Annotated in this window: 44 protein-coding genes, 1 tRNA gene and 5 pseudogenes (1 of these 50 running past the window's edge); 27 read left to right on the plus strand and 23 right to left on the minus strand. The window is 71.2% G+C overall.

Annotation, left to right across the window (positions count from 1 at the left end; all coding sequences use genetic code 11):
• The first annotated feature begins 213 nt into the window (after nt 1-213).
• A complete protein-coding gene (locus tag ACWCQM_RS37995) occupies nt 214-1,041 on the plus strand; it encodes an SGNH/GDSL hydrolase family protein (protein ID WP_450919647.1) in 828 nt (275 codons plus the stop codon).
• A 4-nt stretch (nt 1,042-1,045) separates the two neighbouring features.
• Here ACWCQM_RS37995 and ACWCQM_RS38000 read toward each other — a convergent pair whose 3' ends face one another.
• From ACWCQM_RS38000 to ACWCQM_RS38025, 6 genes are all read right to left on the minus strand, one after another.
• Nucleotides 1,046-2,032, minus strand: a complete 987-nt coding sequence (locus ACWCQM_RS38000) for an STM4011 family radical SAM protein (protein ID WP_450919648.1) — start codon at nt 2,030-2,032, stop codon at nt 1,046-1,048.
• A 14-nt stretch (nt 2,033-2,046) separates the two neighbouring features.
• Nucleotides 2,047-3,426: an STM4012 family radical SAM protein gene (locus ACWCQM_RS38005; protein WP_450919649.1), complete on the minus strand. Its 1,380-nt coding sequence runs from the start codon at nt 3,424-3,426 to the stop codon at nt 2,047-2,049.
• Nucleotides 3,423-4,235, minus strand: coding sequence for an STM4013/SEN3800 family hydrolase (locus tag ACWCQM_RS38010; RefSeq protein WP_450919683.1), 813 nt, complete (start codon nt 4,233-4,235; stop codon nt 3,423-3,425). Before ACWCQM_RS38010 ends, ACWCQM_RS38005 begins: the two co-directional genes overlap by 4 nt.
• A 91-nt stretch (nt 4,236-4,326) precedes the next feature.
• Nucleotides 4,327-5,502, minus strand: coding sequence for an STM4014 family protein (locus ACWCQM_RS38015; protein ID WP_450919650.1), 1,176 nt, complete (start codon nt 5,500-5,502; stop codon nt 4,327-4,329).
• Nucleotides 5,483-6,448, minus strand: coding sequence for an STM4015 family protein (locus tag ACWCQM_RS38020; protein ID WP_450919651.1), 966 nt, complete (start codon nt 6,446-6,448; stop codon nt 5,483-5,485). The genes ACWCQM_RS38015 and ACWCQM_RS38020 overlap by 20 nt, the downstream gene beginning before the upstream one ends.
• A 7-nt stretch (nt 6,449-6,455) precedes the next feature.
• Nucleotides 6,456-7,412: an STM4015 family protein gene (locus tag ACWCQM_RS38025; protein ID WP_450919652.1), complete on the minus strand. Its 957-nt coding sequence runs from the start codon at nt 7,410-7,412 to the stop codon at nt 6,456-6,458.
• A gap of 153 nt (nt 7,413-7,565) precedes the next feature.
• On the opposite strand from ACWCQM_RS38025, the gene ACWCQM_RS38030 reads away from it, so the two are divergent.
• The 3 genes from ACWCQM_RS38030 (at nt 7,566) to ACWCQM_RS38040 (ending at nt 9,787) form a co-directional block, all read left to right on the plus strand.
• Nucleotides 7,566-8,111: an SMI1/KNR4 family protein gene (locus tag ACWCQM_RS38030; RefSeq protein WP_450919653.1), complete on the plus strand. Its 546-nt coding sequence runs from the start codon at nt 7,566-7,568 to the stop codon at nt 8,109-8,111.
• A gap of 230 nt (nt 8,112-8,341) precedes the next feature.
• Nucleotides 8,342-8,668 (plus strand): hypothetical protein, encoded by a 327-nt coding sequence (locus tag ACWCQM_RS38035; RefSeq protein ID WP_073749058.1) that lies wholly within the window; start codon nt 8,342-8,344, stop codon nt 8,666-8,668.
• Between the two features lie 117 nt (nt 8,669-8,785).
• Nucleotides 8,786-9,787: a DUF6745 domain-containing protein gene (locus ACWCQM_RS38040; protein ID WP_450919654.1), complete on the plus strand. Its 1,002-nt coding sequence runs from the start codon at nt 8,786-8,788 to the stop codon at nt 9,785-9,787.
• A gap of 53 nt (nt 9,788-9,840) precedes the next feature.
• Here ACWCQM_RS38040 and ACWCQM_RS38045 read toward each other — a convergent pair whose 3' ends face one another.
• Complete coding sequence (locus ACWCQM_RS38045) at nt 9,841-10,452, minus strand: TetR/AcrR family transcriptional regulator (RefSeq protein WP_267078534.1); 612 nt, start codon at nt 10,450-10,452, stop codon at nt 9,841-9,843.
• A 57-nt stretch (nt 10,453-10,509) separates the two neighbouring features.
• A complete protein-coding gene (locus ACWCQM_RS38050) occupies nt 10,510-11,709 on the minus strand; it encodes a Glu/Leu/Phe/Val dehydrogenase dimerization domain-containing protein (RefSeq protein WP_450919655.1) in 1,200 nt (399 codons plus the stop codon).
• A 185-nt stretch (nt 11,710-11,894) separates the two neighbouring features.
• On the opposite strand from ACWCQM_RS38050, the gene ACWCQM_RS38055 reads away from it, so the two are divergent.
• Both ACWCQM_RS38055 and ACWCQM_RS38060 read left to right on the plus strand, forming a co-directional pair.
• Nucleotides 11,895-12,335 carry a PPOX class F420-dependent oxidoreductase gene (locus ACWCQM_RS38055; protein ID WP_450919656.1) on the plus strand — a complete coding sequence of 147 codons (441 nt, stop codon included), beginning with the start codon at nt 11,895-11,897 and terminating at the stop codon, nt 12,333-12,335.
• A gap of 183 nt (nt 12,336-12,518) precedes the next feature.
• Nucleotides 12,519-13,715: an MBL fold metallo-hydrolase gene (locus ACWCQM_RS38060; protein ID WP_450919657.1), complete on the plus strand. Its 1,197-nt coding sequence runs from the start codon at nt 12,519-12,521 to the stop codon at nt 13,713-13,715.
• A gap of 624 nt (nt 13,716-14,339) precedes the next feature.
• On the opposite strand, the gene ACWCQM_RS38065 is transcribed toward ACWCQM_RS38060, so the two are convergent.
• The 3 genes and pseudogenes from ACWCQM_RS38065 to ACWCQM_RS38075 form a co-directional block, all read right to left on the minus strand.
• Complete coding sequence (locus ACWCQM_RS38065) at nt 14,340-15,695, minus strand: hypothetical protein (protein ID WP_450919658.1); 1,356 nt, start codon at nt 15,693-15,695, stop codon at nt 14,340-14,342.
• A gap of 5 nt (nt 15,696-15,700) precedes the next feature.
• Nucleotides 15,701-15,907, minus strand: a pseudogene (locus ACWCQM_RS38070) (hypothetical protein); the annotation flags it as partial.
• A gap of 124 nt (nt 15,908-16,031) precedes the next feature.
• Nucleotides 16,032-16,778, minus strand: coding sequence for an AraC family transcriptional regulator (locus ACWCQM_RS38075; protein ID WP_450919659.1), 747 nt, complete (start codon nt 16,776-16,778; stop codon nt 16,032-16,034).
• A gap of 51 nt (nt 16,779-16,829) precedes the next feature.
• Here ACWCQM_RS38075 and ACWCQM_RS38080 point away from each other — a divergent pair.
• Nucleotides 16,830-18,013: pseudogene (locus tag ACWCQM_RS38080) on the plus strand (MFS transporter).
• A 304-nt stretch (nt 18,014-18,317) separates the two neighbouring features.
• On the opposite strand, the pseudogene ACWCQM_RS38085 reads toward ACWCQM_RS38080, so the two are convergent.
• The 3 genes and pseudogenes from ACWCQM_RS38085 to ACWCQM_RS38095 form a co-directional block, all read right to left on the minus strand.
• Nucleotides 18,318-18,758, minus strand: a pseudogene (locus ACWCQM_RS38085) (hypothetical protein); the annotation flags it as partial.
• A 492-nt stretch (nt 18,759-19,250) separates the two neighbouring features.
• Nucleotides 19,251-19,742: pseudogene (locus ACWCQM_RS38090) on the minus strand (RNA polymerase sigma factor); the annotation flags it as partial.
• Nucleotides 19,743-20,162: 420 nt separating this feature from the next.
• Nucleotides 20,163-22,307 carry a cellulose binding domain-containing protein gene (locus tag ACWCQM_RS38095; RefSeq protein ID WP_450919660.1) on the minus strand — a complete coding sequence of 715 codons (2,145 nt, stop codon included), beginning with the start codon at nt 22,305-22,307 and terminating at the stop codon, nt 20,163-20,165.
• 353 nt (nt 22,308-22,660) lie between these two features.
• On the opposite strand from ACWCQM_RS38095, the gene ACWCQM_RS38100 reads away from it, so the two are divergent.
• Nucleotides 22,661-23,074 carry a hypothetical protein gene (locus tag ACWCQM_RS38100; protein ID WP_450919661.1) on the plus strand — a complete coding sequence of 138 codons (414 nt, stop codon included), beginning with the start codon at nt 22,661-22,663 and terminating at the stop codon, nt 23,072-23,074.
• Between the two features lie 111 nt (nt 23,075-23,185).
• On the opposite strand, the gene ACWCQM_RS38105 is transcribed toward ACWCQM_RS38100, so the two are convergent.
• Complete coding sequence (locus ACWCQM_RS38105) at nt 23,186-24,247, minus strand: hypothetical protein (RefSeq protein WP_450919662.1); 1,062 nt, start codon at nt 24,245-24,247, stop codon at nt 23,186-23,188.
• 652 nt (nt 24,248-24,899) lie between these two features.
• On the opposite strand from ACWCQM_RS38105, the gene ACWCQM_RS38110 reads away from it, so the two are divergent.
• Both ACWCQM_RS38110 and ACWCQM_RS38115 read left to right on the plus strand, forming a co-directional pair.
• Nucleotides 24,900-25,220 carry a peptidase inhibitor family I36 protein gene (locus ACWCQM_RS38110; RefSeq protein WP_450919684.1) on the plus strand — a complete coding sequence of 107 codons (321 nt, stop codon included), beginning with the start codon at nt 24,900-24,902 and terminating at the stop codon, nt 25,218-25,220.
• Between the two features lie 169 nt (nt 25,221-25,389).
• Nucleotides 25,390-25,644 (plus strand): annotated as a pseudogene (locus ACWCQM_RS38115) (IS5/IS1182 family transposase); the annotation flags it as partial.
• Nucleotides 25,645-25,904: 260 nt separating this feature from the next.
• Here ACWCQM_RS38115 and ACWCQM_RS38120 read toward each other — a convergent pair.
• Complete coding sequence (locus ACWCQM_RS38120) at nt 25,905-26,633, minus strand: SDR family oxidoreductase (protein WP_450919663.1); 729 nt, start codon at nt 26,631-26,633, stop codon at nt 25,905-25,907.
• Between the two features lie 74 nt (nt 26,634-26,707).
• Between ACWCQM_RS38120 and ACWCQM_RS38125 the strand changes: the two genes are divergently transcribed.
• Nucleotides 26,708-27,085: a MerR family DNA-binding transcriptional regulator gene (locus tag ACWCQM_RS38125; RefSeq protein ID WP_450919664.1), complete on the plus strand. Its 378-nt coding sequence runs from the start codon at nt 26,708-26,710 to the stop codon at nt 27,083-27,085.
• A gap of 98 nt (nt 27,086-27,183) precedes the next feature.
• On the opposite strand, the gene ACWCQM_RS38130 is transcribed toward ACWCQM_RS38125, so the two are convergent.
• Nucleotides 27,184-28,035, minus strand: a complete 852-nt coding sequence (locus ACWCQM_RS38130) for a helix-turn-helix transcriptional regulator (RefSeq protein WP_450919665.1) — start codon at nt 28,033-28,035, stop codon at nt 27,184-27,186.
• A 67-nt stretch (nt 28,036-28,102) separates the two neighbouring features.
• Here ACWCQM_RS38130 and ACWCQM_RS38135 point away from each other — a divergent pair, with 67 nt between their 5' ends.
• The 6 genes from ACWCQM_RS38135 (at nt 28,103) to ACWCQM_RS38160 (ending at nt 37,557) form a co-directional block, all read left to right on the plus strand.
• On the plus strand, nt 28,103-29,008 hold the full coding sequence (locus ACWCQM_RS38135) for an NADPH-dependent F420 reductase (protein ID WP_450919666.1): 906 nt from the start codon (nt 28,103-28,105) through the stop codon (nt 29,006-29,008).
• 433 nt (nt 29,009-29,441) lie between these two features.
• Nucleotides 29,442-30,530, plus strand: a complete 1,089-nt coding sequence (locus tag ACWCQM_RS38140; protein WP_450919667.1) for a hypothetical protein — start codon at nt 29,442-29,444, stop codon at nt 30,528-30,530.
• Complete coding sequence (locus tag ACWCQM_RS38145) at nt 30,527-31,810, plus strand: hypothetical protein (protein ID WP_450919668.1); 1,284 nt, start codon at nt 30,527-30,529, stop codon at nt 31,808-31,810. The genes ACWCQM_RS38140 and ACWCQM_RS38145 overlap by 4 nt, the downstream gene beginning before the upstream one ends.
• Complete coding sequence (locus ACWCQM_RS38150; protein ID WP_450919669.1) at nt 31,807-35,229, plus strand: WD40 repeat domain-containing protein; 3,423 nt, start codon at nt 31,807-31,809, stop codon at nt 35,227-35,229. Before ACWCQM_RS38145 ends, ACWCQM_RS38150 begins: the two co-directional genes overlap by 4 nt.
• A complete protein-coding gene (locus ACWCQM_RS38155) occupies nt 35,226-37,115 on the plus strand; it encodes an oxidoreductase (RefSeq protein ID WP_450919670.1) in 1,890 nt (629 codons plus the stop codon). The genes ACWCQM_RS38150 and ACWCQM_RS38155 overlap by 4 nt, the downstream gene beginning before the upstream one ends.
• A gap of 238 nt (nt 37,116-37,353) precedes the next feature.
• The gene (locus tag ACWCQM_RS38160; RefSeq protein ID WP_450919671.1) at nt 37,354-37,557 is read left to right on the plus strand and encodes a hypothetical protein; all 204 of its coding nucleotides are present in this window, start codon (nt 37,354-37,356) and stop codon (nt 37,555-37,557) included.
• 61 nt (nt 37,558-37,618) lie between these two features.
• Here ACWCQM_RS38160 and ACWCQM_RS38165 read toward each other — a convergent pair whose 3' ends face one another.
• Together ACWCQM_RS38165 and ACWCQM_RS38170 are read right to left on the minus strand one after the other, a co-directional pair.
• A complete protein-coding gene (locus ACWCQM_RS38165) occupies nt 37,619-38,266 on the minus strand; it encodes a class I SAM-dependent methyltransferase (RefSeq protein ID WP_450919672.1) in 648 nt (215 codons plus the stop codon).
• Nucleotides 38,267-38,331: 65 nt separating this feature from the next.
• Entirely contained in the window at nt 38,332-39,075 is a 744-nt protein-coding gene (locus tag ACWCQM_RS38170) for a LamG-like jellyroll fold domain-containing protein (RefSeq protein WP_450919673.1), read from the minus strand.
• A gap of 291 nt (nt 39,076-39,366) precedes the next feature.
• Here ACWCQM_RS38170 and ACWCQM_RS38175 point away from each other — a divergent pair, with 291 nt between their 5' ends.
• Nucleotides 39,367-39,870, plus strand: a complete 504-nt coding sequence (locus ACWCQM_RS38175) for a cupin domain-containing protein (RefSeq protein WP_450919674.1) — start codon at nt 39,367-39,369, stop codon at nt 39,868-39,870.
• Nucleotides 39,871-39,979: 109 nt separating this feature from the next.
• Here ACWCQM_RS38175 and ACWCQM_RS38180 read toward each other — a convergent pair whose 3' ends face one another.
• Both ACWCQM_RS38180 and ACWCQM_RS38185 read right to left on the minus strand, forming a co-directional pair.
• Nucleotides 39,980-41,833: an ATP-binding cassette domain-containing protein gene (locus ACWCQM_RS38180; protein WP_450919685.1), complete on the minus strand. Its 1,854-nt coding sequence runs from the start codon at nt 41,831-41,833 to the stop codon at nt 39,980-39,982.
• Nucleotides 41,834-42,173: 340 nt separating this feature from the next.
• Complete coding sequence (locus tag ACWCQM_RS38185) at nt 42,174-43,859, minus strand: substrate-binding domain-containing protein (protein WP_450919675.1); 1,686 nt, start codon at nt 43,857-43,859, stop codon at nt 42,174-42,176.
• A gap of 221 nt (nt 43,860-44,080) precedes the next feature.
• Here ACWCQM_RS38185 and ACWCQM_RS38190 point away from each other — a divergent pair, with 221 nt between their 5' ends.
• The 7 genes from ACWCQM_RS38190 (at nt 44,081) to ACWCQM_RS38220 (ending at nt 52,992) form a co-directional block, all read left to right on the plus strand.
• On the plus strand, nt 44,081-46,090 hold the full coding sequence (locus tag ACWCQM_RS38190; protein WP_450919676.1) for a beta-galactosidase: 2,010 nt from the start codon (nt 44,081-44,083) through the stop codon (nt 46,088-46,090).
• Between the two features lie 181 nt (nt 46,091-46,271).
• Nucleotides 46,272-48,614 (plus strand): rhamnogalacturonan lyase, encoded by a 2,343-nt coding sequence (locus ACWCQM_RS38195; protein ID WP_450919677.1) that lies wholly within the window; start codon nt 46,272-46,274, stop codon nt 48,612-48,614.
• 379 nt (nt 48,615-48,993) lie between these two features.
• Complete coding sequence (locus ACWCQM_RS38200) at nt 48,994-50,982, plus strand: sensor histidine kinase (RefSeq protein WP_450919678.1); 1,989 nt, start codon at nt 48,994-48,996, stop codon at nt 50,980-50,982.
• Nucleotides 50,983-50,989: 7 nt separating this feature from the next.
• On the plus strand, nt 50,990-51,424 hold the full coding sequence (locus tag ACWCQM_RS38205; RefSeq protein WP_073749086.1) for a roadblock/LC7 domain-containing protein: 435 nt from the start codon (nt 50,990-50,992) through the stop codon (nt 51,422-51,424).
• A gap of 2 nt (nt 51,425-51,426) precedes the next feature.
• Nucleotides 51,427-51,798: a DUF742 domain-containing protein gene (locus ACWCQM_RS38210; protein ID WP_267078564.1), complete on the plus strand. Its 372-nt coding sequence runs from the start codon at nt 51,427-51,429 to the stop codon at nt 51,796-51,798.
• Nucleotides 51,776-52,414, plus strand: coding sequence for a GTP-binding protein (locus tag ACWCQM_RS38215; RefSeq protein ID WP_450919679.1), 639 nt, complete (start codon nt 51,776-51,778; stop codon nt 52,412-52,414). Before ACWCQM_RS38210 ends, ACWCQM_RS38215 begins: the two co-directional genes overlap by 23 nt.
• Nucleotides 52,411-52,992 carry a GAF domain-containing protein gene (locus tag ACWCQM_RS38220; protein WP_450919680.1) on the plus strand — a complete coding sequence of 194 codons (582 nt, stop codon included), beginning with the start codon at nt 52,411-52,413 and terminating at the stop codon, nt 52,990-52,992. The genes ACWCQM_RS38215 and ACWCQM_RS38220 overlap by 4 nt, the downstream gene beginning before the upstream one ends.
• Before the next feature lie 22 nt (nt 52,993-53,014).
• Here ACWCQM_RS38220 and ACWCQM_RS38225 read toward each other — a convergent pair whose 3' ends face one another.
• Entirely contained in the window at nt 53,015-56,053 is a 3,039-nt protein-coding gene (locus ACWCQM_RS38225) for a ThuA domain-containing protein (RefSeq protein WP_450919681.1), read from the minus strand.
• A 155-nt stretch (nt 56,054-56,208) separates the two neighbouring features.
• Here ACWCQM_RS38225 and ACWCQM_RS38230 point away from each other — a divergent pair, with 155 nt between their 5' ends.
• Nucleotides 56,209-56,580 (plus strand): MmcQ/YjbR family DNA-binding protein, encoded by a 372-nt coding sequence (locus ACWCQM_RS38230; RefSeq protein ID WP_450919682.1) that lies wholly within the window; start codon nt 56,209-56,211, stop codon nt 56,578-56,580.
• 120 nt (nt 56,581-56,700) lie between these two features.
• Nucleotides 56,701-56,774, plus strand: a tRNA-Pro gene (locus ACWCQM_RS38235).
• A 98-nt stretch (nt 56,775-56,872) separates the two neighbouring features.
• Here ACWCQM_RS38235 and ACWCQM_RS38240 read toward each other — a convergent pair.
• Nucleotides 56,873-57,671 carry the 3' portion of a tyrosine-type recombinase/integrase gene (locus ACWCQM_RS38240; protein ID WP_450919686.1) on the minus strand. It continues 419 nt past the right edge of the window, so only the last 799 of its 1,218 coding nucleotides appear in the window; the start codon falls outside the window, past its right edge — the gene reads right to left on this strand; its stop codon occupies nt 56,873-56,875.

Raw genomic sequence — 57,671 nt, forward strand, 5'->3', positions numbered from 1 at the left:
CTCCGCCCCCCCGACCCCCACCCTGGGTTCCCCGGGCTACACAATCTCACACCCGCCCCCCTGCGGGTGCGCTCGGGGGGGGGGGCCCCGCGCCCCCCCGCCCCTCTTCTTATTCCGGCTTTACCAAAAACTGACCGGGTGGTCTTTATCACCACCCGTCAACCCCTTATTACGGTCGCGTAGGTCACAATCGAGGGTGCAGGATAAGCCGTTGTGGCAGACGATTCGAGAAACAAACAACAAGGCATCATCGGGTCGTACGCGGCGATTGGCGACAGCTTCACCGAGGGTGTCGGAGACCCCGGCCCGGACGGAACGCTCCTCGGCTGGGCCGACCGCTTCGCGGTCCTCCTCGCGGACCAGCTCCCGGTCCCGGGCGCAACGGTCGGTCCCCCGGACGACCCGCACGGGAACTTCCGGTACGCCAATCTCGCCGTACGCGGACGCCTCCTCGACCAGATAGTCGAGGAACAGGTCCCCCGCGCCAAGGAGCTGGCACCTGATCTGGTGAGCTTCTGCGCGGGAGGCAACGACATCCTCCGTCCCGGTTCCGACCCGGACGACGTGGCGGAGCGCTTCGAGCGAGCCGTCGCCGAGCTGACCCAGGCCGTCGGCACGGTGATGGTCACCACCGGCTTCGACACCCGCGGCATCCCGGTGCTCAAGCACCTGCGGGGCAAGATCGCCATGTACACCGCCCATGTCCGGTCCATCGCCGACCGCTACGACTGCCCGGTCCTCGACCTGTGGTCCCTGCGGTCCGTGCAGGACCGGCGCGCCTGGGACAACGACCGGCTGCACCTCTCGCCCGAGGGACACACCCGGGTCGCGCTACGCGCCGCCAAGGTCCTCGGCCTCGACGTGCCGGCCGACCCGGACCAGGTGTGGCCCCCGCAGGCACACCGGGGGGCCCTTGAGGTGCGGCGCGACGACATCCAGTGGGCGCGCGAGTATCTCGTGCCCTGGATCGGCCGGCGGCTGCGCGGCGAGTCCTCGGGGGACCACGTCGCGGCCAAGCGCCCCGACCTTCTGCCGCTCTGACCCGTCAGCGGCTGACGACCGGGAGCAGGCGCCGGACCGGTTCCGGAGCCACGGGCCCGTCCGGGGCGGATGTCCGCGACGGCCGGGCGGGCGGCCCGGTCACGTCCACGCCGGCCCGCGCGCGCGCCGGGCCGGCGGGCATCCGTACCGGGGCGGCGGGTATCCGCTCCAGCACGCCGCCCGCGAAGACGTCGTACAGCGGCAGCGTCTCCAGGTGCACATAGCCGATGTGGCAGTCGCAGACATCGAGCGGGCAGCCCCGCGGGCCCAGCGCGTCCCGGAAGCTGCCGTCGTACAGATTGCCCAGCTCCGCGCGGACGAAGTGACAGCGGCGCACCGTCCCGTCCCCGTCCACCGAGATCACCGACTCGCCCGTCCGGCAGGGCAGTCCGGCCGAGCGGTGCGGGAACCGGCTGAGGGGGAATAGCGGGTCCAGCGCCGTCCAGCGGTCGGCCTCCTCGTCCGTGTAGGTGTGTCCCTCCGCGGCGTTGACCCAGAGGTAGACCTCGGACGGCAGCGCCGAGCGCAGCCTTCTCGCCTCCTCCAGGTGCTCCTCGATGCCGACCACCCCGACGCTGTGGCGGACCCCGAGAGCGGTCAGCTCCCGGCACCGGCCGAGGAACCGCTCGTACGGTGTCTGGCCCGGGTGGTACGTGCACCACAGGGCGACCTTGTCCCGGTCGGCAGCCGCCAGCCAGCCCGTACGGCCGCTGAGATTGGTCTGGATGGCGACCCGGCGGATGTGCGGCAGCCGTGACAGCTCGACCAGCGCACGCCGGTACCAGGACCGCACCAGGCCCTCTCCCCACGGCGTGAACAGCACCGAGAGACCGTCACCCGTCTGCCCCGCTGCCCAGGCGGTGAACCGCTCCAGGGCCGCACGGTCGGTCCGCAGCTGCTCCACGCTGTCCCGCCGCTTGGCGAACGGGCAGTAGGGGCAGTCGTAGTCGCACGAGGCCAGCGGGCCCCGGTAGAGAATCGTCAGGTCCATGCTCCCCGCCCGGCTCACTTCGCCTCGTACGCGGCCATCGCGGCCCGCACTCCGGGGGAGAACAGCTCCGGGCCCAGCGCGTCGGAGTGGGCGAGGCCCTCGGGGGAGAGGCGCAGCAGCACCGGGCGCGCCTCCTCGTCCAGCCAGCCGCGTGCGGTGAAGAGCGCCAGCTCGGCGGGGAAGTCGTCGTACGGATCGGTGCCGAAGCGCTCGCGGTACTCGGCGGGCCGCATGCCCTCCGCCTGGAGGAGCGACTGGAGGAGGTGGCGTCTGCGGGCCTCGTCGCCGTCGACGTACCGGCCGACCTCCGCCCGGGAGAAGTCCCCGGTGGTGGTGAAGCCGTCGATGATGCCCCGGATCTCCCGCATCTCCACCGCGTAGTCGAAGGAGTAGTGCAGCGAGGAGGTGTACGAGCGGGCGCCGCAGCCGAGCCCGATCATGCCGTCCGTCTGGCAGGCGTAGTCGTCGGGGCCGGACCGCGGGGCGTCCGCACGGCGGAACATCCGCATCGACACCTGCTCGTACCCCTGGGCCAGGAGATGGTCGCGGCCCGCGCGGTACAGCCGCAGCCGCTGCTCGTCCCACGCGGGGTCGGGGTCCTCCGGCCCGCCCGACCCGGTGCCCAGCCGCCCGAGTCCGGTCAGCGGGCGCACGTAGAGCGGGTAGAGATACAGCTCCTCCGGGCGCCAGGCCAGGGCGGCGTCCAGCGAGGTGCGCCAGCTCGCCTCCGTCTGGCCCTCGATGCCGTAGATCAGATCGATGTTGAGCACCGGGATGCGGGCGTCGCGTATCCGGCCGAGTGCCGCCTCGACCTCGGACCTGTGTTGCGGGCGGACCGCGGCGCGGGCCTCGGCGTCGACGAAGCTCTGCACGCCGATGCTGATACGGGTGGTGCCCCGGTCGGCCAGCACGGACAGCCGGTCCGCCGTCGCCGTCGACGGCGAGGTCTCGACGGAGAGCGGCACCGAACGCAGGTCGGCACCCATCCGCTTCTCCGCGATGTCGCAGAGGCGCTCCAGCTCGCCGGCGGTGAGGAAGGTGGGGGTGCCACCGCCGAACGCGGCGGCGGCGAACCGGACCGGCTCACCGTCGCCCAGCGCGTCCCGGACGGCGGTGGCCTGCCGGTCGAGGGCGTCGAGATAGCGCGTCGTCAGCTCGTCGGGGGCGCCGATCCGGGTGAACAGATTGCAGAAGCCGCAGCGGACCTCGCAGAACGGTATGTGGAGATAGAGGGAGAGCGCGTCCTTGCGTTCCGCCGCCCAGAGCTCGCTCAGCAGCGGCCTGCCCGCCGGGTGCCCGTCGAGCGGGCGGTAGGCGGTCTTGTGAGGGTAGGCGTAGACATAACTGCGGTACGGGCCGGTGCTGTTCGCGGTGGCGCGTGCGGTGGCGGTCATCGGGTGGCCCCCGGTTCGAGGAAGAAATGGGCGTAGGGCACGGTCCACACGGCCTCGTGTCCGAGCCGGTGACCGGTGTATCCGTCGTCGCCGTAGGCCGTGCCGTGATCGGAGCAGACGATGGCGAAGCACCTGCGGCGGCTGCTCGCGGCGGTGAAGAGGCGCCCGATGTGCCGGTCCACGTACTCCAGGGCGGCGGCGTGGGTGGCCCGGGAGTCACCGGCACCGGCGTCGGCGCCGGGCATGTGGAACCAGTTGGGCTGGTGCAGCGCCGACACATTGACGAAGAGGAACAGCTTCTGGTCCCGGGGGAGTCCCGCCACGACCCGCTCGGCGCACGAGACCTGCTCCTCGAAGGACGTCGGCGAGGCGACGCCGAACCCGGGCTCCCAGTGGCTCTCCTGGAACATGCCGGGCAGCACCGAGCCGAGCGGCGGGCGGCGGTCGAAGAAGCCGACACCACCGACGCACACCGTGCGATAGCCGACCTCGGCCAGGCCCGAGAGGATGTCCGGCGTGTCGTGGACGAAGGTGCGCTCGGCGGTGGACTCGCTTCCGGCGAAACGAGCGGCGAACAGCCTCGGGTGAGGGCCCGGCGCGGCGGGCGTCGGCAGGAATCCGGCGAATATCGCCTGGTGGGAGGCGTAGGTGAAGCTGCCGGGCGCATGCCTCTTCTCCCAGACACCGCCGGGCAGATGCCGGACCAGATTCGGGATGCGCCCGGCCGCGGCCAGCTCCTCGGCGACGTCGAACCTCAGGGTGTCCAGGGTGACGAGCAGAAGGTCGTGACTGCCCACGACCGCGTTCATGTCGGGGTCGGCACTCGTGGCCGGGCCGGTGGTCGTTCCCGGGGCCGGGGGCACGGCGGGGGCAGCGGTCCGCGCTTCACGGGCCGGTGTTTCAGCGGGCGTCGGTGACACGGTCGTTCCTTGCACGGTCGTTCCTTGCTCGGTCGTTCCTTGCTCGGTCCAGTAGGGAGGCGATCTGCGCGCCGTAGGTGTCCAGGCCCTCCGCGCCACTGCCCGGCAGGCCCGTCAGGCGCGGCAGGAGGTCGCCGAAGGCATTGGCCTCGCCGACGGCGAAACGCCGCCAGCCGGTCGCGGGCAGCAGATCGACGCCCACGCACAGCGTGTCCGGGAAGCACGCCGCCGCCTCCTCGCACACAGCCAGCGCGGCGCGCCAACTGCCGCCCGCGTCCTCCACGGCGGCCCGCACCTGGTTCAGGTCACCGCGGGTCCCGCCCAGATGCAGATTGGTCATCGGGGAGCGGCTGGTCCGTACGACGGCGTGCGTCGCCCGGCCGGCCACCACCACGACCCGGAGGTCGGCGACCCGCCCGCCCTGGGACGCCTTCGGCAGCCAGCGTTCGATGTGCAGCCCGTCCGGGGCCAGGGCGTCGACGAGGGCCGCCACCTCGTGCTCCGTCGTGAGGCGGCGCACCCGCAGCGAGTTGAAGAGCCTGCTCTCCTCGTCACGCTCGACGGAGGTGGATGCCCGCAGCCTGCCGGGCCCGGCCGTCTCCAGGGCCACCACCCCCGAGGCGGAGGAGCCGTGCGCGGGTTTCAGGAACACCCTCGGCATGCGGTGATCCGCCATCAGCCGGCGCACATCCGCCCAGCCCCGCACCGGGGCCGCGTCGGGACCGGACGTCGGGGAGTCCGGCACCGGGACCCCTGCGGCGTCCAGCACGCCGTGGCAGAGCCGCTTGTCGAACAGCACCGCGATGTCCCGGGGGCCGTCCAGCAGTACCGCGCCCACCGTCGTGGCGGCCCGGGCGATGTCCCGTACCGCTGAGGTGAACCGGGCGTACCAGAGGGCCGAACCCTCCACCCTCGTGGGGTCGTCGGCCCCGCGCAGCAGGCGGTCCACCTCGGCGTCCTCACCGGGCGACTCGATACGCACGGTCTCGCCCGGCAGGAAGGACGGCCCACCGCGCAGCACATCCATCCACGGCACCACGCGCGCGGCCGGCAGCCCCGCCGCCCGTACGGCCTCCTGGAAGAGCCCGACCCGGCGGTTGGAGGGGATGCCGACCACCGCGAGCCGCGGCGCCGCGCTACTCACTGACGGCGACATAACGGAACTCGTCCTCGGGGTCCCAGTCCTCCGCCTCGGCCAGATCGACACGGACACCGGCCCGGGCGCAGAGATCCTGGATGCGGGAGACGAAGGGGGCCGAGAGATAGTGGTGGCGGAGATCCAGTGCCGACAGATGGATGAGCGGCTGACCTTCGAGCAGGGCCTGCGCGCCCGTGTCGCCGAGGGTGCCCATCGACAGGGAGAGCGAGTCCAGCCAGGCGACCACCGGGGCGGAGGCGACGGCAGCCGCGATCTCGTCCTGGATCTCGCTGTTCTGGAGCCCGAGATGGCGCAGCCGGGGCAGCGCGGCGCCGGACAGCACGGGGGCCAGATCCGCCACGGTGGCGTCACCGCCGTACGACTCGGAGCCGAACCAGAGCTCCAGATGTTCGAGGGCGGGCAGATCGGACGCGCCCACCGCGCTCACCACATGGCCGGGCAGACCGCCGGACTCGAACCGGAGCGACCGCAGCGCCTGATGGCGGACCGGGCGCAGCCGGAGCTGCTCCTCTTCGGGACTCCAGCTCCCGCAGCCGCGCACGGTCAGCTCCTCCAGGAGGGGAAGCGCCTCCAGCACCGGCGTGATGTCGCACATCTCCAGCCAGGAGATCTCGCACTCCTCGCTCTCCACATCGGCGAGGAACAACGCGCGCAGCGCCGGGAAGCGGTGGGCTTCCGAGACGATCGCCTCGACCACCGGGGAGAAGCTGACGTAGTCGCCCTCCCACCAGGGACCTATCAGCAGGGCGCGGACTCTGCCGGGGTCGACCGACGTGAGGAAGCGCTGCCAGACCCCCTCGAACTCCGACTCGCCCCACTGGCAGTCCAGCCGCCAGGCCACCGCGTCGGCTTCGGGGAGTGCTTCCGCGCCCGGTGCGTCCTGCAGGGGCATCGTGTGGACCGGCAGGCCGTGGAAGGTGCCGGGGTGAGTGATGTCGATCATCGCGCCATCACTCCGCGACCGCGGTGTAGCGGCCTTCGATCCCACGGCCGCCCCACGGCTCGTTGCGCCCCGAAAGATCGACGGACACACCGTACGGCCGCAGCGCCTCGGCGAGCCGGCTCTCCATCGGTGCCGTCATGAAGTGGTGGTGCAGGTCGAGCGACGTGAGATGGGTGAGCGGCTGGCCTTCGAGCAGGGCGGCCGCTCCCTCGTCGCCGAGCGTGCCGTTCGACAGGTCGAGGGTACGGAGCTGCGCGACGACCGGCGCCGCCCCGATCGCCACCGCGATCTCGTTCTGCAACTCGCTGTTGCGCAGGCCGAGGTGGTGCAGCCGCGGGAAACGGGTACCGGCGAGCAGGGGTGCCAGATCAGGGAGGACCACATCACCCCCGTACGCGGAGACACCGAGCCAGAGGTCCAGCCTCTCCAGTGCCGGAAGCTCGCTGTCCAGGACGCCGCGCAGCGCCTCCGCCGGGAGTCCGCCGCTCTCGATGGTGAGCGATCGCAGGGACTCGTGCTTGACGGGCGGGAACAGCAGGCCGGTGCCGCCGCGCACACCGAGATGCGTCAGGCCGGGGAAGGCGGTGAGCAGCACGGTGACGTCCGACTGCTCGATCCACGAGATCTCGGCCTCCTCCGCCATCAGATCCCCGACGAACACCGCCTTGAGCGAGGTGAACCGGTCGGCTGCGGCGGTGACGAGGCCGATGGGGTGGGACGAGTCCGTCTCGTACGTCTCTCCCCACTGCCCGATGATCAGGGCCTCGACCCCGGAAGGATCGACGGCGTCGAGGAAAGCGGCGAACTCCTCCTCCCACGGGCCGTTCCGGTCGTCGCTGTAGGGGTCGACGCTGATGCGCCAGGCCGCGGAGTCGGCCGCGGGACGGGCCGATCCATCGGTCTCGCGCTGGAAATCGACGGCCGGAAGGCCGAGCAACTCGTGCAGACGGTCCGCGTCGGACATGGCACTGAGCTCCTGATACTGGGGACGGCTGATGTCCGCAAGGTTTATCAAGTGCCACTGACAACGGCGCGACCGGGCCAGCCGCAGTGCCCTCACGCCGCGGTCGGAGCTCATGGATCGTCAAGCCCTGGGATGCGGCCCTAGGATGCGTCCGTGGCGGGGTTCGATGAGGTCAGGGCGACATTCTGGGGCGACGGACCGTACGGGGTCCAGCCGCCGTTGACCGACGCGGCCGTGGAGGACGCCGAGCGTCTGCTCGGTGTCCGTCTGCCGGTTGCGTTGCTGGAAGTCCTGCGGGTTCGGAACGGCGGTGTGGTGGCGGACGCGTGGAACGCGTTCCCGACCGAGGGGCCGACGTCGTGGAGCGAGGACCATGTGCCGTTCGACGAGATGATGGGCATCGGCCGTGAGGACGGGATGGTGTCGTTGCTGGACTCGGCCTACCTGGTCGAGGAGTGGGGACTGCCGTCTCCTCTGGTTCTGCTGTCCGGCGACGGCCACTGCTGGGTCGCCCTCGACTACCGGGCCTGCGGGAAGCAGGGCGAGCCCTGCGTGACCTGGTTCGACGTGGAGGACGGCACGGAGCTCTCGCTGGCTGCCGACTTCCGGACGTTCGCCGAGCGGCTGACGGCGGCCGGGTCACTCGGCTCAGGCCCCGATCGCACGGACGGCAGCCCACCGGATGCACGTCCCCGCTGACGCTCCTCACCCCGCCCCCCGCCCGGACCATCCCGCGCAAGGCGAGTCGCGGGACCCGCCGGACAGGCCCTGGGCGAGCCGGCCCCGGTGAGCGGGACGGCTCGGTCGGCCCTCGATCGGACCCTCGGCCACGGCCACCAGGACCCGCCACGGGTCCCGATGTCAGACCCCTCTCGTAGCGTCTTATCTGTGACCGGCACAGGGGGTGCCGGGACGGAGGGGAGACATCTGTGTACCGGCAGGGTGACGTACTGATCGTGGCGCTGGGGGAGTCGGAGGTGCCCGCGCACTTCCTCGAAGCGCCGGGTGAACCGCGTGACGGGCGCGGGAGGCTCGTGCTGGCGCTGGGCGAGGTCACGGGACACGCGCACGCCGTGCAGGGGCCGGGCAGGCTCATGCGGGAGGCCGGGACGTTCGGCCCGATGCTGCTCCATCTCCCCGAGGGTGGACGCGTGGTGCACGAGGAACACGCGGCGATAGCACTGCCGACAGGCTGGTTCCGTGTGGTGCGCCAGCGGGAGTACGCCCCGGGGGCGGTCAGGATCGTCGCGGACTGAGGCCCGCGGGGCGGGAGCGATGGTGCGCGGTCGCACGGCGGTGCCGTGAGGTGCGGACGGTCGCGCGGTGACACGCGGCCAGGGAACAGGACCAGGAACAGGGGACGGGGAATACCGATGCAGTACGTGAACACGTGGCGGGCCGTGGCGGCGGCGACGGGCCGGGGCGACCGGAGCGCCGCGGAGGACGGGGTGCGGCTCGCCTACCGCAGCGCGGGGCTCGCCGAGCCCGAGCGCATCATCTGGACCGACTCGCCGAAGGCCGCCGTCGAGGTGGTGGAGAAGCTCGTCGACGCGGGGCGCTCGGTCCGCGAAGAGGTCCGCACCCGCCCCTGGGCGGCGGAGCGGCGCCGGATGTACGACGAGCTCGGCCCGGCCGGCTGGTCGTCGCTGTGGTCCGCCACCGGCGCCCAGCTGTGGGAGACCACGGCCGGGCTTGCCGAGCGGATACGCACGGGTGTCGTCGCCGAGCTCACCACCCGGCCCGAGGACGAGCCGGACGTACGCCTGGTGCTGCTCGACGCGGTGCTCGGCCAGCACGACGCGGCCTGGCTCGCCGCCTTCGACGGCCGGGGTGACCGGCTGACCGGACTGGCGGAGGTCGCGAGGAACGCCGGCTGGTGGTGGCCGTACGAGCGCGCCGTGGTCATCAGCGAACGGCCCTCGGTGCTCCACCGCGACGAGGCGGGGCGGCTCGACAGGGGTGACGGCCCGGCGCTGGCCTACCCCGACGGCTTCGCGCTGTACGCCTGGCGCGGGATGCCCGTGCCGGTGGAGTTCCTGGAAGGCCTGGCGGGACTGACTCCCGAGCGGATCAGGGCCGAGGAGAACGCCGAGCTGCGCCGGGTGATGCTCGAGTACTACGGCTACGACCGCTATCTCTCCGAATCTGGCGCCGAACCGGTGCACCGCGACGAGACGGGCATCCTCTGGCGCATCGCCATGGAGGGCGACGAGGACGTCGTGATGGTCGAGGTCGTCAACTCCACCCCGGAGCCTGACGGAACCCACCGCACCTACTGGCTGCGGGTACCGCCGAGGATCCGGACGGCGAAGGAGGGCGTCGCGTGGACCTTCGGGCTCGAAGGAGAGGCCTACGCCCCGGTGCGCCAGACCTGATCGGGGCGGGGGCCGGCTCCGCGCCGGACCGGCGGGACCGCGACCGGGCGTGGTCAGCTGGTCAGGACCTCGTGATCGATGCCCAGTTCGCGGGCGAGCGCCTCCTCGGCCCACTGCAGCATCGTGGCGCGGGAGAGCGGTCCCGCGTACGACGTCATCTGGACGGCCAGACCGTCCAGCAGAGCGGTGAGCCGCCAGGCGACCGACATCGGGTCGTCGCAGTGGAATTCACCGCCCGCCGCGCCCTCCTCGATGACCTCGGCCAGCTCCGCCTTCCACTGCTGATCGAGATCACCGGCCACCTCGCGCAGCGCCGGGTCGCGCAGGGAGGAGGCCCAGCCCTCGATCCACAGGCGCCAGCCCTTGGCCTGACCGGTAGGGGCGTACCAGCGAACGGCGGCGCGCAGCCGCCGCACCGCGCTGGTGCGGCGGGTCAGCAGCCTGCGCAGGTGGGCGAGGTCGGCCTCCGCGGCGTACGCGAACGCGGCGGCCATCAGCTTCTCCTTCGACGAGAAGTGGTAGAGCACCAGGGCGTTGCTCACCCCGAGGACGGAGGCGACGTCGGCGATCCGGACAGCCGCGACGCCCCGCACCTCGATCTGTTCGACGGCAGCGCGCAGGAGTTCTTCACGACGTTCCGCCACGCTCAGCCGTACTCTCGCCACGCGTTCACCCTAACCAACGCCCCGTGCCGGACACGGGACCGCCCGGCCCCGTGGATCTCAGCGGTACCAGCCGAACCGCTCCGCCATCAACGGCAGCCGCTCCGCGACGAGCGCGTGCGCGGCCTCCCGCGGTGCGATCCCTTCCGCGTCGGCGCGCTCCAGGACACGGCCGACGAGCCCGCGCATCGCACGGCGGGTGTACCGGAACGCCTCATCGGCATCGGCGCCGATGTCCCCGAACAGTGTCCACCACCACCACGCGTTCGTACCGGAGTTGACGACGACATCTGGCAGCACGGTGATCCCGCGCCGGGCGAGCAGGGCCTCCGCCTCGGGCAGCACCGGCATGTTCGCCGCCTCGACCACCCAACGCGCCCTGACCGCGACCTGGTTCGCAGCGTCCACGGCATAGGACACGGCGGCGGGTACGAGCACGTCTGCATCGGCGGCCAGCCAGGCGTCGGGCGGCAGCTCCCGGTCGGCCTCCCGCAGTACCGAGCGGTCCACCGTCCCGTACGCGTCCCGGGCGGCCAGCAGCGCTTCGACGTCCAGGCCCGCCGGGTTGGCGATGGTGCCCTTGACGTCGGCGACCGCGACGACGGTGAGTCCCGCCCCGGCGAGGAAGCGTGCCGTCGCCCCTCCCATGGTGCCGAGCCCCTGCACGGAGACCCGGGCGTCTCCGGGGGCCAGGCCGGCCCGGTCCAGTGCCACGAGCGCGGCTTCCGCCACCCCGCAGCCGCCGACCAGCTCGTCGAGACCGATCCCGTCCACCGTGACGGCGAAGGCGTCCGCCAGCCGCCGGCGGGCCGCCGCCTCGTCGTCCAGCAGCGGATAGACCGCCTGGATCGTGGACACGAGCCCGGCCCCCGCCGCCGCCCGGTCGACCAGGTCCTGGCTGAGCCCGAGATCCTCGCCGGTCGTCCACACGCTCTCGATGTACGGCCGCACCGCCCGCAGATAGCGGACGAGGACCCCGTAGGCACGCGGGTCGCGGGGGTCGCAGTCGATGCCTCCCTTGGCGCCGCCCAGCGGGATGTACCGCGCCCGGGCGTCGTCGGCGTCGTAGTGCAGGGCCTCCTTCATGCTCATGCCCCTGGCCAGACCGGTCACCTCGGCGAGAGTGCAACCCTCCCGCATGCGCAGCCCGCCGCTCGACACACCCCGTACGAGCCGGTCGACGACCAGATACCCCTGGGTGCCGGTGACATGGTTCGTCCAGGTCAGCGAGATCAGCGGGGCGGGGGAGGGGTCGGTCACCGGGCGGCTCCTGGATCCGGAGGAGCTCCTGGCGTGGACTCTCCGGGATCTCCTGGGGGTATTTACTGAACAGCGGGTCAGTATCAGGATGCGGGGCCGCGCCTGTCAACGTGGCGTCGTCAGGACGTGACATCACCGCCCGCTGAATGCGGAATCCTCCGGCGGACACGGACGTTGGAGTTGGCATGACGGACATCGAACCGGGACGCGAGGCACTGCTCCGGCTCCTCGGCGAGCACGACGGCGGGGTGCTGGTCACGCTCAAGCGCGACGGCAGGCCCCAGCTGTCCAACGTGAACCACGCCTACTACCCGGGTGAAGGGCTGATCCGGGTGTCCATCACCGAGGGCCGGGCCAAGACCCGCAACCTCCGCAGGGACCCCCGGGCGAGCTACCACGTGACCAGCGACGACCGGTGGGCCTGGACCGTCGCCGACGCCACGGCCGAGCTGACCCCGCCCGCGGCCGATCCCCACGACGACACCGTGGAGCAGCTGATCACGCTCTACCGCGACGTGCGCGGCGAGCATCCGGACTGGGACGACTACCGAAGGGCGATGGTCCAGGACCGCAGGGTCGCCCTCACCCTGCGAATCGAGCACGTGTACGGGCAGCCGCGTGTCTGACGCCCCACCGCCGGCTCCGCAGCCGGCCCTGCCGCTGGCCCCGCAGTCCTTCGCGCCGCCCCTGTCGCCGCCCTTCTCGCCGCTCCGGAGGAGTGCGCGACCGCACCACGTCCGGCGCCGAGCCCGCGCTCTGTCGTACCTCCCGACCATAATGAGACGACACCGACTCCCTCAGGAGATGCTGTGACCGGCGCCGACAACCAGCCCTCGCTCCGTACGCGACTCCGTTCGCTGCGCCCCGACGCCTTCGGGGCGGACCCCGCCGGGGTCCGGATGGAGCGGATCCGCCGCTCGCCGAATTTCGCCGACGGAGTGTTCCAGAACCCGGAAGGCGCCCGGACCAGGCCCACCGGATCCATGATCGAATTCGCCAAGGGCTACTTCCGCAAGGAGGAGCGGGCCCGCAGATCCCCGCTCGGCACCGTGCCCGTCCACGCCACGACACTGGCCGACCTCTCCGCCCCGCCCGCGACGGGGCTCCGGCTGACCTGGATGGGTCACTCCAGCGTGCTCACCGAGATCGACGGCCGCCGGGTGCTCTTCGACCCGGTCTGGGGCGACCGCTGCTCCCCCTTCGACTTCGCGGGCCCCAAGCGGCTGCACCCCGTTCCGCTGCCGCTCGCGGCGCTCGGCCCCGTCGACGTCATCGTGATCTCGCACGACCACTACGACCACCTCGACCTGCCCACCATCAAGACCCTGGCAGGCACGGACACGGTCTTCGCGGTCCCGCTCGGTGTCGGCGCGCACCTGGAGCGCTGGGGCGTGCCCCTGGACCGCATCCACGAGCTCGACTGGAACGAGACCGCGCACATCGTGGGCATCAGCCTGACCGCGACGCCGGCACGCCACTTCTGCGGGCGCGGCCTGCGCAACCAGCAGCACACCCTCTGGGCGTCGTGGGCCGTCGCGGGTCCCGAGCACCGGGTTTACCACAGCGGGGACACCGGCTATTTCCCCGGCTTCAAGGACATCGGTGCCGAGCACGGCCCCTTCGACGCGACGATGATCCAGGTCGGCGCCTATTCGGAGTACTGGCCCGACATCCACATGACGCCCGCCGAGGGTGTGCGGGCGCATCTGGACCTCCAGGGCGGCAAGCCGCACGGCGCGCTGCTGCCGATCCACTGGGGCACCTTCAATCTCGCTCCACACCCGTGGTCGGAGCCCGGGGAGTGGATGAAGGACGCCGCCGGGGAGGCCGGGCAGGTGGTGGCGTTCCCCCAGCCGGGCGAGCCGTTCGAACCCGCGGGTGAGATCCCCTCGGACGCCTGGTGGCGCGCGGTCTCGGCGCCGGTCGCGCGCCCTTGGCGGAGCGCGGAGGCGGCGGATCCGGCACCCGTGCAGCGGGAGGAAGTGGACCTCGCGGGCGAGCGGTGACGGCAGGTGGAGACGCTCTTGAGTGGCTTTCGCGGCTGCTGAGTGATCTGCAGTGTGAGGAGAGGGCTCGTCTGTGGGCGGTAATTGACGGGCCCTCTCCAGGTGGGCCTTCAGCTGGGCCGCGAAAATTCGAGCCATTGCGATGGCGCATGTGAAGTCGTCGCCGCGACCGGCGCCGATCGGTTCACAGAAGCCGTACGAGTTCGACGCCGAACTGGGCCTGAAGGCGACCACGGCTCTGTCCAAGTCGCCGGTACGGCTTGAGGAGGGACACCCTAGCCGCCGCCGGCGAGAAAGCTTTGGTCCAGGAGGCGAGTCACGGCCGGTTGCGGCGCCGGCGTCGTGGCTGGTGATCAGGTAGATCCGTTCGATCGACAACTGCCCGGTGCCTCGTCGAACTGTTCTGTTCGGGACTATCTGCCAGAGATCGGGTGTGGGTGCGTGGGGAGCGGCGTCGGGCCCTCGGTGCTTCGGTTCGCCCGTGCCCGCCCGTTCCGCCCTCTGGGCGGGCCAGTCGCCCACGGGTGGTGCGGCTGGGGTCACCGGGGCGGTGCGGAGGTCGGCTGCCCGGCTCGTACGGGGCCGGCGCAGGGGTCGGGCCGGGCAGCCGGAGGGGGGCGTGCGTCAGCTCGTCGAGGGGTTGACGGTGAGGGTGGCCGTGTTGTTCGTCAGGTCAGGGTCGAAGGTGCGGACGGCGGGTTCGTAGGCGTCGTTGTAGACGGCGGCGCGGGCGGTGGCGTTCGGTATGACCTCGTCGATGTGCAGGGTGAAGGGGAAGGTCTGGGTGGCGGCCTTGCCGGATTCGGTGAGGTAGATGGGGGTGTTGCAGCGGTAGCGGGTCTCGGACTGGGACCAACAGGCGTCGGGGGCGGAGGCGACCGAGGTGCCGGCGGGGATGTCGATGTCGACGGTCGCGGCGGGTTCGCCCGCGCCGAGGGAGGCGACCCAGGCGGGGCCCGCGTTGTGGACGGTGACGGTGGCGGGGACGGTGTCGCCGGCCGCGCCGGAGACGGTGGAGGCGGTCAGCCGGTAGTCGGCCTGGTTGACGGTCTTCACCGTGAAGCTGCGGTACGGCTGGAGCTCGTCGGAGGGGGCGGCGGCCGGGGTGAGGTTCAGTTCCGGGCCGGCGCCCGGGGTGAATGCGCGGCCGGTGCGGGCCTCGGCGAGCGCCTGCTCGGAGTAGGGCTGCGCCGAATAGTCGACGCGGTCGAAGAGGGCCATGTCCTTGGTGCGGAACTTCAGCGGGAGGGAGTGGTAAGAGCCCGGGGTCGTCCGCTCGTCCAGGACGCAGAGGAACGTACGGCCGGTGACGGCGTTCGTGGACTCGCAGTTGGAGGGGACGGACATGCCGAGGCGGATGCCGCGGGAGGTGAAGACGGTGAGCAGGGTGCGGTCGGCGGTGCGGTTGCCCTGGTTGCCGAGGACGACGGAGGAGTCGAAAGGCTGGTCGGGTGCCATGCCGGTGCGGTACTCGGCTTGGGTGAGGCCGAGCGCGGGGCCGTCGTTGACGGCGACGTAGGTCTCGCCCGGGTAGGCGTTCATGCCGCCGGCCTGGGCGGTGTAGCGGACGTAGCCGTCGTTGCCGTCGGTGGCGCCCGGCTTCGTGGTCAGGCCGATCCGAGCGGCAGGGGCGTTGGCGCCGCCGGGGAGTTCGGGGGTGGTGCAGACGGCTGTGGTCTCGTTCTCCGGGCGGCAGTTCGCGGGCCAGGTGACCTCGGCGAACGAGGCGACTCCGGAGGCGTCGACGGTGAGCGTGCCGGCCGGGACGGTGGTCGCCGTGTTGTCATGGCTGATCTGCACGGTCAGCGACTGCGACGGTGCGGGGGAGCCGTCCTCGGACGGGCCCGCGAGGGTGATCTCGTACGGGTCGGACCAGAGCCACAGGGCGTCGGAGGCGGCCGCGGCGGGGGCCGCGGCCGGGCCGGTGACGGCGACGAGCGCGCCGAGTGCGGCGGCGGAGGCGATGAGCGTCTTCTTCACGGGGATCAAGACAGCGGAGATCGGCGGATGGTTGTAGGGGGAGGATGGCCGGTTTCAGTCCGCCGGGTCGGCCGTGCGGTCGTCGAGATGCCCGAGCGGGCGATGAGGTAGCCGAGTTGGGCGCGGCTGCCGCTGCCGAGGGCGGCGGAGAATTGGAGATGTGGCCGGCAGGTGCGGACCTTCATGCCGAGGCGGCGGGCGATCAATTCGTCCGAACCCAGGCAGCCGACGAGATCCTTGACAAAGTCGGTGCCTACGGCCGATGACCCTCTGACTCAGGTCTAAGGGCTGACCGGCAAAGGATCTTGACGCCCCGTAAGTCAGTCGGGTGAAGAATCAGGTAGTGGGGCGAGAGCCTGGGGTGTGGCCGAAGGTGCGGCGGAATACGTCGATGAAGGTGCTCGCTGACGACCAGCCGCAGCGGAGGGCGACGGTGGTGACGGGGAGGTTGTCGGCCAAGAGGATCAGCGCGTGGTGGAGTCGGACCTGGGTGCGCCACTGGGGGTAGGTGAGGCTGAGGTCGTCGTGGAGACGGCGGGAGAGGGTGCGGGCGCTGGCGCCGATCTGCCGGCCGAGTTCGTCGAGGGAGCGGTTGTCCGCCGGATCGGCGCGCAGGATGTCGTGCAGTTCCCGGAGCAGGGGGCTGGTGGGGGTCGGCAGGTGGAGCGGCTGCTCGGGGGAGGTCCTGAGCTGGTCGAGCATGACGGCACGCAGGCGCAGGCGGGGCGGGCTGGTGTCGTCGGGGGTGCGCGTGTAGGCGACGATCAGTTCGCGCAGGAGGGGACCGACGGTCAGGACCGCGGGTGTGTCGAGGCCGAGGGGGTTCTCGGTGACGGGCAGGCCCACGAGGTGGAGGTCGAGTTCGCCGTGGGCCTGGTGCTGATGGATGGTGCCCGCCGGAATCCAGAGCGCGCGGGTGGCGGGGGCGATCCATGATCCGGCGTCGGTGGTGACGGCGATGGTGCCCTGGCCGGCGTAGACGATCTGGTGGTCGTCGTGGCGGTGCTTGTCGATCTCGCTGCCGGACGCCAGATGCTGGGTCCGGGTTGGCGCAACGGGCACGTGGCGGATTTCCTTTATCATTTGGCATTCTATCGAAAGCGGGACAGCTGTCGCCTCTTCCAGCATGGACGGGTGCGAAGGAATACAACGATCTCTCTGCTGTCCGTGGGGCATGCCTGCGTCGACGTCTATCAGGGCGCGGTCGCCGCGCTGATTCCGTTCTTCGTGGCCGACCGCCACTACAGCTACGCCGTTGCCTCCGGTATCGTGCTGGCCGCATCGCTGCTGTCGTCGGTGGCCCAGCCGGTGTTCGGCGCGCTGACCGACCGGTGGGCGATGCCGTGGCTGCTGCCGGTCAGCACCCTGCTCAGTGGCACAGGCATCGCGCTGAGCGGCCTGAGCGGCTCCTACGGGCTGACCCTGGTCTTCGTCGCGATCTCCGGGATCGGGGTCGCCGCCTACCATCCCGAGTCCGCCCGTGTGGCCCGGCTGGTCAGCCAGGGCGGTCACAGCGCGATGAGCTGGTTCTCCCTCGGCGGCAACATCGGCTTCGCGCTCGCTCCGATCATGGTGTCCGTCGCGATCGGAGGCGGCTCACTGAGCTGGACGCCGGTCCTGGTCCTGCCCGCACTGGTCGGCGCTGCCCTGTGCGTGCCGGTGCTTCAGTTGCTGGGCCGGCGTCAAGCCGGTGCGTCCGCGGCCGTGCCGGTCACGGGTGCCGATGACGTGGCCTCGTTCGTCAAGCTGTCGCTGGCTGTGGTGTTCCGCTCCATCGTCTTCACGGGGCTGAGCACCTTCATCTCCCTCTATGCCCAGCAGCGCATGCACGGCAGCACCGCCGCAGGAACCGTGGCCCTGTTCCTGCTGTTCCTGGGAGGCGCCGTCGGCTCGGTCCTGGGCGGCTATCTGGCCAACCGCTACGACCGCGTCCGGGTCTCCCGCTGGTCCTATCTGGTCTCGATCGTCGCCGTCGCCGGGGTGATCTACACGCCCGGTCCCACACTGTTCCTCTTCGTGGCCCTCACCTCCGCCGGCCTGTACGTCCCCTTCTCCTTGCAGGTCACCCTCGGCCAGGACTACCTCCCCTCCCGCATCGGCACCGCCAGCGGCGTCACCCTCGGCCTCACCGTCAGCATCGGCGGCCTGATCAGCCCCTGATCGGACGCCTGGCCGACACCACCTCCCTGCAGACCGCCCTGACCCCCTTGATCGCCATGCCCGCGCTGAGTTGGCTGCTCTTCCGCGTCCTGCACGAGCCCACACTCCCCAAGCACCAACCGGCTGCGCCGGTCGTACCGGCGCAACAGGACACGTAACACCTGCACGGATCATCGCGCCGGGCCGGCGGGGACAGGTCGATCTGCACAGCGTGCGGAAGGGAGAACCTCGTTGTCCCCACGGCCCGGGCGGCGCCGGTTCTCAGGAGCCGTCCGGTCTGCCGCGGGAAGTGCCGTTTATGTAAAGCGTGAGTCCTGGCGAGGCCAGGGGCGGGGAGCAGGCCCAGCACTTTGACTCTCGGACCCGTGGGGTCGCAGTCGCATGGTTCGCGGCGGCGAGTCGGCCCGGCATTCGATGGGACCGTCCTTGTCAAGACGTTCCCTGACAGTTATTCGATTGATCGGCTGAGAGCGAGGCGTTCGCGCTTACGAGGCCGCGGCGATTGAGCATGAGGTCCATGCCCGTGAATTCCGTGAGCACCAAGGCGGTCCGCTCGGGCGCCCATGGCAGTCCATCGGGGTGTTGCTGCTCCGTACTGCTGCGGCGTGCCCACTCGCTTGCGGGACGGGTCAAGCCGAGATCCTCGGTGGTCACGACTCGACCGAGACGCTCGGTGAACAGGGCGGCGAGCAGTTGTGGTACGGGATCGCGTGGGATCTCACCCAGGTCGAGCCAACGGCGCACCCGCGAGGTGTCGGTCGCGAGCTGCCGGTACCCCAGGGTGGCAGCCTGCCGGTTCACCATTCGGGCGAGTTCGCCTCTGGACCAGCCGGTCAGGTCGAATGCGTTCCGTAGCCGACTGCCAGGGGAACTCTGCTGTCGCGACGAGAGGCCCCCGAACAGTTCCAGGTGAACGATGCGGCCCAGCTTTCGCTCCATCAGGATGGTCACCGCCTCCGAACCCTTCAGTACGGCTTCGGCGGAGAGGTCACTCGGGGCCACGAAGACGATCGCGTCGCGGGTGAATTCGCGAGCGGTGAAGGGCAGCCCGAGTTGGTCGGTCGAACTCTGCCAGGCCTGGCCTGTCCGCCGGAGGCCCCACCAGGTGCCGAATGGTGTCTCGGCCCTGCCGTGGGCCCTGAAGCGTCGCCACAGCCAGTAGAGAACGCCGCACGTGACGATCAGCGCCGACGGACCGAACACCGGCCAGTGCGCGTACAGGGCGGACAACAGGGCTGGTTTCCCGGGCCACCACTGCGGGGACAGCGGGCTGGAACCTCTACTCGGCTCCCTCGCGGGAGGGGTGTCCTGCAGCGGATCGTCGACGAAAAGGCCCACCACACAGACGATGCCGACGACCACGGTGGCAACAAGGCTCGCACGCAGAAGTGCCATGCCGCGCGAGACATGAGTGGCGACAGTGCCGGGCGCCTTCTTCATCATGACCGCAGTCTCGGCCTGGGTGCAGTCCAGCCCTTTCGTTGCCCATACCGCGGTGCGTTGCGAGGGAGTCAGGGCGTCCATGGCCTGCTCGACGGCACAGCGGTTGGCCACCAACGCGGCCACGTCCGGGGACTGCATGGGGTCGAAGCGCAGCGGATCGGCCGCGCGCCGTGCTTCCAGCCCACTGTGCCGGGCCTGCTGACGCGCCCGGTTGGCTGCCTCCGTGCGGATCACCACGCGCAGATAGCTGACCGGGTACTCGACAGACGCCGGACGGCGCAGGATCTTCGCGAAGGCGTTCTGCACGAGATCCTCGGCCGAGACGACGGACTCCGGGATGCCGTGGGCGAGGAGCGCCTGCTGAGCGGTGCTTGTGAGGCTGACCCGGTAGTCAGCGTACAGAGCACCCAGAGCCTCAACGGGCTCCACTTCACGCTCAGCCATTGCCTTCCTCCGTTTTCCCTTCCGCGGCCGTACCCCGGGAGGCGTCCTGATGGGCCGACCGAGCACGGACTGTCTCGGCCCGGGCCGAAGTCCGGTTGCGAAGCGCCATGCTGTCCAGCCAGCGCTTTACCGCAGGGACCAGAGGAACAACCGCGGACAAGAGTGCGACAGTGAGCTCCACCGTCCAACCTCCCGTGCACTATGGGCCGGTGGCGCTCATGACGCGCGGTGGCCGTTCACAGGAGAGAGGCGGCAGTACGCCATTCTCATGACGTCACGTTCATGATTCCCCGGCTTGGCTTGCCCGCTCAGGAAGTACGCTGCATACCGCCTCCTCCGGGGTGCGGGCGACGATCGTCCGGCGCGCCCGGGCCCGCGCCCGCGGCCCGGCCCGTCGGAGGACGGGCCGCGGGCGGTGGATCAGGAGGTGCGGCAGACCGTGCCGTTGAGGGTGAACGTCGTCGGGGTGGGGTTGGCGCCGTCGTTGGCTCCGACGAAACCGAAGGTGGCGGTGGAGCCGCCGCGCGGGGCCAGCTCGGCGTTGGTGCCGTTGTCGGTCACATGGACGCGGGTGCCGGAGCTGGTGACGTTCGCGTTCCAGGAGCTCTGCACGGACTGACCGGTGGACGGCCAGGTGAAGTCCAGGGTCCAGCCGTTGACCGGGGCGTCACCGACGTTCGAGACCGTGACGGTGGCGACGAATCCGCTGCCCCAGCCGCTGTCCACCCGATAGTTGACCAGGCAGCTGCTGTCGCGTGGAGCCGTGGTGGCGAAGGTCAGCGGTTCCGAGGGGCGCGAGAGACGGCCGTCGGCGTCCCGGGCGAGGACGTTGACCGTGTGCTCGGAGCCCGACGGCAGGTTGTACAGCGTCGCCGAGGTGGAGGTCGAGCTGGCGAGCAACTGGGCGTTGGAACGCAGCCGTTCGTACACCTCGTAGCGCACCGCCTTGCCGTTCGCGGGGGCCGTCCAGCTCACCGTGGCGGTCGAGCTGTCCACGGCGGTGGTTTTCGGAGCGCCGGGCGCGCCTACCGAGGCCGCGGCGGCGTGCGGGGCGACGGTGATCGTGGTGATCGAGTACGGCGGCAGGACCTGGTCGCCCCCGGCGGTGGCGGCCACCCGGGTGACATCGGTGTCGCCGCGGCCGTAACGGTGTACGACCGGTGCGTGGGCAGTGGGCGTGTATCCGGCGTAACTGATGTCCGCAGTGCGGGAGTTCAGCGGGTCTTTGTTGATCAGCATCACGCTCAGCGTGCCGTCGGCCCGGTGCACGGCGTGCGCGGAGACCTGGTCGCTGTCGGTGGAGGAGGCGACCATCGTGTCACCCGGACGGCCCAGCTTGGTCAGTGACTTGATGCCGAAGTACGGGTGGAACGGCGTGTTCACGGCCGGCTGGCAGACGTCGCCGACGCAGCCGCCGCTGGAGAGCAGGCCGAAGTCGTTGAAGTCGGTGTCGCCGTCCACCGTCCCCGCCGATGTGGGCCCGTTGTGGACGTTCCACCAGTCGACGTTGAAGACGCCGTTCTCCAGCGCCGTCATGTAGGTGTCCGCGGCGAACAGGCCGTTGGGGCGGCTGTTCATCTGGACGTTGGAGTTGACCTCGGTGAGCGCGATGCCGATCTTCGACGAGCGTTCCCCGGCGTACCGGTCGATCTGCCGGCGGACCTCGCGGAGCGCTCCGGGCAGCCGGGCGGTCCGGTCCAGGGCCTCGTCGGCGGTGGCGCCGCCCGGGTAGGAGTGCACGATGGCGAAGTCGATCGTCCCGGCGACCGCGGACAGCACAGTGTGGTTCCAGTCGGCCGAGTCGCCGGGGCCGGTGATGCCGTCCGGCCAGTCGCCCGGTGTCGTCAGGACGGCGCCGATCTTGATCGTCGGGTCGACCGCCTTCATCGCCTCGGCGTAGGCGAGGACGTTGCGGGCGTACTCGCGCGGGCTCTTGTCCGGGTGGTCGTCGGCCTCCCAGCCGCCGCCGTAGTGGCCGTTGCCGTAGATCTCGTTGCCGATCTCCCAGTACTTCGCGCCGTAGCCGCGGGTGACATTGGCGTACCGGACCCAGTCGGCGGCCTCCTGCGGGGTACCGGTGCCGTAGTTGGCGATGATCATCGGCTGGGAGCCGGTGGCGCGGACGCTGCCCATGAACTCGTCGAAGGTGGTGCCGGGCGCCACGTAACCGCCGGGGGCGGTGTGGTCCTCCCAGTGGTAGATGTCGCCGTAGGAGCCGCCCGGGTAGCGCATCACGCCGACGCCCGCCTCGCCCAGCAGACCGGTCACCTCCGGGTCGTTCATGTGCGAGTCCCAGAGCGCGTGGTTGACGCCGAACGCCGCCTTGTCGATGGTGCCGAGCCCCACCCCCGCGTTGACGGAGACCTGGACGGCCGACGCCTCGTCGGCGGCCGCTGCCGTGGCGGTCCGGCCGGTCGCGGCGGGCGCAGGGGGAGCGGTGGCGAGGGCGGCGACCGCGGCCAGGGCGCAGACGAGCGCGGCGGCGGGACGTCTGCTCACCGGTCTTCCGGCTCTGCGAAGCGGCCGGTCCAACCGGCCGGTGGCGGGGAGTTGCATGAGAGGCATGACGTGTCCTCCTCGGGCGAGCGCCGCGTCGATCGGCAGGGCGCCCGGTGTGAGTGGTCGGTGGGGTGCCTTCGGTGCGACGCTGGTGGGAGCGCTCCCAGGATGATGTGGGGGAGGCGTGACCGCGTCAATGGGGCAGACCGTCCCGCGTGCCGCCGCACACGAGCCGTTGGGCCTCCCTGTGCCACCGGGAGGGCGGAGACGGGCAGGTGACAGGGGCGGTCCGCTGGTCCGGTGCGGTCCCAGCCGGCGGTGGGGCCCGGGGTGGACCCCAGTCCGTTGACCGTGATCATGGATACGGAGGCTGCTCCTCGGTAGCCTGCCCGCGTGGCTAGATCTGGGGCGAGGAGCAGTTGATCGCGGACGGCTTTGAGCGTGTGTACGTCGAGTTGGAGTGGTACGACGGACCGCGCGCCGGCCTCGCTGTCATCGGCGGGCAGCCTCACTACTTCCAGAACGACGACCATGACCACCGCGATGGAGCCGAGGAGTACCAGGTCTGGACCGCGAGCGAGGCCGCGGTGGAGCTGGAGGGGGAGCTGTGGGCGATCTGCGCCAGGTGGGATGAGCGCCGTGAGGCCGGCAGGGTCGGACCGGAGAGTCATCCGGACCACGGCGGGATCGATGCCCGTGACGACGAGCTGGAGTTGCTGTTGGCGCGGCATCGCCGGGTGCCGGACGAGGTCCGTCGGCTTGTGGGCGAACTGCGGTTCGTTGCCGGCGCTCGCTACCGAGTCGAGGGGCTCGACTACTGGTCCCGGTTGTGACGTCGTGCGGGGACGGGGCTGACACGGTGACGATTCGGCCGAGGCCGAGAGCGGCGTGCCCGCTGGGCGGAGTCACGCCGCCCGGCCTCCTTCTCCCTGGTGCCGCGAGCGTCAGTTGAAATTGTTGAAGGCGATTCCGTTGGTGAGGGAGGTGACGCCGCTTTGGACACCGTCGATTTTGACCGTCTGTCCGGAGATGTGTTTGACGTAGACACGCAGGAGGAAGGTGCGCGTGCCGCAAGCAGGATCGATCGGGACATCGGGCAGGGAGGAGTAGCCGACGGCGTGATGCGCGTCGTCGGTGATGGTCCGGCGGGCAGTGACGCTGTTGGTGCGGCACGTGTGCCCGGTCGGATCGAGCTGAAGAAACTCGAAGCGGGCGTCCACGACCGCGTTCTCCCCACGCGGGTAAACCTCCATGGCCGCAGCACAGGAAGCCGTCCCCTGGTAACACGTGGTGAGTTCCAGGTTTGCCTGTGCCGAAACGCTCACCGCGTCCGGGTGCGCCTGCCATGTGTGGACCGGGGTTCCGTCGTCGTAGAACACCCAGGCATCAGGGCGTGCCGCTCCGCCGCCGACGTAGGTGCAGGCGCCCGCACTGTCGTCGCTTTCGCACGCCGGGTTCTGCCACCAGTGTGCTCCGGTCCGGTCGGTGTCGTCCGTCTCGAGCCAGGTGTTGTAGGCGACCGCGGTCAGGTGATAGCTGCCGGGCAGGGACGAGTAGGCCGTCCCCTGGAGTACGCAGTTGTAGGTGCCGGCGCTTGGAGCGGTGAAGAGTAGATCCGCATAGAGCGGGAGATGGCCCGGAGTCGCGTAGGTGGCGGTGTCGTTGCCCTCATGATTACGTGCCGACGCCGCCACCACGGACACGGTGGCCCCCGACGCGTTCAGGCACCGGATGCGCTCTGTCAGGCCGACGATTCCGGTCGTTGTGCTGGTGGCCTGCAGCCGGCCCCGCAGATGCCTCTTCTCGCCGGCCCCCAGAGTCATCGTCCGCCGCACCAGGTCAACCGTCGTCCCAGGAGAGAGTTCGGTGTCCACCGCGAGACTGTCACGGGTGAGGGGCGCGAATTCCGCCGTGGCCACGTCGGCGTGGGCTGGAACGGACCACAGCGCGCAGAGCAACACCCCCAGACCTGCTGTCAGCGTCCTGCGTATATATGTGTCGTTCATGGCTCTCATGTGCTGGTCCGCTCCAATATGGCTTCTGGCGTGCCGCGAGGGCCACCAGGGCAGGGGCTTTTGGCTTTTCCGGTGGCAGTTCCCAGAATCAAGGAAACGGATGCCGATGTGTGCGAATAGCCCGATCTGGCACGGAGTGTGATCCGTGACTAGCTACCCGCGCTGTCTGTGCGCACCAGATCATCGCAGGCAGGGTCAAGGTGCCAAGTACCGACAAAAAGGCCGTGCGGCAGCTAACCGGTGCTGGAGTGCCCAGGTGAAACCGGGGGCGTGGGTGGCTGGTCGAACCTCGCTCCTGGCTGCGGGCCGTACTCGAGCCGAAGGCACCGCTGAACTGCGCGCTGAGCGTACGGCTTGCAGGCAGAGGAGGGCCGGGACCAGCAGTCCGGCATGGACACAAAGCGGGCCGACTGTCGGCGAGTCCGGGGGCGCTTCCGTAAGAGATGAGCGGCCCTCGACTTCCTTGGAGCTGACGAGTAGGTTCAAGGGCGATTCAACTGCCGATCTGGGAAGGCATGTTGCGGATCGCTACGCCGGTAGCTGCGCGTCTCAATGGCACCGACTCGGAAAGAGGCAATACGTGAACAGATGGCGAAATTGCGTACTGGGCGCGTCGGCGCTCGCCTTGGCCGTCGTGGGCTCCATGGCAACTTCGACGGCAGCGCAGGCCGCCAGCACAGATGGCAGCTGCCCGTCCGGGAATCTCTGTCTCTGGGACAACACCAACTTCACCGGTGCGAGGCTCATCAGCGCAAGCACCAACGCTTGCATTCGAGTCCTGCCCAGCCAGGCGTTCAAGCAGTCTTACATCAGCCATTTGCCTGTTACCGCAGTGCTCTGGAGTGGGTCTTACTCATGGGATGTCGAACCCGTGCGGACACTTCCCTCGGGTGGATTCAGCAGCGCGTTTCCGGTTGCCTATTACGATTTCATCTGCACCAACGGACGAGTCCCCTTGAGTTGACGGACGTCGATCACTGGGCTTGAACTCTTCATGTCGTTTCGCCGCGCTGCGCAGCAGCGGCTCGGGTTGGCCACACCGATGGGTGATGGGACTTGAGGCGCAACGAGCGAGGCCCCCGGGTTGTTGATCGAGCTGTCTGACGTCTCGATCACGTTGCTCGGGGGCTTCGTTGGTCATCCATCCTGCGGCATTCGGCCCTCCGCATGTACTCGTGGAGTGGGTCACGGTGCTGATCGGCACCCGTGAGGTCGACCGGCGCTGCAAGTTCCGTCCGTCCCAGTGCGCGATGGTGGCACTGGTGTACCTGCGCGAGCACACAACTGTGCGGCCGGTCGACCGCATCGCTGCCGACCAGCCGTACTTCTCGGGTAGAAGGAAGCGCCATGGGATGAACGTGACGGTCCTCGCCGGTCCAGCCGGTCGATTCGCCCCGCACCTGCTGGACGATCGCGGAGCGGGCCGGTGAGGCCACGCCGTATGGCCTCCGGCATTTGTCGGTGCGGTGACCGAGGGAGGCGGACGCGGTCCGTGATGATCTGCGCTCTTGCGCCGCGGGCACCGGGCACGCGCCCGCGGGTGCCCGGTGCCCGCGCGCGGCCACAACAAGAAGATCCACGACTGCGGACGGGCGCGTGACCGGTCTCAGAAGCAACCTGCCGAAGCCGGCGTGGTCCTACGGCCCCCTCACCCTGCCGTCAGCGCCGCCAGGGCTCGGTCCATCGCGGCGTTGAACTCTTCCGGCGTCAGTGGCAGGCGGGACTTGATGTCCCGGCTCCACTGGTCGGCGAGGACCTCGGCGGAGCCCGCCTCGACACCGTCGAGCGCCGCGTCGGCCAGGTCCGACGGTGCGAGCTTGTCCACGGGCCAGCCCGCGGACATGTCGGTGTCGGCCAGGCCGAGGTGCACCGCTGTCACGAGCGTGCCCTGCTCGGCGAGCTCGAGGCGGACGCCGTTGGTCATGGCCCAGGCGGCGGCCTTGGTCAGGTGGTAGGCATTGGCGCCCGCGCCCCCGAACCACGACATGGCGGAGAGGACGTTCACGATCGCGCCCCCGCCGTTCCTGGCGAGCGCCGGCGCGAACTCCCGGATCATTCCGAGGTGGCCGAACACGTTGGTCTCCAGCTCGTGCCGCACAACGTCCAGCGAGCCGGTCACCAGGTCGGTCCCCGTCTGGATCCCCGCGTTGTTGACGAGCAGCGAGACGTCCGGGGCGGCCTCGGCGGCGGCCCTCACGGATGCGGGATCGGTGATGTCGAGGGGCAGTATCTCGGCCCCGGGCAGGTCCACGGTCTCCGGTCGGCGGGCCGTCGCGTAGACCTTGCGGGCGCCCCGTTCGAGCAGGCGCTGGGCGAAGGCGCGGCCCAGGCCACGGTTGGCTCCGGTGACAAGGGCGACTGAGTTGTTGATGTCCATGCCCGGTACGCTAAAACCTGACGTTGACGTCAGAGGCAAGTGCTGGACGTCAGGAGCGGTTGAGAGGAGTCACCATGACCGTCACGGAGCCCGCGACCGAGCGGCTGGTCCGCATCGGCGAGGTGGCGCAGGGCGCCGGCGTCTCGGTGCGCGCCGTGCGCTACTACGAGCAGCAGGGACTGCTCATCGCGGAGCGCAGCCCATCCGGCCAGCGCCTGTACCGGCAGGACGCCGTCCCCCTGGTGCGCTTCTTCCAGCAGATGTTCGCCGCAGGCCTGACCAGCCGAAGGATCACAGAACTCCTTCCATGCTGGGACTCCGGGCACACCGACGCTGAGCAACGAGCCATGCTGCGCACCGAGCGCGAGCGCATCCAGGCCAAGGTCGACGACCTGCAGGCCGCCCTGGACCGCCTCGACGAGCTCATCGCGATCACGGACACGCACCCGTAGGCGCGGTCCGCCAGGACGGCACACCGGCGTTCTACGGCTGGAGTAGTGTCCGGTCCTGGCCGGCGTCACCAGCGAGGGCGGGCGCGCGGTGCCGGTGCTCAGCGTGCTGCTGCGGTCACCCGCTCGCGCAGCACGGCGAGCTTCTCGGCGGCTCCCGTACCCGGAGCGGCCCAGTTCAGCACGATGTGCAGGTCCGCACGTTCGATGGTCATGATGTCGCAGTCCAGGACGATCTCGCCGAGCTCGGCGTGCACGACCGTCTTGTGCGAGCGTCCGATCGGCAGGGTCTCGTAGCGGGTCCAGAGGTCGGCGAAGCGGGGGTCGGCCTCGCGGAGTCCATCGATCAGTTCGATGACGGCCCGGTCGTCCGGGTACCGGTCGGCGGCCCGGCGCAGATCGGACACCATCATGCGTTCGAAGGCGTCGGCGTGCGCGGAGTCGCGTTCGATACGGGAAGCGCCAGGTGCTTGAGGGGCGGCGAAATGGCCCCAGATCAGATTGCTCGACCGGGCGTCGGACCCGGCCGGGCCGCCGAACAGCTCGCCCCAGAGCGGGTTGGTCTGCACGATGTCCCAGGCGGCGGTGAAGACGGCCAGCGGAGTGTCGCTCATTCGGTCGATCATGCGCTGCACACCGGGCGGTACCCCGCGTGGCACCGAACCGGACGGCGGGACCACTGAACCCGCCAGCCGGTAGAGCAGTTCGCGGTCCACGGCATTCAGCCGAAGGGTCTGCGCGAAGGCCGCAAGGACCTGGGGCGACGGATTCTTCGCGCGGCCCTGTTCGAGCTGGACCAGGTAGTCGACGGAGAGGCCCGCCAGCACGGCCAGTTCCTCACGGCGCAGACCCGGAACCCGCCGGTTGCCCGTGTTCGGCAGGCCTACGTCGGCCGGACGGATGCGCTCTCTCCACGCGCGCAACGCTGGGCCGAGCTCGGTGTGCGTGCTCATGGACCCAGTATGAGCCCGCCTCTGAGGAGCCGGGTGGTACTCGCACTACCAGGCACGACAACGCCTGGTGCGCCCACGCGGCCCGGCCGAACATCGACTCACAAGTCCGAGCGCGTCAGGCACACGGCACCTTGCGGCCCACTGGCGCCTTTTGAAGAAAGAGACATCGGTGATGACACACACCATCGGGATCATCGGCTCCGGCCTGGTCGGCGGCGCCGTCGCGCGGCTGGCCGTCGACGCGGGTTACAAGGTCGTGCTCAGCAACTCGCGCGGCCCGGAGTCACTTTCGGAACGTGTCCAGGAGCTGGGCCCGCTCGCGCGTGCCGGAAGTGTCGATGAGGCGATCGCGGCGGGCGACATCATCGCGCTCTCCGTACCGATCGCGAGTTTCGAAGCACTGCCGGCCGGCAAGCTGGCCGGGAAGGTGGTCATCGACCAGACGAACTACTACCCCGAGTTCTGGCGCAACGCGGAGCTCGACGCCGGGGAGCTCACCTCGAGCGAGCTCGTACAGCGGCACCTCAAGAACTCCCAGGTCGTCAAGGGGCTGCACAACCTGGACTGGAACCACATGTACTCCAACGCCCGTCCCAAGGGCGACCCCGGACGGACGACGATGGCGATCGCGGGCGACGACGCCGGTGCCAAGGCGGTCGTGACGCGGTTCCTGGAGGAGGTCGGCTACGACGTGGTCGATGCCGGCTCGCTCGCCGACAGCTGGCGCATCGAACCCAACACGCCCCTCTACTTCTGGCCGTACGCCCCCACCATTCCGGACGGGCTCGCCGCGGACGAGGAGAAGAGCGTCTATCTCGAGCAGCCGGTACCACCCGTGTCGCCCGAGGCCGCCAGGAAGATGATCGAGAGCGCGGAACGGCCGTCGCCGATCGGGGGCACGATGGCGGCGATGCCTCCGGCCCACGTCGCCATCTTCATGGACCAGGCGAGCGCGAGCACCGTCCAGAAGTAGCGCCCCGACGCACCCGCGTCCTGTCGTACGGAGCTCCTGAGGCTGCCCCACGGGGGCTCGGGGACTCAGGTCCCGTCCAGGCCGAGGACCGGGTGCGCCGGGAGTGGCCGGCTCAAGGCTCCTCAGACCGGGCCGACGTGCAGGAAGGATCAGTGCGCCGTCATGCCGCACACGGAGTCCCGGCTGGTGCGCGCCGACCAGCCGGGACTGCGCGTGTCGGCGTGCGCCGGCCCTCACCCCATGCCCGAACCGCACCACGCGGTGTCCGGCCGCGCCTGTCCTCCGCATCCGCGATGGGAGGCCCGGCGCCCGCCCCGGCGTCGTACGGTGCTGTTTCGGCGCCAACTCCCCACATCAGCCGCACAGTCGGCCCATCCGCCCGATAGGGTGAGTGAGGTCTCAGAAGGGACGTCGACCTCGCCGGAGGTGGTTCATGGCCAGAGTCGCAGGTCGCGCCGAGGTGTTCGACGCCTACGCCCGTTCCGCCCACGGCCCCGTCGCGCGAGGTGACCAGGTGGACGGACGGACGGTCGCCGGCTTCACCTTCGATCCCCACCCAGTCTCCGGAGCACCGGGCGACCGACTGCTCCTCGACGGGGATCACAGCTTGGCCGGACCGCCCGACCGGACCGTGCCGGCGGCCGAGGACGAGTCGGTCCGGATCATCCGGTCCGGCCCTTCGCCGGTCGACAGCCTGAGTGATGACGCCGTGGCCGCCGCGCCCCCGCATCTGCGGGCCGGCTTCGAGCGGGTGGTCGTCTCCATGGACAGCGGGGGGCGGTTCGTGGAAGGGCTCCTCGACGCGCTGGCGGCGCGGCACCACACGACGTGGCTGGTGGGCGGTGCGGTGCGGGACCTGCTCAGCGACGGCGAGGACGCCCGGGTGAACGACCTCGACTTCACCGGGACGGCCGGACCGGGAGAGCTGACCGAACTGGCCGAGGACCGCAGGCTCAGGCGGCACGATCTCGGAGATGTCGACTGCCGCGTCTCGCCCCGGCTGGTGTGGTCGGTCGCCCCGGCCGAGTTTCCGCCCGAGCGGCTCATGGAGTACCGGCCCCTCGCGCTGGACGAGTTCGCGTTTCCGGCGTACGGGGGAGACCTGGCGGCCGATGCCGTCACCCGCGACCTGACCGTCAACGCCCTCTACTACGACCACCGGCGCAACGCGACCGCCGATCCCACCGGCCAGGGGCTCCGGGACCTCCAGGCCGCGCCACGGGTCCTCGCGGTGGGGTACGAGGGGGACGACCCCGTGGCGCAGGCCTGCGTCATCCTCCGCTGCCTCAAGTTCCGGCTCCGCTGGCCGGACGCCGACACCGCCAGGGCGGCGAAGTGGGTCGGCGCGCTGCCGGCGGACCTCACCGGCCGGATACCGGCGGACGGCTGGCCCAGGGTGCGCGCGGCGCGGGAGAACTGCGTCCCGGTGCGGGACCGCGGGGAGCGGGAGTTTGCCATCGCCCACGAGCTCGGCCCCGCCGCCGCGCGTCTCGTCAGGACGATCCAGGAGCGGACCGGGTGACGGACCATCGACCGCTCAGCATCTGGACCGCGGTGGCACCCGTGCCCGCATCCACGACCGGTCCACCCGCCTGGCCGCGCGGGGCCGTGGTGAACGACGGTGACGAGCGGGCCGACGCCCGCCGGATGCCGAAGTTCGCGCACGGCTGGCAGCGCCGAGGAGTCCCGCTGGAGCAGGGACGGCAAGCGCTGGGCCTGGTCCACCGGTCGACGGGTGAGACGGTGGTCGAGCTGGACGAACTCGCCATGCCCGTCCCGGTCACCGAAGCCGGACTGCGTGTCATCACCCGGATCGAGGAAGGGTGGCCCGACGCCACCCCGAGCGCCGCCGACACCGAGGTGCTCGCCGGTGAACAGACCGAGGTCCGGCGTCTGCTGCTGGCCCGCCTCTCCGACGAGGGAAGGCCCCCCGCCGAGCTGTTCCACATCCTGCCCTGGCACCGGGTGACCCGGCTGGCCGATGAGATCGAGGCGCTGTTCCACGGCGGCGTGCCCGGCGAGGTGATCCGGCTGCGCCACTGGTTCCGGCCGGTCGGCCCGCGCTTCACCGCCTCCCTGGAGCAGCTCGACGAAGGGGTGCGGGACGACGACGCCGGCCTGATCCGGGTGGCCGCCACCAGTCTGTGCGCCCGGCTGACGGGCCTGGACGCGGCCCGGCTGCCCGCACACACCAGGGTGTCGCTCGCCGCGCTGGTCGACGTGCTCGCGGAGCGAAACAGATTCCTCGGCCACACCGCGGCCCGGGTCACCGGGACTCTGCGCGGAGAAGACGGGTCCGCCCCTGCCGCACCACGCATGGACACGGTGCTGCTCGACGCGGGGGCGTCCGACGGGATCCGGCGGGAGAGCCAGGAGTTCGAACGGGCCCCGTTCAGCGTCCGGGTGGCCGTCACCAGTACGGGACACGTCACGGTGAGCGCGCACGCCGTGCTCCGGCCAGGCGAGGACCGGCTGCTCACCGAGGGGTACGGGGTCATGCTCCTGCCCTTCCGGATCCTGGCGGCAGAGGGTTCGACGCGGTACTGGGTCGTGCTGGAGCCGTCCGACGGCTTCGTCGGCGGGAGCCTGCCCCTGCCCATCCCCACCGGCGACTTCGTCGAGGCCGACGTGGACGGACCGCCGATCGGCGTCCCGGAGGCGGCGTCACTGGGAGCGGAGGAGGTGGAGCGCTCGATCGCGGCGGTCGACACCGGCAGCTACCTGGATCTCTGGGAGCGGATCGCGGACGCGCTGCCCCCGTCGCACCCGCTGCGGGACGTCATCGGCCGGGCCGTCCAGTGACCCCCGCCGGCCTCCCGAGAGACCTCGTCCGCCATCTCGTGGAGGAGGCTCCGCCCCACGAGGCGGACGAGATACGCCAGGAGCTCCTCGGGCCCGGGCAGCCCCTCTTCCGGCTGACAGAGCGGCTGGTCGAGCGCGCCGACAGCCATGCGCTCAGAGCGCTGCACGAGGAAGTGACGCCGCTGCACGGGCTGTTGAACGACGGCCGCGGGGCGCGGAGAGTGCCCGAGACGAAAGCGGTCCTCGGCGCACCGTTCAGGCCCCAGGAGGACGCCGCCGTCAACGCCCTGCGCTCGCTGGCCGGCATGGGACTCGCCCTCGTCGACACCGACGCCGCCCCCGATGTGCTGCCCGCCGTCCTCGGCCGTATCGAGGCCGCCCGGATCTTCCCGCTGGGTACGCCGTCCTCCGGATGGACCCCTGACGGACTCGCGCAGGGGAACACGGCACTCCATCGCTGCCTCGACGCCCTGGCAGTCGCGGCGGCGGACGCCGGACGCCAGGACGGGGCCTCGCTCACCGCAGCGCTCACACTCCAGCGCCTGGCCGGGGCCGCCCCCGCGTCGCGGCGGCCCCCGCAGCGGATGGAGGTGCTGACCTCCCGCGGGGTCCACGGCCGCCACGCGACGCTACGGGCCCGGCTGCTGTCGTCAGGCCCGCCGGCACTCGTGCCCGACCCCGGGAGGATGAGCCTGTTCAGCGCGGACCCGCGCTTCCAGGCATCCCTGGAGCGGGCGTGGGACTGCGCGGGTGCCGGGCGCGTCAGGGGAACGGTGCTCTGGTGGCTGGAGAGCGAGGCCGGCCCCGTCCACTACGTCGAGGACGAGTCACTGGGCGCCGCCTTCGCCGTCGTGCTGGACGAGATCCACCGGCTCCGGAACTGGGGCTCCGCCCGGCGTGCGGTGCGACGGCTCGCCGACGACGTGGCGGTGGTCGGGAAGCTCGACGGACTCGGCAACCTCGGCTCGGTCGACCAGTACCGTGCGAAGCTCGCGGCGGCGAAGGTGAGCCGGGTCATCGTCCCCGTGGGCGACCAGGAGGACGCGCTGGGCTTCGCCCGCCCCGGACTCACGGTCGAACCCGCCGGGAACTGGGCGGAGGCCGCCGCGCGGGCACGCCGCCGTGACGGCCGGGTGATGGCGGGAAACGCGCTGCTCCTGGCCCTGGTCCTCGCGGTGCTGTCCGGAGCCGCCGCGGTGGGGCTCCTGATGCGGGAGCAGGACCGCAGCGACGAGCGCCAGCTGGTCGCGCGATCCCGTCAGCTCGTGCGGGAGGCCGCCGAGCTGGAGGCGACCGACCCGGGGCTGTCCCGGCAGCTGCTCCTGATGGCGTACCACGTCTCGCGGACCGACCAGGCACGAGGCGCTCTGCTGAACAGCCTCACCCTGCCGGGCTCGTACACCCATGACGTCCGGACGCAGGGATCACCCGTGACGATCGCCTTCCAGCCCCCGGGGGAGCTGCTGGCGGTGGGCGGGACCGGCACCGTCGTCCTCCAGGACGTGCAGGACGGCCGGCAGGTCGCGGAGCTGGCGGGAGGGACCGGGGACGTCGGGGCGCTGGCCTTCAGCCCGGACGGGCGGACGCTGGCGGTGGGCCATGGATTCGGCGACTACGGCATGACCCTGCCCGCCGGGAGCATCCAGCTCTGGGACGTCTCCGACCCCGGACACGCGCGCCGGCTCACCTCGTTGCCGTACAGCTACTCGGTCACCGCCCTGGCCTTCAGCCCGGACGGGGAGCGGCTCGCCACCGGAAGCGCGGGCGGGCCCATGCGGCTCTGGGACGTCGGCCGGCCGGAAAGCCCGGCGCCCCTGAAGACCCTGGACGCCGCCGCGGATGTGTACTCCGTCGCCTTCGCACCGGACGGCCGGTCCACAGCCTGGGAGTTCGAGGACCGGGTGACCTTCCGGGGACCCGGGGGCGAACGGCTCGCCACGCTCAAGAGCAAGGCGGGGGGTATCTCGTACGCGCCCGACGGCACCCTGTTCGCCACCACCGGCGGACAGGACCACGAGATCACCGTGTGGGACGTCACGGACGCGGCCGAGCCGCGCTCCGTGACCACGGTTCCTCAGAGCGACGGATTCGTGCGGTTCGCCCCCGACAGTCGGCACCTGGTCACCAGCTGGGACGGCGAGGCCGTACTCCGCCGCCTCACACGGCTCGACGACGGCCGGCTGATCCACGACCCCAACTTCGCGGCACCGCTGAGCCGTTCGGCGGCAGGCTCCGGCAGCTCCGGCATGGACGTCAGCCCGGACGGCCGGACGGTCGCGACGGCCATGTCCGCCGACGGCACCGTGAGGCTCTGGGACATCTCCGTGCCGCAGCAGCCCGGTGCGCTCTCGGTGGCCGCCGACCCCGACCCGCAGCGGTCGGTGGGCAGAGGCATCGACATCGACCTGTCCGAGGACGGGACACGCATGGCCGTGACCTGCGGACAGGCCGTCTGCCTCTGGGACATGGGTGACCCGAGAGAACCGAAGTACGCCGGTGCCCTCCCCGAGGAGCCGTTGGGAGGGTCGGACAACCCCGTCTTCAGCGCGGACGGCAAGGCACTGTTCGTGTCCAGCCAGCAGGACCACGTGACGGTGTGGGACGTGGAGGACCTCGACGCCCCCTCGCGGACCGGTAGTTTCGAGCCGGGCGAATCCAGCTCGTACACGTTCAGCGACGACGGGACGCTGCTCGTCTCCGCGGTCGACACGGCGGACTCGCCCACGGACCCGCGCAACGTCCTCGTCCTCTGGGACCTCTCCGATCCCCGGCGACCGCTGCGTACGGCCACCCTTCCCGGCGTGTCGGAGGACTTCACGATCGAGGAGATCGCCATCAGCCCGGACAACACCGTGGTGGCCGCCCTCGACTTCGCGGAGGACCTGAGCCTGTGGAACATCGAGGAACCCGCGAAGCCCGACCGCCTGCCGGGGCGGAAGGTGGACAAGGAGAACGCCGACCACATCGTCTTCTCCGGTGACGGCCGGCGGCTGATGACCGGGGGCAGGAACGGGACCGGCCAGATCTGGGACCTCGAGGACCCGCCGGAGGAACCGGCGGCACCGCTGCTCGCCGGGTCACTCCCGCACTACGCCAGGCTCGTCGTGTCACGCGACGGGGGCCTTCTGCTGACCGAGGGGGAGAGCGCGACGCAGCGCGTCTGGAACATCGAGGACATCGACAAGCCGCGCCACCTCGTCATGATCCGCGGCAGCGGACCCTACGACTCCGGGTGGGAATTCAGTGCGGACGGGAGCCTGTTGGTGTCGGGATCCACCGAAGGCGTCGTGAGTGTCTGGCCGTTGGACATGAAGGACATCAAGTCCCGTCTGTGCAGCCGCCCCGGAGGGCGCATCACCGAGAAGCAGTGGGATCAGTACCTCCCCGAACGCGACTACGCCCCGCCCTGTGCCCGATGACGCCCACGGACCTCGGCGCCGCCGAGCAACGGCTCTGGACCGCGTTTCCCCACGGTGGGTGGGTCGACGCGGCAGACACGGCCGCACCGGCGGGCGACACCCCGGCACCGTCCGTGCGCGCCGAGGTGATCAGGGCCCTGCTGCTCGGTGCCGGGGAACCGGAACCGGGGCAGGTGGCCGGACTCCGGCTGCGCAACGCCCGGATCACCGGCACGCTGGACCTTCTGCACGCCACGGTCGACTCCGCCGTGGTCCTCGAAGGGTGCCGCTTCGACGAAACGCCGCGCCTCGCCCAGTCCACGCTGCGGAGCCTGCGCGTGTACGGCTGCCGGATGCCGGGGTTCGACGGCGCGGGTATGAGAGTGGAGGGCCGGCTCGACCTCCGCGCGGGAGTGGTTCCTGGCGGAGTCCGGCTCGACCGGGCCAGGATCGAGGGGGAAGTCCTCCTGGGCGGTTCCCTGTTGGGCGCAGGCGGGGATGGTCTCGCGCTGGGCGGTGACGGACTGGCCGTCGGCGGAGGCCTGGACTGCGGAGAGGACTTCGTCGCCGACGGCCAGGTCCTGCTGCGAGGGGCCAGGATCGAGGGACCGGTCAGCCTCGAAGGCGCGACCGTACGGTGTCCCGGGGCGGACGCGCTGATTCTCGACCGGGCGGTCGTCGGCGACCGGATCCTGGCCCCCGGTCTCACCGTGATCGGCCGCTTCAGGATGTTCAACGCCACGATCGCCGGAAGCATCCAGCTGTCGGGGTCGCGGCTGAGCAATCCGGACGGCATGGCGCTGGGCGCCGGCGGCCTGAGCGTACGCGGCGCCGTCTGGTGCTCCGGCTCCTTCACCGCCGAGGGTGAAGTCAGGCTGATCGGCGCCGAGATGGGGGCGAACCTCGACCTCGACGGAGCGGCGCTCGGCAACCCGGGCGGCAGCGCGCTGACGCTGGACCGGGCCACCGTCACGGATGTGCACGCGACCGGCATGACCGTCGACGGAGGCCATGTCACCCTGGTCGGCGCGCAGATACGCGGACGGCTCGACCTGAGACGGACGCGGCTCGGCACCGAGGGTGAGGACGTCGCCCTGGACGCCGAGGCGGCGACCGTCGGCGACAGCATCCTGTGCCAGGACATGCGCGCAGCGGCAGCGGTGCGGTTGTGCGGCGCCGTCGTCGGCGGGTCCGTGCTCTTCACCGGCGCCCGCCTGGCCGGGCGTGACCACCTGGTGCTCGATCTGCGCATGATCCGGGCCGCCGAACTCCTGCTGAGCCCTGCCGAGCCGATCCGGGGCGCGGTGAACCTGGAACACGCCCAGCTCGGCGTCCTCGGGGACGATCCTGAGCACTGGCCCGCCGAACTCGGCCTGGACGGACTGACGTACGGGGCACTGAAGCCGGAGCTCCCCGCCGTGTCCCGCCTGCGCTGGCTCGCGCGAGACCCCGCCGGACCCCGGCCCCAGCCCTACGAGCAGCTTGCCGCGCTGTACGTCCGCGCGGGCGACCAGGCCGAAGCACGCCGGGTGCTGTACGCGAAGGAGCGGCGGCAGCGCCGGGGCCGCCCGCCGCTCAGCCGCACCTGGGGTGCGCTTCAGGACATCACCGTCGGCTACGGCTACCGCCCTTGGCGGGCGGCGCTGTGGCTGATGCTGCTGCACGGAATCGGCAGCGTGGCGTACGCCCTCTCGCCCCCGCCCCCGCTCAAGCCGGACGAGACCCCGCACTTCAACGCGGTGGCGTACGCGACCGATCTTCTGCTGCCGCTCGTCGACCTCGGGCAGGAGCGTGCCTTCAATCCCGCGGGAGGCGCCCAGTGGCTGTCGTACCTGCTGATCGCGGGGGGCTGGATCCTGGCCACGACGGTGGCCGCCGGGGTCGCCCGCGCGCTGTCCCGCCCGTGAGGTGGTGTCCCCGCGCGGTCGACCCGATCTGTTCCATCGACCCCGCGGTACCGGTTGCCGAGGCGCCCGCACTGTCGAGGAGAATCCTCGGCAGGTGCCGGGACGGGCGGGCATCATGGCGGTCATGAGCACTGACGCCGCCGACTGGGTCACCATCGCGGACTACGAGCACACGCCCGGCTGACTGCATCCGAACGCCGCCGCCCGGGCTTGACTGCGGGAGCGGGGTATCGACTGGATGCCCTTCACCGCGGGCGAGCTCTGCTTCGACCTGGCCTGCGGCATCGCCTCCGACGGTCACTGGCACGGCTGGTTCAGCGTCCGGATCGCCGCCGATGCTCTCCGCCGCCTCGGCCTGCATCCCGACCAGCCGAGCGCGGTGGTCTCCGGCCAGAGCCCGCCCGGCTGGTGGCACGCCGCCGCGGAGCGCCGCGGATACTGAGTGCGGGGCCGGACCGGCGCTTCAGGTCCGGCCCGTACCCAGTACGGGCCCGACCGGCGCTTCAGGTCCGGCGGCCGAGGTCGTCGTCACCGACGAAACGGAACAGCCGCCGGCCGCCGCGCACGGGCTGCGGCGTGCCCATGAACCGGTGCACCCCCACGCCGTAGCCCACGCTCGGCTCCGACACCCACCGCAGCTCGAAGTCCTGCGCGCCGAACCAGTCGCAGATCAGCGGCACCCGGTCGGGAGCGCCTCGGTGCCGGGTCCAGATAACGGTTCCGCCGGTCCTGCACAGTTGGTTGCAGGCGCCGATGGTGCGCTCGATGTCGTGGTCGGTTATGTTGCCGAAGACGCCGCAGATCAGGACGAGATCCGCCGGGACCCGGTCCTGGTACCGGTCGATGAGCGCCGCGTCACCCGTCACGACCTCGACCTGCTCCAGGCCTGCCCGGCGGGCCGTCAGCGACGCCGCGTCGGCGTTGCGCGCGTCGAGCTCGACGAGCCTGGCCCGCACGTCGGTCCGGCGGGGATGACCGGCGAGGACGTGGAGGAGGCCGCGGCCGTCCCCGGCGCACAGGCTGATCACGCTCAGCGGCCCGGCCGGGGCGGCGTCGAGGACGGCGCGAATCTGCGTCCGGACGGTCTCCAGCCGCCGTGCCATCCACGAGTCGGCGACGTCGTACCGGTCGTGCCAGCTGTTCCAGTCCATGGCCCACCAGCCTAGGCGGACCACGAGCAGCGGACGGCCCGAATCCGGGGTTGCACCACCAGGGGTCAGCCGGCGGTCATGGCAGCGTGGTGCTCGGTGAGGCGTTGCTCGGACAACTCCCGGGGATATACGGCGATCTTGCCGATCCCGCCGAGGAAGGAGGAGCGCAGGGCAGCGCTGCCGATGCGCAGCGGAGATGTGGTGTTGCCGGGGACGATGGTGTAGTCGGCCAGCGCGTCACGGTCCCGCAGACGCCCGTCCCGGAAGATCTTGGTGTGCCCGGGCGGCTGCGCCGGGCCGTCCGGTGCGGTCGTGATGACGAGGGCGTAGTGGATCCACTCACCGGGCCGGACGGTGTCCTGGAAGTAGGAGCCCGCGCCCAGCCCGCCCGGCGGGTTGAAGGCGTAGCCGGAGATGCGGTTGGCGCGGCCCTCGGTGTTGTCCGCGGAGTAGATGCGAGCCACCCACTCGCACTGGTTGACGGTGGCGTAGGTGAGCTTGCCGAGCCAGTGGACGTAGCCGGTGCCCTCCGTGCGCGGAAAGACGAGGACGTCCGGGCGCAGCCAGGCCTCGATGGTCAGCGCCCCCGTGGTGGGGACGGACAGCACATCGTTGTCCGGGACGTCGATGTACTGCTCCGCGGTGCCGTCGAACAGCGTGGCCGGGTCGCCGTTGGGCAGATGGGTGTGTCCGGGGGAACCGTGGTACGTGGCGGTGAGCCCGCCCGGGGACACCTCCGTCCCGGCTCCGCCGAGGCCGAGGTACAGCACCGGGTCGTCCGACAGGATCAACTGGTCGTAGCTGCTCAAGAGCACTCTCCCTGCGACAGATCGTGCGGTGGGTCCGCGCAGGGCCGCCCCGTACGACGGGCCTGGTGGGGCGGCGGCATGCGGTGGCGGACCGTCCCACTCTATGAGGCGAAAGCCCTGGCGGTAACGGGCGCATGAGGGTGGGGCGCGGTGGGTGAGGTGCGCCGGAGCGTGCTCCTGGCCATGCGCGCCGGGGCGCTGAACCGGGGTCGCCGGGGAGGTGATTGGCCCAGGGAGAGTACTCCCGAATGGACCTGGGGAGTGGGCACTTACGAATCTAGAGTTGTCCCCATGACGGACGAAAAGACCACCTCGGACACCCCGGTTCTCACCCGCCACGCCGATGCAGAGACCTGCGCCGACCCGAGCAGTGTGATGTGCCTGCTCGGTGAGGGCGCCCACGGGGACAGCGGCTTCACGAGCTACCGGTCCACCTTCGCCGAAGGGGCCGTCGGCGCTCCGGCCCACTTCCACACCAGGGCGACGGAGATGTTCTTCGTCCTCGGCGGTGCCCTGCGGGTGCTCGTGGACGACCAGGTGACGGTTCTGCGGGAGGGCGACTTCCTCGCGGTACCGCCGGGCACACCGCATGCCTTCGCCGCCGCCCCCGGAGCCACGGCGGACGTCCTGTTCGTATTCGACCGCCACATGGACCGCTTCGCGTATCTGCGCCTGCTCGGCAGGGTCATGCGCGGGGAGGCGGACCCGAAGGAGATCGCCGAGTCCGCCGAGCGCTTCGACAACCACTATGTGGAGAGCGCGGCCTGGCGCGCCGCGCTGGCTGCCTCGTCCTGATCCGTGGGGAGGGGGAGCTGGGAAGCGGGGGCGGGACGCTCGCCCCCGCCCCCGGGCCGACTCTCGGCCCCGCCCTGCCCGGGTGGACCTCCCCCCGGCCCCTCCGGCCCTAGCGGTCCTTGGCCAGCGCGACGAGTTCGGCGAACAGGCCTCCACCGGAGGCCAGTTCCTCGTACCCACCCTGTTCGATCACGCGGCCCTCGCTCATGACGACGATGCGGTCGGCGAGGCGGGTGTTCTCCAGCTGGTGGGTGACGACGATGGTCATGCGCTCGGAGGCGATGCGCTTGATCTCCAGGAAGATCTGGTGCTCCCCGCGCGGGTCCATCTGCGACGTCGGCTCGTCCAGGATCAGCAGCGGTGTCCGCCGGTACAGAGCGCGTCCGCACACCAGCCGCTGCCACTGGCCCCCGGACAGCTCGGCCCCGCCCCAGAGTTCCTTGGCCAGGAGGGTGTCGAGCCGTGCGGGCAGCTTCTCGACCGCCTCGCGCATGCCCACGGCGTCGATCGCGTCCCACACCGGTCCGTCGTCATGCGTCCTGGGCTGCCCGAGGGTGATGTTCTCTCGCGTACGCAGTGGCCAGCAGGCGAAGTTCTGCGGGACCAGTGCCGTCCGTTTCCACACCGAGTCCGGGTCGGCCTCGGCGAGGTCGGTGCCGTCCCACAGGACGCGGCCCTTGTCGGCGAGGAGGATGCCGGTGATGAGCTTGGCCAAGGTGGACTTGCCGGAGCCGTTCTCACCGACGATCGCCAGGATCTCGCCCCGCCGCAGGGTGAGCGAGACGCCGGCGACCGCCGGTTCGATCCTGCCCGGGTAGCGGTAGACGGCCTCGTCGAGCCGGATCTCGTCGACCCGGTCGGGGATGGTCAGCTCGCCGCGAGCGGGCGCCCGTTCGCCGGCCATGTCGAGAAAGGTCCGCATGTCCGCGAGGTAGAGCGAGGTGTGGAACATCGCCGCCCCGTGGATGACGAACTGCGACAGCGCCGCCAGCGTGGTCTGCACGGCGACCACCGCGGTCGCGGCCACCGGGAGTGCGACACGCCCGGTGGTGGCCAGCCAGGCGAGCGTGGCCCAGGTGGCCAGCAGGAACACGCCGCCCAGGGCGCTCGTGGTCAGGACGATACGCAGCATGCGGGGCGCCGCGGTGAGGGTGCGCCGGTCGATCCGGTCGGAGAGGGCGCGGTACCAGTGGACGAGGTAACCGGTCATGCCGTTCGCACGGACCTCGTCGCCGTACCGTGAGTAGGTGGCCCACCAACGCATCATGGAACGTACGTTGCGGTCACCGACGTTGAGGTAGTGCGTCTCGTAGTCCACCCTCGCCGAGAGCACGGCGCCGGCGCCGGCGGGGAGCACGGCCAGCAGGAGCAGCGGCAGCATCGTCCAGTGCAGGGCGGTGATGACACCGGTCGCCGCGATCATGCGGACCAGGGCGGCCAGGAAGCGCTGGGCGTCCTTGACCATCTCCCGGGTCCTGGTGACGCCGACCTCGGCGGCCTCCTGCCGGTCGGCGAATCCGTCCTCGCCGTACGCGGACGACTCGACGCGGCACACCGCGGAGACCAGCGCGATGTCCGCCTCCGTCGCCAGCAGCGGAGTGATCCGCCCGTCGGCGTACGAGGAGAGAGCGCTGCCGACGCGGCCCACGCCCGCGGCCGCGGTCACCGCGATCAGGGCGGGCAACGACTCATTCAGGCGTTCGGAAACAGGGCCGGAGCCCAGCAGGTGCGTCATGGCCCGCGCGGTGAACGCGAGGACCACCGCCGCTGCGGCGCCGGTGAGCAGCTGGCAGACCACCAGCAGCACGGCCCCGGCCCTGTCGACCTCCCAGGCCCTTCGGGCGGTGTGCCCGATGACGGCCGGCAGGCGCATGCACAGGACCCCGAAACTGGCCTCGGCCAGGGGGTTCTTGCCGTGCTTGCCCTCGAAGGTGATGTCGGCCGGTGGCGGAGGGGGAGGCATCTCCGCGCTTGCGGCCGAGGTGTCGGTCACAGTCACCCTGCGTCTCTCCTTGGGTCGGCGCCGCACCGGATCGGCTCGGCAGTGCTCGGCATAACGACGGCCCCGGGGAATCGAACGCGCTCGATTCCGGACGGGCTGGAGCCCTTGAGCGGCAAGGTGCCGAGTGGATGGCCACGGTGCTGAGGCCGCCGTCGGACCGCGAGGAATGGCCGAATCGCCGGTGTCCGAAACGCATGGGGCGAACGGGGTCGAAGGGGCGGCTGCGAGTGGTGTGGGCCGAGGTGTGCTGGTGCTGCTCCGCCGGCGCGGCGGCGAGGTTGACGGAGGCGCGCGGGCGCTGTCAGATTCCCAGCATCGCGACGATCTGCCGCACGAGTTCACCGCTCGGACGGGTGCCGTCCACGACCAGCCCGGCTGTGCTCCGCAGCGGTGCGACATGGCGGCCGTGGGCCTCGCGCCCGTGAGCGAGGTAGCCCCGGAGGCTGATCTCGAGGTCCACCCCTTCGCCGGCCTTGCGGAGCAGCTTGCGCGCGAGACGCAGGTCGGCCGGGGTGTCGACGTAGACACTCCAGCGCGCTACGGAGGCCAGGGCGGGCAGCAGAGCGAACGTGCCCTCGATCAGCAGCAGGCGGGTGTCCTCGCCGGTACCCGCGTCGAGTGCGTTCCGCACCTTGTCCCAGTCCAGGGAGAGCGGGTTGCTGAAGTCGATGACGTAGCCGTCGCCCTTGACCGCCGCAACGACCGGGGCAAGGTCGGGGCTGGTGTGGAAGCAGTGGTCCAGATGCACGACCCGGGTGCCGGGCAGGACACGGGCGATCCCGTTCGCCAGCGTGGTCTTTCCCGAACCGGCGCCTCCTGAGACGGCCAGGATCGGTACGGGCGGGGCGGACAGGAACACGTCTCCCGCCGGCCTGCCCGAGGCCGGCGACGCCGTGCTGACGTTCCCGGCCGAGGTGCTCGCCGACCGGGCGGCGTCCTTCGGCCGGCGCGTGGCCGGCGCGGCGGTGCTGCTCCGCACGGTCAGCCGAGGGGCGACGCCCGTGTACGCGGCGGGCGGCCCGCCCTCGATCTCCTGCACCAGTGCGTCCACGGCGGTCCGGCCGATGGCGGCGAAGTCCTGGTGGACGGTGGTCAGAGGCGGGATGAAGTTCCTGGACTCGGGCATGTCGTCGAACCCGGCGACGCTCACGTCCGCAGGGATGCGCAGGCCCGCCTCCGTGAGCGCGCGCAGCACCCCCAGCGCCATCTGGTCGTTGGCGGCGAAGACGGCTGTCACTCCCGGCTCGGCGGCGAGCCGCTGTCCGGCGGTGTGGCCCGAGTCCGCGTACCAGTCGCCGTGCAGCACCTCCGGCACCCGCCGCCCATGGGCCCGCAAGGTCTCACGCCAGCCCCGAAGACGCAGACCGGCGGAGTCGGAGTCGCGCGGCCCGGCGACGTGCCAGACGGTTTCATGGCCGAGTCCGAGCAGATGCTCGGTCACCAGACGCGCGCCCGTCAGCTGGTCGGTGTCCACGACGGGGGAGTGGCCGGCCACCCGCGAGTCCACGGTCACCACCGGTACGCCCCGGCGGAGCTGGGCCTCGGCGCCGCCGTTCAGACGGGACTCGATCAGCACGATGACCCCGTCGACGGCCTGCTCACCCAGCCGGTCGAGGGCCACGCTCACATCCGCGTGGGTGGGGTGTCGCAGGGGCATCAGTGTGATCGCGTACCGCCGCTCGGTCGCCGCCGCGGCGACCGCCTCCAGGGTCCGCAGGTTCCCGTACGAGGTGAGGGTGAAGACGATGACCCCGATGCTGCGGAACTGCCCCGATCTCAGCGCCCTGGCCGCGCTGTTGGGGCGGTAGCCCAGTTCCCGCATGGCCTCCAGCACGCGTTCCCGGGTGGCGGCACCCACATTGCTGCGGCCGTTGGCGACGCGGGACACGGTCTGGCCGGAGACCCCGGCGCGCCGTGCCACGTCGTCGATGGACGCCTCGCGTCTCCGCTGCCGCGCCTGCCCGGAATCCGCTCGCGTGCTGTCCATGGCCTCCTCCGGGCGTCCGGGCCGAGGGCTCGGCCGGTGGTCCCGACAGGGTATGCGAGCGGTCGCTCATGCCCGTACGGAGACCTTCGTGCACGGATGTTGACGTCAACATAGGGGCCTGCCTAGGCTCCTTCCCGACTCCTTGAAACGTTACAAGCCACCCCGTCGCACACCTCGTTCACCGGAAGGGCACCCAGGTGCCCGCAGAAGGACGGACCAGCATGCCCACCGAAAGCCTCTGGCCCCTGAACGTCCCCGGAATCGCGTACGGGGGCGACTACAACCCCGAGCAGTGGCCGCTGGACGTCCAACTGGAGGACGTGGAGTTGATGCGGGAGGCCGGTGTCGGCCTCCTCAGTGTCGCCATCTTCTCCTGGGCCCAACTAGAGCCTCGTGAAGGCGAGTTCGAATTCGAATGGCTCGACGCGGTGCTGGACAGGCTGCACGCGGCGGGCATCCGCGTCGCCCTGGCCACCGCCACCGCCTCACCGCCGCCGTGGCTGACACGCAAGCACCCCGAGATCCTGCCCGAACGCCCCGACGGCACCGTCCTGAACCAGGGTTCCAGGCAGTCGTACGCGGTCTCCTCGCCGCTGTTCCGCGACTACGCCCTGCGGATGACCCGCCGGATGGCCGAGCGTTACCGCGAGCACCCCGCACTGGCCCTGTGGCACGTCGACAACGAACTCGGCTGCCATGTGCCGCACGACTGCTCCGACGCCGCCGCCGTGGCGTTCCGCCGGTGGCTGGAGAGCCGTTACGGCACGATCGACGCGCTCAACACCGCCTGGGGCACGGCCTTCTGGTCCCAGCGCTACGACTCCTTCGAGGAGATCCTCCCGCCGAGGGCCGCCCCCACCTTCGTCAACCCGACCCAGCAGCTCGACTTCGCCCGGTATTCCTCCGACGAGCAGCTCGCGCACTACAGGGCCCTGCGCGACGTGCTGCGCGAGGTCACCCCGCATGTGCCGACGACGACGAACTTCATGATGACCACAGCGAACAAGTGGGTCGACTACTTCTCCTGGTCGTCCGACATGGACGTCGTGGCCAACGACCACTACCTGGTCTCCCGCGACCCCGAGGCCCACATCGGGCTCGCCTTCAGCGCCGACCTCAGCCGCGGAGTCGCGGGAGGCGCGCCGTGGATGCTGATGGAGCACTCGACCTCCGCCGTCAACTGGCAGCCCCGCAACGGCGCCAAGCGCGCCGGTGAGATGCTGCGCAACTCCCTCTCCCATGTGGCGCGCGGCGCCGACGCCGTGATGTTCTTCCAGTGGCGGCAGTCCGCAGCCGGGGCCGAGAAGTACCACTCCGCCATGGTTCCGCACGCGGGCCGGGACACCGACGTGTGGCGCAACACCGTGGAACTGGGCCGGATCCTCCGCGCCCTGGCACCGGTGAAGGGGAGCCGCGTCAGGGCGGAGGTCGCGCTCGTCGTCGACTACCCCTCCTGGTGGAGCGCCGAGGCGGAGGGCCGCCCCACGGACGCCCTGGACTACATGGCGGAGGCGACGCGCTGGTACCGCGCCCTGTGGCGGCGCGGCGTCGCCGTCGACATCGTCTCCGCGGGCACGGACACCGCCGGCTACCGCGCGGTGGTCGTCCCCACCCTCCACACCGTCACCGACCGGGACGCGGCACGCGTCGCCGAGGCCGCCCACGCGGGCGCGAGCGTGCTCATCACCTTCCTCAGCGGGATCGTGGACGAACACGACCACGTCAGGCTCGGCGGCTACCCGGGTGCGTTCCGTGACCTCCTCGGCGTACGCACCGAGGAGTTCTACCCGCTCCAGGAGGACGAGGTGCTCACTCTGGACGACGGCACCCGCGCCGACCTCTGGAGCGAGAAGACCCACCTCGAAGGGGCGAAGAGCGTGCGCACGTGGGCAGACGGCCCTCTCGCCGGACTGCCCGCCGTCACCCGCAACAGCGTCGGACGGGGCAGCGCCTGGTACGTCGCCACCCGTCCCGACGAGGAGGGAGTCGCGGGCATCGTCGACGCCCTCCTCGCCGAGGCCGGGGTGAGCCCGGCCGCCGCCGGTCTCCCCGAGGGCGCCGAGGCCGTGCGGCGGTACTCCGACGACGGCACCAGCTTCCTCTTCGTCATCAACCACACCGCCCACGACGTCGAGGTGTCCGCCGCAGGACACGAGCTCCTGCGCGGCGAGGACGTCGCGGGCCGCGTCACCGTGCCCGCACGGGAGTCCGTGGTCATCCACGAACGCTGACGCGCGCGTCCCGGCGGACTCCCGCCGAACCCGACGCGCGCGTCCCGGCGGACTCCCGCCGAACCCGACGCGCGTGCCGCCCGGGGACCTTCCGTGAGTCCGACGCGCGTACCCCTGACGGCACATCCCGAACCCCCGGCGGCTCCCGAGCCGTCCCACCGCACCGGAAGAGTGAGCCTCGATGAGAAGATTCCGCTCCACCCGCCGGAGAACCGGAGCACTCCTCGCCTCCCTGCTGGCGGGGTCGCTCCTGCTCGGCACCGGCAGTGCGACGGCCGGGGCCGCGCCGTCCGGCCGCGACAAGGGCACCACGCGGGCCGTGCAGCTGGAGGACCTCGACCGCGGGCTGGTCGCCGTGCGGAGCGACGAGGGTGTCTTCCTCAGCTGGCGGCTCCTCGGCTCGGAGGTCACCGGCGCCACGCGCACCGGGATGCGCGGCACCGACTTCCGCGTCTACCGCGACGGACGGCTGCTGGCCACCGTCAAGGACAGCACCAACTACGTGGACAGGAGCCCGTCGGCGAACTCGGCGTACCGTGTCGCCGCCGTGGCCCACGGGCGCGAGAGCCGCCCGAGCGCACCCGTCACCCCGAGGTCCGGGAACTACTACGAGATCCCGCTGCGCAAGCCCGCCGACGGGGTCACCCCCGCCGGGGAGGCCTACACCTACGGCGCCAACGACATGAGCGTCGGGGACGTCGACGGCGACGGCGCCTACGAGTACGTCGTCAAGTGGTACCCCTCCAACGCCAAGGACGTCTCGCAGGTCGGCTACACCGGCAACACCTACATCGACACCTACGAGCTCGACGGCACCCTGCTCAACCGCATCGACCTGGGCCCCAACATCCGCGCGGGCGCCCACTACACGCAGTTCCTCGTGTACGACTTCGACGGCGACGGCCGCTCCGAGATGATGTTCAAGACGGCTCCCGGCACCCGGATCATCCGCTACGGAGCCGACGGCGAGCCGGTCTCCGAGCGCTACATCACCATGCCCGCCGCCGACCGCGCGGCCGGCTACACCCACCAGGACGACTACCGGCTCAGCGCGCCCGCCTACCGCGACCACCTGGTCGACGTGTTCATGGGCTGGAGCGACCACGCCGAGGTCGAGGCCGGCAACTGGCCCGCCACCATCGAGGAGGCCCTCGGCATCACCGACCGTGAGCCCTATGCCTATCCGCTCAGCCGTGGGCACGCCGAAGAGCTGGTCGACCACTTCATCGACGTGTACGCCCCCTCCCGCTCGGCCAACAACAAACTGCGCGCCTTCGAGGGATTCATCCTCGGCGGCCCCGAGTACCTGACCGTCTTCGACGGTGCGAGCGGCAGGGAGCTGGAGACCGTCCCCTACCCCTTCGACCGGGTCGACGACGGCCTGATGTGGGGTGACTACGCGGGCAAGCGCATCGAGCCCGGCAACCGTGTGGACCGCTTCCTCGCCGGAGTGGCCTACCTCGACGGCAGCCACCCCTCGGCCGTCTTCGCCCGCGGCTACTACACACGCGCCACACTGGCCGCCTACCGCTGGGACGGCAGGCACCTGCGAGTGGAGTGGAAGGCGGACAGCGGCTTCACCAGCATGGACAACCCCTTCGGCGACACCGCGGGGAGCGAGAGCGGACGCGATCCCGAGTACGCCTCGCTCGCCGGCCAGGGCTTCCACTCCCTGAGCGCCGCGGACGTGGACGGCGACGGCCGGCAGGAGATCGTCTACGGCTCGGCCACGCTCGACGACGACGGCAGCATCCTCTACAGCTCCACCGGAACCCTGCCGGAAGGAAGTTCGGCTCCGGGAAGGACCACACGGCTGGGTCACGGCGACGCCATGCACGTCGCCGACATCGACCCCGCCCGCCCGGGCAAGGAGATCTTCACCGTCCACGAGGGCGGCCCCTTCGCACCGTACGGCTACACCATGCGCGACGCCGCGACGGGCGAGGTGCTCTTCGGCGGTTACACCGGCGTCGACACCGGACGCGGCATGATCGGTGACATCGACCCCGCCCGTCCCGGACTCGAGGTCTGGTCCAACGCCGTGGAAGGCACCGGCGGCGACCCCGTCGGGCTCTTCACCGCGCAGGGCGACTCCCTGGGCAGGGAGACCCCCGGCACCAACCAGAGCATCCGCTGGGCCGGCGACCTGACCACGCAAATCGTGCACGGGGCCACGACCACGACGTACCAGACACCCGAAGTGCGGGACTGGCGGCGCGGGACACTGCTCACCGCCGAGGGCACGACGACGAACAACTACACCAAGGGGAACCCGTCCCTGGTCGCCGACGTCTTCGGGGACTGGCGCGAAGAGCTCCTGCTGCCGGCCACCGACAGCTCCTCGATGCGGATCTACACCAGCACCGAGCTCACCCACCACAAGCTGTACACGCTGATGCACGACCCGCAGTACCGGGCGGAGGTGGCCAGGCAGCAGACCGTGTACAACCAGCCCAGCTATCCGAGCTTCTACCTGGCGTCGGACACCGACTTCTCCCAGGTGCCCCTCCCGCGCCTCGACTGAGCGCCCGCAGGCTGCACGAAGGAGCGGGGAGCCCCGGACAGTCCGGCGCTCCCCGCTCCTTCGTGCGCCCGGTGCGTCCGTCCGCCCGGAGCTCCCCGGATTCGTCCGGGAGAGCGATTTCCGGGCGTCCGTGCGGAGTTGGGTGCGGAGGTATTCGGCTGCCCGTGCGAGGTGTCATACCAGAGCGGGACGCCGGGCGGGCAACTTCGACAACTGCACGCCGAGCGTGGACGATTGACGACTACCGTGTGTGGCCGGTGATCAACGGTGGGCTCATATCGGTCGAGCCTGCCCCAGCCGTTGACCCGGGCCTGACCGACCACCGTAGGTGTCACCACACGAATGCCGATTCCTGGTGCCCCACGTACCGAGGACGATGATGTCTCAACTTCGCGCACCCACCGCGCGACCCGAACGCCGCGAAGGCGGACGGCACGGCCGTCCGGGTGGCCGTTCACACTCGGCCCCGAGCCGGCCGCGCGCGGCGCAGCCCGCTCCCGACCCCCGCCTGCGGCCCCAGCTGCTGCGCGCCGCCCTCCTGCCGACCGTGGCCGCCGTGCTCAGCGGGGCAGCCGCCGTCATCTTCACCATCCGCTCCTCCGGCGTACGCCCCTCCGGCAGCCTCCTGGCGGCGCTGGGCGGATCCGGGGCGCTCGCCGTGGCGGCGGTGGCGGCGGCCCTCCTCGGTGCGAGCCGGGTGGCGGGCGGTGTGCAGGACCGCTGCCTCGCGCTCCGGCGCACCTGCGCCCAGTACCACGCCGAGCTGCAGCGCGTCGTTGAGCAGCTCCGCGACGGCGAACCGGTGCCGGACCGCAGCCCCGCACGCGGCGCCGCACCCGGCGCCGACGCCTTCGACCTGCTGGCCCACGAGATGGGCCGCGCACAGGACGACGCGGTGGCGGCTGTCGTCCAGGCGTCCCAGCTGTTCCGAGGCAACGGGAACGAACAGAAGGTCGAGGTGTTCGTCAACCTCGCCCGGCGGCTCCAGTCCCTCGTGCACCGCGAGATCCAGATCCTCGACGAGCTGGAGCACGAGGTCGAGGACCCCGACCTGCTCAAGGGCCTCTTCCACGTCGACCATCTCGCCACCCGCATCCGCAGGCACGCCGAGAACCTCGCCGTCCTCGGCGGCGCCGTCTCCCGCAGGCAGTGGAGCAACCCCGTCACCATGACGGAGGTGCTGCGCTCCGCGATCGCGGAGGTCGAACAGTACCCGCGGGTCAAGCTCGTGCCGCCCATCGACGGCACCCTGCGCGGACACGCCGTCGCCGACGTGATCCACCTCCTCGCCGAACTCGTCGAGAACGCGACGGTGTTCTCCGCGCCGCACACCCAGGTCCTGCTGCGCGCCCAGCGCGTGACCGCAGGGCTCGCCCTGGAGGTCGAGGACCGTGGGCTCGGCATGCCCGGACCCGAGCAGAAGCGGATGAACACGCTGCTCGCCGACCCCGACCAGGTCAACGTCGCCCATCTGCTCCAGGACGGCCGGATCGGTCTGTTCGTCGTCGCCTCACTGGCCCGGCGGCACGGCATCGCCGTACGGCTCCAGAGCAACATCTACGGCGGCACGCAGGCGGTCCTCGTCCTGCCCGAGGTCCTCCTCGGCATCGACATCGACGCCACGGCGGAGCCCGGTGCGGCACCGGTGCCTCCCCCCGGAGCCGTGCACCGCCCGCCCGCGCAGGAGGAGCCCCAGGCCTCCTCGGCGCAGGCCCCGCCCCAGCTGGACCAGCCGCCCCGGCAGAGCCGGCGCGCGCAGGAGGGGCCGCCGCTGCCGCTGCGCGCGGAGCGGGTGGACCGCCCCAACCTCGCCGCGTCCCCGCCGGTCGCCCGGACGGCCGCTCCTGCCCCCTCGGCCGCTCCTGTCCCGTCGGCCGCTCCTGTCCCGTCGGCTGCTTCTGCCCCCTCGGCCGCGCCGGTCCCCCCGGCGCCGGACCCCGGACGTCCCGCTGAGACGTCCTCCACCGCCGTGGACGGTGGCGCGGGGCGGCCGCAACTCCCCAGGCGCAGCAACCAGGAACATCTGGTCCCGCAGCTCAGGGAGGCCCCCGTCCCGCGCGCCGAGGACGAGAACGCCCTGCACGACCCGGGGCTGATGGCGGCCTTCCGGCGCGGTGTCGACCTCGCCGAGGCGCAGACGGCCGAGGAGTCCGGACCGGCCGCCGCCCACGGAGCACCGGCCGCCGTGACCGCCGAAGGGCCGGGCCTGGCCGCGGCCGTCGGGGCGCAGCGGTCACACGGCCTCGCCCCCCTGCCGTTCCGCAGCGCCACCACCGCGACTCCCGGCGCGGAGCGACCGGACCCGGGCCACCCGGGACCGCAGCACTCCGCACCGGATCCACGTACCGAGAACATGTTCAAGGAGTAGATGAACCATGACGAGCGAAATGCCGTCCGGCCAGGTCTCGGATCTCGACTGGCTGCTGAGCGGACTGGTCCAACGCGTTCCCTACACCCGTAGCGCGGTACTCCTCTCGGCGGACGGCCTGGTGAAGTCCGTCCACGGCATGGACGCCGACAGCGCCGACCACATGGCCGCCCTGGCCGCAGGTCTCTACTCGCTCGGCCGCAGCGCGGGTGCCCGTTTCGGCGACAACGGCGATGTGCGGCAGGTCGTGGTGGAGCTCGACTCCACGCTCCTGTTCGTCTCTACCGCCGGAGCCGGCACCTGTCTCGCCGTCCTCGCGGGCCGCGAGGCGGACGCCGCCGTCCTGGGGTACGAGATGGCCATGCTGGTCAAGAGCGTGCGCCCCTATCTGATGACGCCGCTCCGGCAGCCGGCCGGAGCACCGTTCACCCCGGGGCTGTGAGGATGCCGGCCCCGCAGGACGGGCCGTTGCTCGACGACGCGGCCGGCCGGCTCATCCGCCCGTACACCGTGAGCAACGGCCGCACGAGGCCGACCACCGTGCTCGATCTGCTCTCCCTGGTCATGGCCACGGGCCGGGGCCTCCAGGCCCATCTGGGGCCCGAGCACACCGTGGCTCTCGAACTCTGCGACGGCCCCACGTCCGTCGCGGAGATCGCCGCCCATCTCCGGCTCCCCGCGGTCATCACCAAGGTCCTCCTGTCGGACCTGGTCGACTGCGGGGCAGTCACCGCGCACGCCCCCGCATTCCATGACATGCCCACCGACCGATCCCTGCTGGAGGCAGTGCTCGATGGTCTACGACGACAGCTCTGACAGCTCGCCCGGCTCTCACGGCTCCGGAAGCTCCGAGTACTTTCCCGTCGCGCTCAAAGTGCTGGTCGCAGGCGGGTTCGGCGTCGGCAAGACCACCTTCGTGGGGGCCGTCAGCGAGATCGCGCCGCTCAGCACCGAGGAGCTCCTGACACAGGTCAGCGCGGCGACCGACAGCCTCGAAGGCATCGAGTCCAAGACGGCGACCACCGTGGCCATGGACTTCGGCCGGATCACCCTCTCCGAGCAGCATGTGCTCTACCTCTTCGGCACACCGGGGCAGGAGAGGTTCTGGTTCATGTGGGACGAGCTGTCCAAGGGCGCCCTCGGAGCGGTGGTACTGGCCGACACGCGGCGGCTGGCCGAATGCTTCGCGGCCGTCGACTTCTTCGAACGGCGCGGCATCGGATTCATCGTCGCCGTCAACGAGTTCGACGGTGCCTACCGCTACGAACCGGAGGAGGTGAGGGCGGCGCTCGACCTCGGGCCCGAAGTGCCGGTCGTGCTCTGCGACGCCCGGATCGCCAGCTCGGGCACCGGCGCGCTGGTCACGTTGGTCCAGCACCTCATCAACGCCACGACGCCCGCACCGCTTTCGGGCTTCGGGGCCCATTCGTGACTCCGTACGGGAGCCTCCGGCCGCTGCTCACGCCCGCCGACCAGGACGGTTCCCGCCGGAGCGCGCGGCTGCGCAGGCTCGGTCTCGGGGAGCGCGCGGACGCCTCGTTCGACAGCTTCGACGCCTTCGCCGACAGGGTGGCCGAAGTGACCGCGACACCGTTCTCGATGGTCAACTTCATCGACGAGAACCGGCAGTTCTTCGCCGGGCTGCACACCCCGGCCGGCACCGCGAAGGGGGCCGACCTGTGCGCCGCCGCCGCGGGCAGCGGCGGCCGCAGACGCCATATGGCCCGGGACCACGGCTACTGCCCGCACGTCCTGGAGAGGCGCAAGGCCCTCGTGCTGGAGGACGTCTGCGACTACCCGAGGTTCGCGGGCAACCCCGTGGTCGACGACATAGGCATCCGCTCCTACCTCGGGGCTCCGCTCATCGACCGTACGGGTCTGGCGCTCGGCACGGTCTGTGCGGTGGACACCGTGCCACGGCCCTGGGGCAGGCCGGGGCTCGACGTCATCAAGCTGCTGGCCAGGGAGATCGTGGCGCAGATCGAGCACAGGGAACGGTTCCGGCCCTGACCGGCCGCTGCCCGGGGAGCCCTCAGCCCGTACGCCGTCCCTCGAAGCGCAGCCAGTCCACCGCGAACAGATCCGGAGTCTCGCTGCTCCAACGGGGGTTGGTGAACACCATGTAGAGCTGGGTCCCGCCCCCACGGCCCTTGAGGGAGGCCGCCCGTGTGACGGTCTCGCCCGCCTCCCGTGTCCCCGCGCCGGGGAGTGACAGCGAACCGAGCAGCGGGCCCGTCGGGGACCCCGACCTGAACTCCACGGTGCCGCCGAGCCCGCACGGCGTCGCGCCGACCGTCACCGACCGGACTCCCCGCAGATCGACGGGGTCCAAGGCGATCCAGTCACCGTCCTCGATCTCCGTCAGCGATCTGCCGCCCGAAGCGCCCGAACGGTTCCCGGCCACGGCTCCGCCGTGCACGCCCCCGGTCGAGGTGAACCGCTCGGCCTCCTGGAACGCCGTGCGCAGGGTGAGCGAGGCCGATCCGGTGAGTTCGGGGGCGCCGGGCGCTCCCTCGTCCGTGTACCGCACCGTGATCCGATGGGTGCCGGACCTGGAGGCCGTACCCGCATCCGGCCCGGAGCCCGTACCGGCCTCCGTGACGATCGAGCCCCGGCAGCCGGACGACCCCTCCAGGGGGGACAGGCGGGTGGGAGTCCCGAGCGGGGAGCGTACGAGCACCCGTGAGCAGTCGATACGCGTGTTCCCTCCGGCCCCGTCCTCCCGGTCCCGCACCTCCACCGTGAAGCCCACGCGGTCGCCGAAGCGGAACAGCCCCCCGTCCGGAGGCCGGTGGACGGAGACCCGGGGCCGGGTGTTGCCGACGGCGATCTCCCGTCCGGCCGTCGCGGTCGTGCCCCCGGGCTCGGTCACCGTGAGGCGCGCCGTGAACAGTCCCGGGGTGCGGTAGGTGTACGAGGGGCTCGCCTCCGTCGAGTCGGTGTCGCCGTCGCCGTCGAAGTCCCAGGCGTACGTCACCGGTACGTCGGCGGGGACGCCGGAGACCCTGCCCCTGAGAGCCACGGTGAGAGGGGCGGGGCCGTTGTCCCGGTCGGCGGTGATGTCCGCTCCCGGCAGCCGGCCGTCACCGACGTGGTCGACCCGGAAGACCCCCGCGCCCTCGCTGCCGCCGTCGCTGCCCGTGCCGCCGCCGAGCCCCGAGTCGATGACGTACAGGGCGCCGTCGGGGCCGAAGACGGCGGCGGTCGGACGAACCCACTCCATGTCCTCGAACACGCCGTTCACCGACTGGAGTTCACCCGATGCGACCGGCGCGAGCTCCGGGGCGGAGAACGTCTGGTCCGACCGCTGGAAGGAGAGCGTCTGGAAGCGGCGTGCGCTCCTGTCGTAGGTCAGCCACTTCCCGGCGAAGTACTCGGGAAACTTGGTGCGGTAGAGGTTGCTCCCGTCGTAGGTGTAGACGGGCCCGGCCATAGCCCCGCCGACGGCATCCGGGTCCGTGGTGCCCGGCACGCCGCCCGCCCGTGGTGCGCACGCCGGCTCCCCGGTGACGCCGCCCGTGCAGTACGGCCTGCCGGCCCGCCCCGCCTCGGTGATCCGGGAGTACCCCACCGCGCCGCCCACCCCGTCGTCGGCGATCAGCAGCGCGCCGGTCTGCGGGTCGACGGTGGCGCGGTACGGGTTCCGCATGCCCATGACGTAGATCTCCGGTGCGGTCCCCTCGGTGCCCGGGGCGAAGAGATTGCCCTCCGGCACGGTGTAGGTGCCGTCGTCCTGCGGGGTGATCCGCAGGACTGCCCCGCGCAGGTCGTTCGCGGCGGCCGAGTCCGGGGAGAGCGTGGTGTCGCCCGTGGCGGCGTACAGATGACCCGCCGCGTCGAAGGCGAGCGAGCCCGAGGACGAGGAGTCGCCGCTCGTCACGGACCTGCGGCCCGGGAGGGTGAGCAGGCGTTTCTCCGACGCCGGATCGACCGTGCTGCCGTGGACGGTGAAGCGGGAGAGGAGCAGCCGCTCGCCCGTCGCGTCGGAGCGCAGCAGATAGAGCCTGCCGTTCTCCTCGAAACCGGGATCGAGGGCAAGGGCGGTCAGCCCGTCCGACCGGGCGGCCGTCTCGGGCGTGTAGGCCAGGTCGAGCGCGGTGGAGACCCGCATCGTCCGCTGGTCGACGACCTTCAGTTCGCCGGTGCGCTGGGCGACGAACACCCGGCGGTCGGGGGCAACGGCGGCGTCGACCGGTTCGGTCAGCCCTCCGGTCACCAGTGGCGTCCGCTGGAAGGAGCCGGCCCGCGTCGCGGTGCAGTCGCCCTCCTTCGCGCCCGCCGCCCACGCGATTCCGCCCAGCAGGTGGGCGAGGAAGGCCTCCTCCCCGAAGTCCGACGGGTTGGAGCCGCCCGCGGTGGACCAGGAGCGCCCGCCGTCGTAGTTCTGGCACCAGGACCAGGGGTGGTCGACGCCTTCGTCGAGCCCGGTGATGCCGTCGCGCACCCTGACCTGGGCGAGGGTGTGCACCGCGGCGGTCGGATTGGTGCGCCAGTTGGGCCACCGCTCCGTGCGCTCCCAGAGATCGGGAAGGGCGACGGTGGAGGGATGCGCGTGGTCCAGGACCTTGACCCTGCCCGGCTGCACCGGCGTGCTCCGGTCGAGCACGGCGCCGACCAGCCCCTCGTACCAGTCCCAGTCACCCATGCCCGCGGAGGTGTCGTGCAGCCCGACCCAGCCGCCGCCCGCCCGGACGTACCGCCGCAGCGCGGCGCGCTCGCTCCCGTCGAGCATGCCGTCCCGCGCGGACGCGGTGTTGTTGAAGACGACCGCGCCGAATCCCGCCAGGTCGATGTCGTTGAAGACACCCGGATCGGCTGTCGCCTCGACCTCGAATCCGTTCTCGGCACCGAGGGCCCTGACCGCCGCGATTCCGGCAGGGACCGGGTCCGGCGACGCGTGCGCGGCCCCGGAGAACACCAGGACGCGGTAATCCGCCTCCGGCTCCCTCGGAAGCGCGGCGCCGGCCACGGAGCCGACGATCAGCGACAGGAGCGCGACGAGGGTGATGAGGGCGATCGACGCCGGGGAGACGGCATGGGGCGTGGAGCCGCGTAACGGACTGCTGCTCATGGGGGCGCTCCCGGTGCGGGGTGGGGGCCGTGCATGGGGGCAGAAAGCGCTTTCTGATATGCGTGGTTCAGAGTAGGTTCACGACATGTCCGGGTCAATGGTGTGTGGGGGCCGGGCGTCGGTACCCGAGGGCCGGGGCGTACGGGAGACCGTGCATGGCCACCACCGCCGACGACGTCCGTACGGTCGCACTCTCCCTGCCCGACACGTCCGAGAAGCTCGCCTGGGGCAGTCCCGCCTTCCGGGTGGCAGGAAAGATCTTCGCCGCGCTGGGGGACGACGACTCGACGATGGGCGTGAAGTGCCCCGTCGAGGACCGCGCCGAGCTGATCGCAGCCGAGCCGGAGAAGTTCTTCCTGCGCGCGGGGCACGACGACGGCTACGCCTGGCTGCGGGTGCGGCTGGCCGCCCTCGGCGACACGGCGGAGCTGGCCGCGGTGCTCACCGGCTCATGGCGTCAGGCGGCGCCGCGCAGGCTCCTCGCGGCCCACCCCGAGCTGGCTGCACCGCCCGCCGCGGACGGCTGAGAGGCCCGTACCCGGCGGCCGGGCCTGGGCTCCCGGCAATGGGTTCGTGAGCACCCGTTCAAGTGCGGTATTGTTCTCATGCGCGTTCGGCCAGGGCGAAAGCCCAGGTCAGACGGACAGCGGGACGTGGCGCAGCTTGGTAGCGCACTTGACTGGGGGTCAAGGGGTCGCAGGTTCAAATCCTGTCGTCCCGACTCGAAAGAGTCGCAGATCAGGGCCGGTTTCGGAGAAATCCGAAACCGGCCCTTGATCATTTTTGGGGACCAGTTGGGGACCAGCGTCCTTGACCGGGTCAGCGGGTCCTGGCGAGGGGGCTCGGTAGCGAGCGCGGTGCGCGCAGCGCGCTGAAGTGGGCCGAGAGCGCCGCCCCGGCTGCGGTGATCTTGTGGACATCCGGATGCAGGTAGCGCTGGGTGGTGGTCAGTGAACCGTGGCCGGCGATCCTACGAAGGACGTGTACCTGGACTCCGGCGTCGGCGAACCAGGTCAGTCCGGTGTGCCGGAGGTCGTGGCGGCGCAGATGCTCGTACCCGAGCTTGGTGACCACGTTGTCCCAGTGGGTCGCGTCGCGCAGGACGGCGGTGGAGATACGCCCCCCTCGCGGGCCCGTGAAGAGGCGGGCGTCGGGATTAGGGCCTGCGGACAGGATGCGCTGGGCGACGAGGGGCCGGATCTCCTCGACGATAGGAACCTTGCGGGCCCGCTTGCCCTTGGTGCCCTTGTCAGTCAGCCCGCCGGGCGCGGGTGTGGTCTGACGCCGCACGGTCCAGATCCACTGGGTGGTGTCGATGTCTCCGACGCGGCAGCCTGAGATCTCTCCGATCCGTGCGGCGGTGCACGCGGCGAAGATGACCATGTCTCCCCAGCCGCGGTACTCGTCGTGGGAGGCGGCCACGAGCGCGTCGGCCAGTGCGAGGAGAGTTTCCCAGTCAGGCAGGGCCAGCGCGCGCGGGTCGAGGAGCTCGTCCTCGGCCTGCTTGTAGAGCTTCTGCCAGCCGGTCACCCGGGCGGGGTGCACCTTGATGATGCCGTCGCGGACTGCCTGCTCCATGACACGGACCAGGACGGCGATGGTGTTCTTCACCGTTGAG

The organism is Streptomyces sp. NPDC002125, assembly GCF_053593715.1.

Bases quoted from the DNA above. Each gene is read 5' to 3' on its own strand.
- ACWCQM_RS38000 (WP_450919648.1), bottom strand. From the start codon at position 2,032: ATGGACCTGACGATTCTCTACCGGGGCCCGCTGGCCTCGTGCGACTAC.
- ACWCQM_RS38005 (WP_450919649.1), bottom strand. From the start codon at position 3,426: ATGACCGCCACCGCACGCGCCACCGCGAACAGCACCGGCCCGTACCGC.
- ACWCQM_RS38010 (WP_450919683.1), bottom strand. From the start codon at position 4,235: ATGAACGCGGTCGTGGGCAGTCACGACCTTCTGCTCGTCACCCTGGAC.
- ACWCQM_RS38015 (WP_450919650.1), bottom strand. From the start codon at position 5,502: ATGTCGCCGTCAGTGAGTAGCGCGGCGCCGCGGCTCGCGGTGGTCGGC.
- ACWCQM_RS38020 (WP_450919651.1), bottom strand. From the start codon at position 6,448: ATGATCGACATCACTCACCCCGGCACCTTCCACGGCCTGCCGGTCCAC.
- ACWCQM_RS38025 (WP_450919652.1), bottom strand. From the start codon at position 7,412: ATGTCCGACGCGGACCGTCTGCACGAGTTGCTCGGCCTTCCGGCCGTC.
- ACWCQM_RS38040 (WP_450919654.1), top strand. From the start codon at position 8,786: ATGCAGTACGTGAACACGTGGCGGGCCGTGGCGGCGGCGACGGGCCGG.
- ACWCQM_RS38055 (WP_450919656.1), top strand. From the start codon at position 11,895: ATGACGGACATCGAACCGGGACGCGAGGCACTGCTCCGGCTCCTCGGC.
- ACWCQM_RS38075 (WP_450919659.1), bottom strand. From the start codon at position 16,778: ATGATAAAGGAAATCCGCCACGTGCCCGTTGCGCCAACCCGGACCCAG.
- ACWCQM_RS38095 (WP_450919660.1), bottom strand. From the start codon at position 22,307: ATGCCTCTCATGCAACTCCCCGCCACCGGCCGGTTGGACCGGCCGCTT.
- ACWCQM_RS38105 (WP_450919662.1), bottom strand. From the start codon at position 24,247: ATGAACGACACATATATACGCAGGACGCTGACAGCAGGTCTGGGGGTG.
- ACWCQM_RS38110 (WP_450919684.1), top strand. From the start codon at position 24,900: ATGGCAACTTCGACGGCAGCGCAGGCCGCCAGCACAGATGGCAGCTGC.
- ACWCQM_RS38120 (WP_450919663.1), bottom strand. From the start codon at position 26,633: ATGGACATCAACAACTCAGTCGCCCTTGTCACCGGAGCCAACCGTGGC.
- ACWCQM_RS38125 (WP_450919664.1), top strand. From the start codon at position 26,708: ATGACCGTCACGGAGCCCGCGACCGAGCGGCTGGTCCGCATCGGCGAG.
- ACWCQM_RS38130 (WP_450919665.1), bottom strand. From the start codon at position 28,035: ATGAGCACGCACACCGAGCTCGGCCCAGCGTTGCGCGCGTGGAGAGAG.
- ACWCQM_RS38140 (WP_450919667.1), top strand. From the start codon at position 29,442: ATGGCCAGAGTCGCAGGTCGCGCCGAGGTGTTCGACGCCTACGCCCGT.
- ACWCQM_RS38155 (WP_450919670.1), top strand. From the start codon at position 35,226: ATGACGCCCACGGACCTCGGCGCCGCCGAGCAACGGCTCTGGACCGCG.
- ACWCQM_RS38160 (WP_450919671.1), top strand. From the start codon at position 37,354: ATGCCCTTCACCGCGGGCGAGCTCTGCTTCGACCTGGCCTGCGGCATC.
- ACWCQM_RS38165 (WP_450919672.1), bottom strand. From the start codon at position 38,266: ATGGACTGGAACAGCTGGCACGACCGGTACGACGTCGCCGACTCGTGG.
- ACWCQM_RS38175 (WP_450919674.1), top strand. From the start codon at position 39,367: ATGACGGACGAAAAGACCACCTCGGACACCCCGGTTCTCACCCGCCAC.
- ACWCQM_RS38180 (WP_450919685.1), bottom strand. From the start codon at position 41,833: ATGCCTCCCCCTCCGCCACCGGCCGACATCACCTTCGAGGGCAAGCAC.
- ACWCQM_RS38185 (WP_450919675.1), bottom strand. From the start codon at position 43,859: ATGGACAGCACGCGAGCGGATTCCGGGCAGGCGCGGCAGCGGAGACGC.
- ACWCQM_RS38190 (WP_450919676.1), top strand. From the start codon at position 44,081: ATGCCCACCGAAAGCCTCTGGCCCCTGAACGTCCCCGGAATCGCGTAC.
- ACWCQM_RS38195 (WP_450919677.1), top strand. From the start codon at position 46,272: ATGAGAAGATTCCGCTCCACCCGCCGGAGAACCGGAGCACTCCTCGCC.
- ACWCQM_RS38200 (WP_450919678.1), top strand. From the start codon at position 48,994: ATGTCTCAACTTCGCGCACCCACCGCGCGACCCGAACGCCGCGAAGGC.
- ACWCQM_RS38205 (WP_073749086.1), top strand. From the start codon at position 50,990: ATGACGAGCGAAATGCCGTCCGGCCAGGTCTCGGATCTCGACTGGCTG.
- ACWCQM_RS38210 (WP_267078564.1), top strand. From the start codon at position 51,427: ATGCCGGCCCCGCAGGACGGGCCGTTGCTCGACGACGCGGCCGGCCGG.
- ACWCQM_RS38215 (WP_450919679.1), top strand. From the start codon at position 51,776: ATGGTCTACGACGACAGCTCTGACAGCTCGCCCGGCTCTCACGGCTCC.
- ACWCQM_RS38225 (WP_450919681.1), bottom strand. From the start codon at position 56,053: ATGAGCAGCAGTCCGTTACGCGGCTCCACGCCCCATGCCGTCTCCCCG.
- ACWCQM_RS38230 (WP_450919682.1), top strand. From the start codon at position 56,209: ATGGCCACCACCGCCGACGACGTCCGTACGGTCGCACTCTCCCTGCCC.